General features: G+C 61.7%; 51 protein-coding genes. 27 read left to right on the top strand and 24 right to left on the bottom strand.

Annotated features, from left to right (window positions below):
* Positions 1 to 109: 109 nt before the first annotated feature.
* From NKJ15_RS30225 to NKJ15_RS30215, 3 genes are all read right to left on the bottom strand, one after another.
* Complete coding sequence (locus NKJ15_RS30225; RefSeq protein ID WP_352819399.1) at positions 110 to 358, bottom strand: hypothetical protein; 249 nt, start codon at positions 356 to 358, stop codon at positions 110 to 112.
* Positions 359 to 427: 69 nt separating this feature from the next.
* Positions 428 to 5,020, bottom strand: a complete 4,593-nt coding sequence (locus NKJ15_RS30220) for an AAA family ATPase (protein ID WP_352819398.1) — start codon at positions 5,018 to 5,020, stop codon at positions 428 to 430.
* Positions 5,021 to 5,255: 235 nt separating this feature from the next.
* Positions 5,256 to 5,870 (bottom strand): TetR/AcrR family transcriptional regulator, encoded by a 615-nt coding sequence (locus NKJ15_RS30215; RefSeq protein ID WP_352819396.1) that lies wholly within the window; start codon positions 5,868 to 5,870, stop codon positions 5,256 to 5,258.
* A gap of 91 nt (positions 5,871 to 5,961) precedes the next feature.
* Here NKJ15_RS30215 and NKJ15_RS30210 point away from each other — a divergent pair, with 91 nt between their 5' ends.
* The 6 genes from NKJ15_RS30210 to NKJ15_RS30185 all read left to right on the top strand — a co-directional run bounded on the left by NKJ15_RS30210 (position 5,962) and on the right by NKJ15_RS30185 (position 11,769).
* Positions 5,962 to 7,068 (top strand): polyamine ABC transporter substrate-binding protein, encoded by a 1,107-nt coding sequence (locus tag NKJ15_RS30210; RefSeq protein WP_352819394.1) that lies wholly within the window; start codon positions 5,962 to 5,964, stop codon positions 7,066 to 7,068.
* A 13-nt stretch (positions 7,069 to 7,081) separates the two neighbouring features.
* Positions 7,082 to 7,924 carry an ABC transporter permease gene (locus NKJ15_RS30205; RefSeq protein WP_502906964.1) on the top strand — a complete coding sequence of 281 codons (843 nt, stop codon included), beginning with the start codon at positions 7,082 to 7,084 and terminating at the stop codon, positions 7,922 to 7,924.
* 2 nt (positions 7,925 to 7,926) lie between these two features.
* Positions 7,927 to 8,709 carry an ABC transporter permease gene (locus NKJ15_RS30200; protein ID WP_352819392.1) on the top strand — a complete coding sequence of 261 codons (783 nt, stop codon included), beginning with the start codon at positions 7,927 to 7,929 and terminating at the stop codon, positions 8,707 to 8,709.
* Positions 8,706 to 9,776, top strand: a complete 1,071-nt coding sequence (locus NKJ15_RS30195; protein ID WP_352819390.1) for an ABC transporter ATP-binding protein — start codon at positions 8,706 to 8,708, stop codon at positions 9,774 to 9,776. Before NKJ15_RS30200 ends, NKJ15_RS30195 begins: the two co-directional genes overlap by 4 nt.
* Positions 9,773 to 10,534: an MBL fold metallo-hydrolase gene (locus NKJ15_RS30190; RefSeq protein WP_352684823.1), complete on the top strand. Its 762-nt coding sequence runs from the start codon at positions 9,773 to 9,775 to the stop codon at positions 10,532 to 10,534. Before NKJ15_RS30195 ends, NKJ15_RS30190 begins: the two co-directional genes overlap by 4 nt.
* Positions 10,535 to 10,995: 461 nt before the next feature.
* Positions 10,996 to 11,769, top strand: a complete 774-nt coding sequence (locus tag NKJ15_RS30185) for an NAD kinase (protein WP_023679915.1) — start codon at positions 10,996 to 10,998, stop codon at positions 11,767 to 11,769.
* Between the two features lie 81 nt (positions 11,770 to 11,850).
* On the opposite strand, the gene NKJ15_RS30180 is transcribed toward NKJ15_RS30185, so the two are convergent.
* Complete coding sequence (locus tag NKJ15_RS30180; protein ID WP_352451078.1) at positions 11,851 to 12,504, bottom strand: outer membrane protein; 654 nt, start codon at positions 12,502 to 12,504, stop codon at positions 11,851 to 11,853.
* A 347-nt stretch (positions 12,505 to 12,851) separates the two neighbouring features.
* On the opposite strand from NKJ15_RS30180, the gene NKJ15_RS30175 reads away from it, so the two are divergent.
* Entirely contained in the window at positions 12,852 to 14,447 is a 1,596-nt protein-coding gene (locus NKJ15_RS30175) for a DEAD/DEAH box helicase (RefSeq protein ID WP_352819388.1), read from the top strand.
* Positions 14,448 to 14,587: 140 nt separating this feature from the next.
* Here NKJ15_RS30175 and NKJ15_RS30170 read toward each other — a convergent pair whose 3' ends face one another.
* Complete coding sequence (locus NKJ15_RS30170; RefSeq protein ID WP_352819386.1) at positions 14,588 to 15,481, bottom strand: LysR family transcriptional regulator; 894 nt, start codon at positions 15,479 to 15,481, stop codon at positions 14,588 to 14,590.
* A 127-nt stretch (positions 15,482 to 15,608) separates the two neighbouring features.
* Here NKJ15_RS30170 and NKJ15_RS30165 point away from each other — a divergent pair, with 127 nt between their 5' ends.
* Positions 15,609 to 16,493, top strand: a complete 885-nt coding sequence (locus NKJ15_RS30165) for an NmrA family NAD(P)-binding protein (RefSeq protein WP_352819384.1) — start codon at positions 15,609 to 15,611, stop codon at positions 16,491 to 16,493.
* 44 nt (positions 16,494 to 16,537) lie between these two features.
* Positions 16,538 to 16,816: a DUF2798 domain-containing protein gene (locus NKJ15_RS30160; protein ID WP_502906963.1), complete on the top strand. Its 279-nt coding sequence runs from the start codon at positions 16,538 to 16,540 to the stop codon at positions 16,814 to 16,816.
* Between the two features lie 90 nt (positions 16,817 to 16,906).
* Here the strand turns inward: NKJ15_RS30160 and NKJ15_RS30155 are convergent, their stop codons facing one another.
* The 7 genes from NKJ15_RS30155 to NKJ15_RS30125 form a co-directional block, all read right to left on the bottom strand.
* Positions 16,907 to 17,554, bottom strand: a complete 648-nt coding sequence (locus tag NKJ15_RS30155; RefSeq protein WP_254817106.1) for a YiaD family glycine zipper/OmpA-like lipoprotein — start codon at positions 17,552 to 17,554, stop codon at positions 16,907 to 16,909.
* 174 nt (positions 17,555 to 17,728) lie between these two features.
* Positions 17,729 to 18,097, bottom strand: coding sequence for a GFA family protein (locus NKJ15_RS30150; RefSeq protein ID WP_023679923.1), 369 nt, complete (start codon positions 18,095 to 18,097; stop codon positions 17,729 to 17,731).
* Between the two features lie 195 nt (positions 18,098 to 18,292).
* Positions 18,293 to 18,679 carry a hypothetical protein gene (locus tag NKJ15_RS30145; RefSeq protein WP_031212810.1) on the bottom strand — a complete coding sequence of 129 codons (387 nt, stop codon included), beginning with the start codon at positions 18,677 to 18,679 and terminating at the stop codon, positions 18,293 to 18,295.
* A 473-nt stretch (positions 18,680 to 19,152) separates the two neighbouring features.
* Positions 19,153 to 20,284, bottom strand: a protein-coding gene (prfB, locus tag NKJ15_RS30140; RefSeq protein WP_352451084.1) for a peptide chain release factor 2 whose coding sequence is annotated in 2 segments (ribosomal slippage) — positions 19,153 to 20,217 and positions 20,219 to 20,284 — 1,131 coding nt in all. Because the reading frame shifts where the segments join, the coding sequence is not laid out codon by codon here.
* 167 nt (positions 20,285 to 20,451) lie between these two features.
* Positions 20,452 to 22,908, bottom strand: a complete 2,457-nt coding sequence (locus tag NKJ15_RS30135; protein ID WP_352472768.1) for a penicillin-binding protein 1A — start codon at positions 22,906 to 22,908, stop codon at positions 20,452 to 20,454.
* A 30-nt stretch (positions 22,909 to 22,938) separates the two neighbouring features.
* Positions 22,939 to 23,121: a hypothetical protein gene (locus tag NKJ15_RS30130; protein ID WP_352684833.1), complete on the bottom strand. Its 183-nt coding sequence runs from the start codon at positions 23,119 to 23,121 to the stop codon at positions 22,939 to 22,941.
* A gap of 1 nt (position 23,122) precedes the next feature.
* On the bottom strand, positions 23,123 to 24,385 hold the full coding sequence (locus tag NKJ15_RS30125; protein ID WP_352819382.1) for an N-acetylmuramoyl-L-alanine amidase: 1,263 nt from the start codon (positions 24,383 to 24,385) through the stop codon (positions 23,123 to 23,125).
* Positions 24,386 to 25,052: 667 nt separating this feature from the next.
* Here NKJ15_RS30125 and NKJ15_RS30120 point away from each other — a divergent pair.
* Complete coding sequence (locus NKJ15_RS30120; RefSeq protein ID WP_352819380.1) at positions 25,053 to 28,082, top strand: Rne/Rng family ribonuclease; 3,030 nt, start codon at positions 25,053 to 25,055, stop codon at positions 28,080 to 28,082.
* Between the two features lie 196 nt (positions 28,083 to 28,278).
* Here NKJ15_RS30120 and NKJ15_RS30115 read toward each other — a convergent pair whose 3' ends face one another.
* Positions 28,279 to 29,226, bottom strand: a complete 948-nt coding sequence (locus NKJ15_RS30115; protein ID WP_352819378.1) for a glutaminase — start codon at positions 29,224 to 29,226, stop codon at positions 28,279 to 28,281.
* Positions 29,227 to 29,237: 11 nt separating this feature from the next.
* Complete coding sequence (locus tag NKJ15_RS30110; protein WP_352819376.1) at positions 29,238 to 30,386, bottom strand: pyridoxal phosphate-dependent aminotransferase; 1,149 nt, start codon at positions 30,384 to 30,386, stop codon at positions 29,238 to 29,240.
* Positions 30,387 to 30,531: 145 nt separating this feature from the next.
* On the opposite strand from NKJ15_RS30110, the gene NKJ15_RS30105 reads away from it, so the two are divergent.
* The 6 genes from NKJ15_RS30105 (at position 30,532) to aat (ending at position 35,878) form a co-directional block, all read left to right on the top strand.
* On the top strand, positions 30,532 to 31,926 hold the full coding sequence (locus NKJ15_RS30105; protein WP_352819374.1) for a M48 family metalloprotease: 1,395 nt from the start codon (positions 30,532 to 30,534) through the stop codon (positions 31,924 to 31,926).
* A 70-nt stretch (positions 31,927 to 31,996) separates the two neighbouring features.
* Entirely contained in the window at positions 31,997 to 32,800 is an 804-nt protein-coding gene (locus tag NKJ15_RS30100) for a DsbA family protein (protein ID WP_352451092.1), read from the top strand.
* A gap of 163 nt (positions 32,801 to 32,963) precedes the next feature.
* Positions 32,964 to 33,398, top strand: coding sequence for a type II 3-dehydroquinate dehydratase (gene aroQ / locus NKJ15_RS30095; RefSeq protein WP_023717478.1), 435 nt, complete (start codon positions 32,964 to 32,966; stop codon positions 33,396 to 33,398).
* 26 nt (positions 33,399 to 33,424) lie between these two features.
* Positions 33,425 to 33,883 (top strand): acetyl-CoA carboxylase biotin carboxyl carrier protein, encoded by a 459-nt coding sequence (accB, locus tag NKJ15_RS30090; RefSeq protein ID WP_292662508.1) that lies wholly within the window; start codon positions 33,425 to 33,427, stop codon positions 33,881 to 33,883.
* A 19-nt stretch (positions 33,884 to 33,902) separates the two neighbouring features.
* Positions 33,903 to 35,246 (top strand): acetyl-CoA carboxylase biotin carboxylase subunit, encoded by a 1,344-nt coding sequence (accC, locus tag NKJ15_RS30085; protein ID WP_023674822.1) that lies wholly within the window; start codon positions 33,903 to 33,905, stop codon positions 35,244 to 35,246.
* 14 nt (positions 35,247 to 35,260) lie between these two features.
* Positions 35,261 to 35,878, top strand: coding sequence for a leucyl/phenylalanyl-tRNA--protein transferase (gene aat / locus NKJ15_RS30080; RefSeq protein ID WP_023674821.1), 618 nt, complete (start codon positions 35,261 to 35,263; stop codon positions 35,876 to 35,878).
* A gap of 82 nt (positions 35,879 to 35,960) precedes the next feature.
* On the opposite strand, the gene NKJ15_RS30075 is transcribed toward aat, so the two are convergent.
* From NKJ15_RS30075 to NKJ15_RS30065, 3 genes are all read right to left on the bottom strand, one after another.
* Positions 35,961 to 36,329: a hypothetical protein gene (locus NKJ15_RS30075; protein WP_352472795.1), complete on the bottom strand. Its 369-nt coding sequence runs from the start codon at positions 36,327 to 36,329 to the stop codon at positions 35,961 to 35,963.
* 88 nt (positions 36,330 to 36,417) lie between these two features.
* Complete coding sequence (locus NKJ15_RS30070) at positions 36,418 to 36,900, bottom strand: DUF2155 domain-containing protein (RefSeq protein ID WP_023674819.1); 483 nt, start codon at positions 36,898 to 36,900, stop codon at positions 36,418 to 36,420.
* Between the two features lie 155 nt (positions 36,901 to 37,055).
* Positions 37,056 to 37,454 (bottom strand): NADH:ubiquinone oxidoreductase subunit NDUFA12, encoded by a 399-nt coding sequence (locus tag NKJ15_RS30065; protein ID WP_023674818.1) that lies wholly within the window; start codon positions 37,452 to 37,454, stop codon positions 37,056 to 37,058.
* A 255-nt stretch (positions 37,455 to 37,709) separates the two neighbouring features.
* Here NKJ15_RS30065 and NKJ15_RS30060 point away from each other — a divergent pair, with 255 nt between their 5' ends.
* From NKJ15_RS30060 to NKJ15_RS30040, 5 genes are all read left to right on the top strand, one after another.
* Positions 37,710 to 38,870 carry a helix-turn-helix transcriptional regulator gene (locus tag NKJ15_RS30060; protein WP_352819372.1) on the top strand — a complete coding sequence of 387 codons (1,161 nt, stop codon included), beginning with the start codon at positions 37,710 to 37,712 and terminating at the stop codon, positions 38,868 to 38,870.
* Between the two features lie 207 nt (positions 38,871 to 39,077).
* Positions 39,078 to 40,478 (top strand): ArnT family glycosyltransferase, encoded by a 1,401-nt coding sequence (locus NKJ15_RS30055; protein ID WP_352819370.1) that lies wholly within the window; start codon positions 39,078 to 39,080, stop codon positions 40,476 to 40,478.
* 94 nt (positions 40,479 to 40,572) lie between these two features.
* Complete coding sequence (locus tag NKJ15_RS30050) at positions 40,573 to 40,872, top strand: hypothetical protein (RefSeq protein WP_352472757.1); 300 nt, start codon at positions 40,573 to 40,575, stop codon at positions 40,870 to 40,872.
* Positions 40,873 to 41,020: 148 nt separating this feature from the next.
* Positions 41,021 to 42,232: a hypothetical protein gene (locus NKJ15_RS30045; RefSeq protein WP_352819368.1), complete on the top strand. Its 1,212-nt coding sequence runs from the start codon at positions 41,021 to 41,023 to the stop codon at positions 42,230 to 42,232.
* A gap of 151 nt (positions 42,233 to 42,383) precedes the next feature.
* A complete protein-coding gene (locus NKJ15_RS30040; protein WP_352501642.1) occupies positions 42,384 to 42,725 on the top strand; it encodes a hypothetical protein in 342 nt (113 codons plus the stop codon).
* 16 nt (positions 42,726 to 42,741) lie between these two features.
* Here NKJ15_RS30040 and NKJ15_RS30035 read toward each other — a convergent pair whose 3' ends face one another.
* The 4 genes from NKJ15_RS30035 to NKJ15_RS30020 form a co-directional block, all read right to left on the bottom strand.
* Complete coding sequence (locus NKJ15_RS30035; RefSeq protein ID WP_352472754.1) at positions 42,742 to 43,230, bottom strand: GNAT family N-acetyltransferase; 489 nt, start codon at positions 43,228 to 43,230, stop codon at positions 42,742 to 42,744.
* A gap of 1 nt (position 43,231) precedes the next feature.
* Complete coding sequence (gene gatB, locus NKJ15_RS30030) at positions 43,232 to 44,731, bottom strand: Asp-tRNA(Asn)/Glu-tRNA(Gln) amidotransferase subunit GatB (RefSeq protein WP_352614201.1); 1,500 nt, start codon at positions 44,729 to 44,731, stop codon at positions 43,232 to 43,234.
* A 189-nt stretch (positions 44,732 to 44,920) separates the two neighbouring features.
* Complete coding sequence (locus tag NKJ15_RS30025; protein WP_023674810.1) at positions 44,921 to 45,352, bottom strand: CBS domain-containing protein; 432 nt, start codon at positions 45,350 to 45,352, stop codon at positions 44,921 to 44,923.
* Positions 45,353 to 45,452: 100 nt separating this feature from the next.
* On the bottom strand, positions 45,453 to 46,223 hold the full coding sequence (locus tag NKJ15_RS30020) for a rhomboid family intramembrane serine protease (protein ID WP_352819365.1): 771 nt from the start codon (positions 46,221 to 46,223) through the stop codon (positions 45,453 to 45,455).
* A 393-nt stretch (positions 46,224 to 46,616) separates the two neighbouring features.
* On the opposite strand from NKJ15_RS30020, the gene NKJ15_RS30015 reads away from it, so the two are divergent.
* The 3 genes from NKJ15_RS30015 (at position 46,617) to NKJ15_RS30005 (ending at position 48,986) form a co-directional block, all read left to right on the top strand.
* Complete coding sequence (locus NKJ15_RS30015) at positions 46,617 to 47,255, top strand: PAS domain-containing protein (protein WP_023674809.1); 639 nt, start codon at positions 46,617 to 46,619, stop codon at positions 47,253 to 47,255.
* 117 nt (positions 47,256 to 47,372) lie between these two features.
* On the top strand, positions 47,373 to 47,990 hold the full coding sequence (locus NKJ15_RS30010; protein WP_352541383.1) for a PilZ domain-containing protein: 618 nt from the start codon (positions 47,373 to 47,375) through the stop codon (positions 47,988 to 47,990).
* 396 nt (positions 47,991 to 48,386) lie between these two features.
* Entirely contained in the window at positions 48,387 to 48,986 is a 600-nt protein-coding gene (locus NKJ15_RS30005) for a transglutaminase-like cysteine peptidase (RefSeq protein WP_352451124.1), read from the top strand.
* A gap of 297 nt (positions 48,987 to 49,283) precedes the next feature.
* Here NKJ15_RS30005 and NKJ15_RS30000 read toward each other — a convergent pair whose 3' ends face one another.
* Positions 49,284 to 50,180, bottom strand: a complete 897-nt coding sequence (locus tag NKJ15_RS30000) for a LysR family transcriptional regulator (RefSeq protein ID WP_352472747.1) — start codon at positions 50,178 to 50,180, stop codon at positions 49,284 to 49,286.
* A 96-nt stretch (positions 50,181 to 50,276) separates the two neighbouring features.
* Between NKJ15_RS30000 and NKJ15_RS29995 the strand changes: the two genes are divergently transcribed.
* Both NKJ15_RS29995 and NKJ15_RS29990 read left to right on the top strand, forming a co-directional pair.
* Entirely contained in the window at positions 50,277 to 51,464 is a 1,188-nt protein-coding gene (locus NKJ15_RS29995) for an MFS transporter (protein WP_352819363.1), read from the top strand.
* 30 nt (positions 51,465 to 51,494) lie between these two features.
* Complete coding sequence (locus tag NKJ15_RS29990) at positions 51,495 to 52,241, top strand: SDR family oxidoreductase (RefSeq protein WP_352541386.1); 747 nt, start codon at positions 51,495 to 51,497, stop codon at positions 52,239 to 52,241.
* Between the two features lie 57 nt (positions 52,242 to 52,298).
* On the opposite strand, the gene NKJ15_RS29985 is transcribed toward NKJ15_RS29990, so the two are convergent.
* Entirely contained in the window at positions 52,299 to 52,826 is a 528-nt protein-coding gene (locus NKJ15_RS29985) for a gamma carbonic anhydrase family protein (RefSeq protein ID WP_352766737.1), read from the bottom strand.
* An 18-nt stretch (positions 52,827 to 52,844) separates the two neighbouring features.
* A complete protein-coding gene (locus tag NKJ15_RS29980; RefSeq protein WP_254817711.1) occupies positions 52,845 to 53,189 on the bottom strand; it encodes a DUF6949 family protein in 345 nt (114 codons plus the stop codon).
* A gap of 119 nt (positions 53,190 to 53,308) precedes the next feature.
* Between NKJ15_RS29980 and NKJ15_RS29975 the strand changes: the two genes are divergently transcribed.
* Positions 53,309 to 54,040 carry a hypothetical protein gene (locus tag NKJ15_RS29975; protein ID WP_352819361.1) on the top strand — a complete coding sequence of 244 codons (732 nt, stop codon included), beginning with the start codon at positions 53,309 to 53,311 and terminating at the stop codon, positions 54,038 to 54,040.
* Positions 54,041 to 54,212 lie beyond the last annotated feature (172 nt).

The following is a 54,212-nucleotide window of genomic DNA, read 5'->3' as shown; positions in this document are numbered from 1 at the left end:
TGGCTCATGCTGTGCTGCTAACTTCGCTCGTAAGGGCGACCTTAAGAGCGCAGCCTCGCTACCGTGCCGTCCTCTCGCAAGGCGGCCTTCGCCGGAGGGTATCAGTGTATCAGCGCCTGTAGCCTGGCGATCGGATCTGCTCGGTCAGGGCGCGGTCTAGCGCGGTATAGGCCTGGCCGAACGGGCTGTCGGGCAGTTGCGTCGAGATCGCCATCGCCTGCCGCCACATCTCCTTGCTGAGATAATGCAGCGAATGCTCGATATAGATGCCGAGCAGCGTATCGAGAGCGTCGCCGACATTGGCCGGCGGGTTGACGACGACGCCGCGCCCGGCATTGAGCACCTCGTTGACCTCCATCGAGACGATGGCGCCGAGGATGTCGCCCTTGTTCTGGACGTATCGGAATGAAGCTACGGCAACATTGCTTTACCATCGATCGTGAGCGGAAACGATGCTCTCAGCGCCGTGGATTTCACGGGACAGCATCAGGTCGATCATATCAAGGATCTTCGTCCTTGCCTCCGGACTTTTCTCTGACGAGACATACTCTCGTTTCAACATATCCTGCAGACGATGAACGTCGGTGCCCCGTCTTCCATTTTGATTACCATTTTTCGAGAGATCGATTATTGTTTGCCCTGCTGCTTCCACAACTAGGTCGAGGACATCACAGGTCGCGCCTTCGAGCATGTGAAGCACCGCAAAACCGCTGTCCGCGTATGCCGGAGATCGTAAAAACTCGCGGGTTAGATCACGGTATCGCGCGACTTCATCAGGGTTAATGCGCCGGAACGCGTCAGCCGCTTGGCTGCGGACTTCTTTGTCTTCGTCAGAAAAGAAACGCCTCAACAAAATATCGGCGCGATTAGCATGTTCCGCCCATGTCAGCACGTCTCCAGCGACGTCTGCCATCAACCTTCTATGGTCAACGCTCTTCGCACTCAGGTCGTCCGCATCTTGCGAGAATTCTGGGTGCCGGAAGCTTTCACCGAAAACGAACCAGGCCGCTATGAGTTCTTTGGTCCGATCCCCGCTTCCCAGAAGGTGCGAAATGAGCTCTCTGCCCAACTCAGGTAACCAACTCAGTACATAGGGGAACAGGCTGACACCCGTATGGGTAACAAGGGGCGCAAGGCGATTTATATGGGTCTCAATAGGTGAACCAGAAGCTATTCCCACGAGCTTTCTTAGTGTCGATTCAAATCGATTTTTGTCTGCATTGAACAAAGGCGTCAGCGGTTTCATCATGCAGCAGCGTACGCCAATGAGCATTTCTTGCTCAACGGCGATGTCCAAAGCATGCCAAACTGCGGACTCAAGTTTCGGCACGTGCCAGAGAACGACTCCCAACGCCTCCCAAGTCCAACCGCGCACGCCGTTGAGGCCTCGGATATGAAGTCCGCCGCCCCGTTGAATCAAATGATCGATGGTCAGCGTTTCACGCGCGACGCTAGTTGTGTCGGCATCTTCACTCTCGCTGGCTTCGCCATACATGGCATACCAGATCAAGGCATCTGCGATATCCGACGTTGCAGCTAAGTGCGGATGATTGATGAGGAGACGGGCGATTTCATTGCCGTATGGCCTTCCGTCGAGCTGATGTGCATGACGAATAGCGGTGATCAACCATTCGTCCAACGCGTTCTCCGCGTCGGCCAAACCTGACAATATGTGTCCGGCGTAGCTCTTATGGGCGGCTTCAGGAATTTGCAGCAGGAGCGCTGAAAATCGCTCGGGGTTTTTCTTGGCTGCTTCCTGGAGTTCGCCTGCCAACTGCCTCGCTCCTCCATCGACGAATCCCCGACCGCGCCGCCTGTCTTCATCATTGTCATAACGCTCAATGGCAGAAAGCCAGTGACGGTCGGACATGCGTTCGCAACTGTGTCGTTTGATCGGAGAGCCAACAAAATGTGCTTCGACTTGCGATGGTTCATCGACCTGCCAACCGCGAAATTTCCTCCTGAGTTGTGAGAGCTGTAGCCTGCTGGTCTGGCTTAGGCGGTCCTCTCCAATTGTTTCCAGAATGCACCACCGTTTGTGGCCAGAGCGGTTCAATGCATGAAGTGCGCTCCCTCTTGTCCAAAACGGGCCGGTCTCTCCTGCCTCTTTGATGCGACGCAGTAACCGCGACGCGTGTTCGATTTCTTCATTTTGCTGGGAGATACGATCTTCAATTAGACACCTTTGATCAGCGACAAGGTGAGGAAAAACTTCACGGCAGGCTGTAGCCAGCGACATCCAATCGGCCCCCTGCCAGCCTGATTCAAAGGCAAGCTTGTTGGCCACGAGGTTAGGCAGTCGCTCGGCCAGAGCGGTCGGATTTGCTTGGATGGTTTCCAAGTGGATATGCATGAAGCACTCATGCTTATCCGGATCCAACCGAGCTAGGAATTCGGCCGCGTCGGATGGATCCTTCTCCGCCACTTTCTTTAAGGCCGCGACGTAGACCCCCAGAAAATGGTCAAAGCCAAAGCGATTGCCTGAATAGCTTCTATAGTTAAATGAATACCAGCTTGAGCCGCCTCGCCCTTCAGCTATAACCAAATCAACAGCGCGTGCCAAAGCGCCAGTGAAACCTATTGCAAGGGCTTTCGGAGCTTTCTTTAGTAGCTCCTCCAATGAATACCCTTCGATGACTTTCTCCTGATCGCGATCAAATGGATTTTGACCAGGATGTTGGGCATACCAGGCATCGAAAATGGCCTCAATTAGCTGCCCGCATTTCTCCGGTGATTTTTCTCCCCAAACGTGAAGTAGCATCGTGATACGATCACGCCCGCGGTCTTTGAAAAGCTCCAGTGGGTGTGATGCGACAACATCGCAACAAAGCTGAAGGAGATCATCGTCGGATTGCTTCCGATGGACAAATCCGAACCAGCTTACCAATTGCTCCGCTTTTGCAGCATCGCCGGCCCACCACCTGCGAAGCAGTTCACTAATTTCCCGCGGCCTCTCGCCTGCTATGCTGGACAACCACCAAAGAAGAGTATCCGTGCGCTTTTCCGATCGGCATTCCAGTTCTGTATAAATCCATTGCTTCGCGCTGAGGAAATCAAACCAAACGTGGCTCGATAGAACCGCGCGGCGAAACAGCTGGTTGTATTTATCCGGTAAGGTGTCGAGATCTTGAACGATTTCAAACTCACGGTCGGTCGGAGTTTCGATGGTCGTTAGCCACTGGCAAATGGCGAATTTGATGTGAAAACGGATCTTTTCACCGAACAGCAGCGATGACAATTCATCCGCATAACGCGAGAAATCATTCTGCCGAAGCGCCTCGAGAATTTGCCGGACTTGAGTCCGGCGGAAGAGATGCTGTTCAGTCTCGCGGAGCATGTCGGCCAAGCGCTGTTCGCGAAAGACAAAAGATCGTGCAAAGATATGATCGAAAAAACTCTCGTGAAAGAAATTCACTCGGCCACGCGACAGTACGATAAGCCCCTCGGAGGTCAGGACATCTATGGCCCTTGGGAATGGGTCGAGGACCGAGATTGGGGCATCAAGTTGCTGGCGCTTGCTCATCCATTCGCACATCGCTCCAAGAGCCTGTACGACCGTCCATGCGGGTCTAAGCGTTTTGGAGATGACCCGCTGTTTCTTTTCAATCAACTTTTCATGCAGAGCCGATCGAGATTGGAAAACGAGATGTTTCTCATCGATTTCCAAGAAAACCGCGAGATTGATGGGAAGCTCCAGGAGGCGACGCTGAGGTCCGCTCAATTGATCAACAGGGACATTCTTTGAGACTAAAATCGGCTCGACATCAGTGCCCCAACTGAAGAGCGGGACGTCAATTTGCTTCGCTCGCCGCACTTCCTTCAACTGCTTCAGCCGTGGATCACTTTCGAGGTCAAAGGTCCTGCAAATCACCACGACTTTGATACTCTGAAAATTGTGAGCATCGGCAATCAGCCGGAATATGACCTCTTTGACCTTTCCGTCTCGGCCAGAGACTTCGCTGATAGCGTCAACTTGATCTATAATCAGGACAGATCGAGTAGATGGAAACGCACCCTTCAAGGTGCTCGCGGGACCTTCTTCCCGGCCGAATAGGTGCCTTCCGAGTTCTTCCCTAGTGCTACAATGCAGGCATTGATCGACCCGAAATGCTAGGTGCGGAATCCCGAATGATACCAAGTCGGATATTGCGGAACGGACGATTCCGGATTTTCCGGAGCCCGCCACGCCTGTCAGCAATATTAGCTCTGCACCGTTGGGATCGAGAATTTCCTGGATCAACAGGTGACTCTCGCTTCGTTGGATCACTTCCCCACCAGCGCCAAAAGGCACATAGGTGCCAAGATATGCCTCCGTTTCTTCTTTGAGCCTTTCTCCGATTGTTGGATCAAGCGCCCAATCCTTGATTGTCAGAACGCCGTTTTCCCTTATTAATGATCGCAGTGATGCGCCTGTCAGCAGCTTGTTGAAATTTTTCTCGGCAATATCTCGCAGGTTTGCAAAAGCACTCGCTCCGCCATTCAAAAAATAAAGATCGCCGAACGACTGGATCGTCCACTCCAAGGTTGTTTCTGAAATTGTTACTACATGGCTCCTCTGAAGCCACTCATACGCCGTGTCAGGCGACGTCGTCGCCCACTTTGCCAAGAGCTGTTGAAAGGCGTCGTTTTGGTCTTGCGACAGGGCGTCGAGGAATTGGCGCGTGCCATTTGCTAACCGAGCCTTTTCCGTCAGCTTATGGAAGGTGCCAGCGTTATCTTGCGAAACGAAATGACAATGAGCGGTGGCATCTTTGGATAAGCGGTTCGCAAAAGCGCTCAAAATACCTTCACGACCGAGGGCGCCGATTGCCCAATTTCCCCCTGGAGACGATATCTTAGTCTGATGCCACTCAGTGAGACCATCCCTCCTTATGCCGAATTCGAAGCCGTGGAATTCGGTATCGATATTTTCGAATTGAAGCCATTCAGCCTTCCCGCTGAGCACGTCCATCAGGGAACGAACAAGCCATTTCGCTTCATAGCGATTTCCAAGTTTGTCCGCGATGCCTCCAGGTATCATGTACGACAGTCCGCAACGATGGTTGCTATCTTTAACAATAGAATCGGATCAATCGGGAACGGTAGGCGTACTGCTTGGGAAATGTCTATGACATGCAAGCCTGCGTGCGATCGAGATTGATCTTGGCTGAGGCCTAGCGTCGTTGATTTTAGCCGCTCCGTACGACCGGACCAGGCTTTAGCGTCCGATCGTCGGTCCGAGGCCGACAGTCACCGCAGGGCTCGCTTTTCACCCCTCACGTCGCAATCGCCGCCACCAATATCCTGTTCTGCCTGCGTATCGCCGTGCGCAGTTCGGCAATCCTCGCCTCCTCGCGCTTCACGAATTCGATGAACATCATGTTCATGTTGTTGAAGATGAGTTCGCCGAGTGCCGGCCCGTCGATGTCGCGACGCACCAGGCCGAGCGCCTGCAGGCGGACGATCAGTGCGCGGATCTGCTCGGTCAGCGCGCGGTCCAGCCCCGTATAGGCCTGGCCGAACGGGCTGTCGGGCAGCTGCGTCGAGATCGCCATCGCCTGCCGCCACATCTCCTTGCTGAGATAATGCAGCGAGTGCTCGATATAGATGCCGAGCAGCGTATCGAGAGCGTCGCCGACATTGGCCGGCGGGTTGGCGACGACGCCGCGCCCGGCATTCAGCACCTCGTTGACCTCCATCGAAACGATGGCGCCGAGGATGTCGCCCTTGTTCTGGTAGTAGTTGTAGATCGTGCCGACCGAGACTTCGGCCTGCGCCGCGATGGTCTCGATCTTGGCGCCCTCATAACCGGCATCGCGGAAAAGCGCCGCCGCCGCCTCGATGATGCGGCGGTGCCGATCCGCCTTCTGCCTTGCCCGCAATCCGCTCATATCGGCTGTTTGCCACAAAAACAGAATTGACTCAATTTTAGAATTGGTTCAATTTTTTCCTACAAGCCAAAAAGGCAAGGGAGAACACTCGATGTCCATCAATCCAAAGACCCCCAATCCAACCGTCAGGAACCCGCTTTCCGTTCTGAAGAGCCATCTCCAAGGCGCATGCGCCGCGGCAGCACTGCTGCTGGCGGCGGGCAGCCTCGCTCAGGCGCAGGACCTCAACGCGCTGATCTGGTGCGATCACGCCGATCCGGCGCTGCTGCAGCCTTTCGAGGAAGCGAACGGCGTCAAGGTCAATGTCAAGGAGTTTGAAGGCACGGGCGCCGGCCTGGCGATCGTCGAACAATCGCAGCCCGGCGACTGGGACGTGATGGTGATCGACAGCATCGACGTACCGCGCGGTGTCGAAAAAGGCCTGTTCGAGCCGCTGCCGGAAGACAAGCTGCCGCTGGCCGACCTGTTTCCTCAGGTGAAGATGGATAGCTCCACCGTCGTCGACGGCAAGCGTTACGGCATCACCGAAAAGTTCGGCTACAACACGATCGGCTACAACAAGACCAAAGTCGACCCGGCCGACATGCAGTCGCTTGCCGCGCTGACCGGCGACAAATACAAGGGCAAGATCGCCATCTACGATTATTACCTGCCGGTCATCGGCATGGCCGCACTGGCGATCGGCAAGAAGACGGCGGAACTGACCGAAGCCGACCTTCCCGCCATCAAGGAAGAGCTGCTCAAAATGAAGGCCAACGCCAAGCTGGTCGGCGAAGTGACCGCCAGCCAGACGGCGCTGGCGACCGGCGAGGTCGACATTCTGGTCGGCGGCGGCGAATGGGTGACGGCGGGACTGGCCAAGGAAAACCCTGCCCTCGATTTCTCTATCCCGAAAGAAGGCGCCGTGCTGTGGTCGCAGTCGCTGGCAATGTTCAAGGATTCCAAGAACAAGGAGCTGGCGCTTAAATTCATCCAGTACATTATGAGCCCCGAAGGCCAGGCGCGGCTCGCCACCTCGTCCTGCTATTGGGGCATGCCGGCCAACAGCAAAGCGGCGTTGAGCGACGAGCAGAAGAAGATCCTGCGCTTCGACGAGCAGCCGGAATTCCTCGCCCGCGCCCAGTCCTATCCTGCGCCGAACGCCGACCTCGACAAGAAGATGCAGGACGTCTGGACCGAAATGCTGCAGGCGCAATGACCGGCTGCCGGTCGTGAACGCCGCCAACAGCGGGCGTGCCCTGCCCTGGGCGCTTGTCACGCCGGCGCTCGGCTGGACGCTGCTGTTTTTTGTGCTGCCCTTCGTCGCCATGGCTGTATCCAGCCTGACGGCACATGAAGGCGGCGGCTTCACGCTGTCCAACTACAGCCAGTTCTTTGCCAATCCGTCCTACTGGCAGGCGATGGTGAACTCGCTGCAGGTCACAGCGATCGTCACCGTGATCTCCGTGCTGCTCGCCTATCCTTTTGCCTGGATCCTGGCCGAACAGGTGCCGGAGCGCTGGCAGCGGCTGGCGCTGATGCTGGCCGTGCTGCCGTTCTGGACCTCCTATGTCGTGCGCTCCTATTCGTGGCTGCTGGTGCTGGCGCAAAACGGCGTCGTCAACCATGCGTTGACCGGCTCCGGCCTGTTCAGCGAACCGCTGCAGCTCGCCAATACTCGGCTGGCCACCGTCATCGGCTTCGTGCATTTCTTTGTCATGCTGTTGACGCTGACGATCTTCGCCAATCTGAAGCAGCTCAGCCCCAGCTACCGCAAGGCCGCCGCCGACCTCGGCGCCGGGCCGGTTCGGACTTTCCTGCATGTCGTTCTGCCGCTGACGCTCCCCGGTATCATGGTCGGCGCCTTCCTCACCTTTGTGCTGTGCATCGGCGACTACATCACGCCGCAGATCCTCGGCGGCAGCAACGAGCTTTTGATGCCGCAGCTCGTCATGATGCAGATCGGCCGGCGCGGCGACTTTCCGCTCGCTTCGGCGCTGTCGATCATCCTGATGGCGGTGGTCACCGTTGCCTATCTCGCCTGCTCCCGCTGGCTGAAGATCGAGCGGGCCTGACCATGCGCGCGCTCATCCGCCTCGTCTCCGGCCTTTACGCCATCGCAATCTACGGCTTTATCTTTCTGCCGGTCATCGTTCTGGTGCTGTTTTCGCTGCAGGCAACCTCGTTTCCGATCCCGCCCTTCACCGGGCCTTCGCTGCGCTGGTACGAGGCCGTGCTCGCCGACACGCGGCTGACTTCGGCGCTGGTCAATTCGCTGCTGGTGGCAGTCGTCTCCTCGGCTGCCGCCGTCACGTTGGGCTTTCTCTCCGCCTGGGGTTTTGCGCGCTTCGCCTTGCCGGGCTCGGGCCTGATGCGCGGGCTGATCACCTTGCCATTGACCGTCAGCTATCTCATCATCGGCATGGGGCTGCTGGTGCTGTTCAACTGGGCCGGCGTGCCGAAGTCGCTCATTGCCGCCGGCATCGGCCATGTGGTGATCAACCTGCCGCTCTGCTTTGCCATCGTCTACAGCCAGATGGGCGACCACCAGATCAATATCGAGCGCGCCGCGCGCGACCTCGGCGCGCCCGAATGGAAGGTGCTGCTGCTGATCACCGTGCCCGTCATGGCGCCGGCGATCTTCGCCGGTTTCTTCCTGTCGATGACCTTCTCCTGGGACGAGTTCGTCATCTCGTTCCTGTTGACGCGCTTCGACACGACGCTGCCGGTCGAGATCTGGAACCTGCTCCGCTCCGGCCTCAATCCGAAGACCAACGCCGTCGGCTCGCTGGTCTTCGCCGTCTCCATCGTGCTGGTGGTAGTGTTCGAGCTGATGCTGTTGCGGAGGAAGCCGGCATGAGTGCGCCACTGGTCGATATAAGCTCCGTCTCGCATCGCTTCGGCCAGCACACGGTGCTGAAGAACGTCTCGCTGACGATCGAGCCTGGCAGCTACACGATCCTGCTCGGCCCGTCCGGCTCCGGCAAGACGACGCTTTTGTCCATCCTCGGCGGCTTCGTCACGCCGAGCGAAGGCAAGGTGCTGATCCGCGGCGAGGACTGCACCGCCGTGCCGCCGGCGAAGCGGCCGACGACGACCGTGTTCCAGGATTATGCGCTGTTCCCGCATATGAGCGTCGGCAGCAATGTCGGCTTCGGGCTGCGCATGCGGGGTGTCGATGGCGCAACCCGGGCAGCAAGGGCACGCGAGGCGCTGGCGCTGGTTGGGTTGGCCACTGCCTTCGACAAGAAGCCGCATCAGCTTTCCGGCGGTCAGCGGCAGCGCGTGGCGCTGGCGCGCGCCCTGGTGGTCGAGCCGGCGGTGCTCCTGCTCGACGAGCCGCTCGGCGCGCTCGACCTGAAATTGCGCCGGCAGATGCAGGATGAATTGAAGGCGATCCAGAAACGCGTCGGCACCGCCTTCATCCACGTCACTCACGATCAGGAAGAGGCGATGGCGCTGGCCGATCATTGCGTGGTGATGAATGACGGGCGCATCGAGGACGAAGGACCGCCCGAGCGCGTTTATGCACGGCCAGCGACGCGCTTTTCCGCGACTTTCATGGGCGAAAGCACGCTGATATCGGGAACGGTGACCGAGGCGAAGGGCGGCAAAGTCGCCGTCACCACGAAGCTTGGGTCGCTCTCTTTGCCCGGCACATTGCCGGCCGGCTCGACCGTTGCGCTGGCCGTCCGGCCGGAGCATCTTGTTCTCGGCGCTGCAGGCGGTGCTGTGGCGCTTGGCATGGTCAAGGTCAGCGACGTCGTCTTCCAGGGCAGCTTCAAGCGTGTGCTGGGGACCTCCACGACCGACCCGGCGCTGCACTTCATCGCCAAGGTCGCGGCCGCATCGGCCGTCCAGCCGGGCGACGTTGTCGCGGTATCGTGCGATGCTGGCGACATCATCCTGCTTGCGGACCAAACATGAGCACGCTTCCAATCATCGACGCTCCTGACTGGTACGAAACTATCCGCATGGGCGATGGCGTGACGCTGATCCACGAGCCGTGGATCAAGCCGTTCTTCCGCTGCAACATCTGGCATGTGCGCGGCCGCGACCGCGATCTTCTGTTCGATACCGGCCTCGGCCATTTCAGCCTGCGCCGCCACGTGCCGCTGGTCACGGAGCGCAAGCTCACCTGCGTGGCCAGTCACACCCATTTCGATCATATCGGCTGCCATCACGAATTTCCCGACCGCTGCGTGCACCCGGCCGAGGCCGAAATCCTCGCCGATCCACGCAACGAATGGACGGTTGCCGACCGCTATGCCACCGACGAGATGTTCGACGGCATGCCGCAAGGCTGGGACACGAAGCGCTACCGGATCCTGCCCGCACCAGCCGGCCGGTTGCTCGAGCAAGGCGACATCGTCGATCTCGGCGACCGTGCCTTCGAGGTCATCCACACGCCCGGCCATTCACCCGGCGGCATTGCGCTCTACGAAAACAGGACGGGCATCCTGTTTTCCGGCGACATCATCTATGACGGCCCGCTGATCGACGACGTCTATCACTCCGATATCGACGATTATGTCGAAACGCTGCTGCGCATGCGCGATCTCGATGTCTCGGTCGTGCACGGCGGCCATTTCCCGAGCTTCGGCAAAGTCCGCTATCGCCAGCTTGTCGACGAGTATCTCGCGCAAAAGCGCCAGGCCGGCTGCCATCTGTTGCAAGCCCGATAAGCACTGGCGCTGTGGCGTCAAAGCGCCCTTTGCGGACAGGGTGTCCCCGCCGCGTCGCCGCAGCGCGAGGCCGTGGGCTCGGGTCTAAAGCTCTTTTCCTCCGCCTGGCGCACCAGTTCCGCGAAAGCCAGGGCAAAACTTGCCAGCATCAGGAAGACAATAATCAAGCGTGCCAGCGGCAATAGATCGGCCTCGACTGGTTAGCCCCCACGCCGCCCGTCCGCTGCCGGCTAACATGATCGATATGGCTTTACGAGACTTTAAGGCGAGTCTTAACCATCACATCATTTTGTCCTCCGACATGATGCGCGAGTGCGGCTTGTTTGGTCGCCATCTCCAGGCACCTCCCTCCCTTTGCAGAAATGCCCACCCATGCTAACCCGGCGCTGGCGCGGCCCAGCAACCGGTCGCCGCCAATCGGTCGCCAGACGGTCGTCGCCAATCGGTTGTCGTTGAGAGCCATGAGCAAAACCGCCAGCCGTTTCGCCTTCGTCTCATCCGGTACAGCCGACGCCAATGCAGCGCTGGAAAGCCTCTCTGCGCGTTACGGCCAGGCCTCCGTCGAAGAAGCCGGGATCGTCGTGGCGCTCGGCGGCGACGGCTTTCTGCTGCAGACCCTGCGTGAGACGATGAGCACGGGAAAGAAGGTCTACGGCATGAACCGTGGCACCATCGGTTTTCTGATGAACGAATACCGCGCCAGCGGCTTGACCGGGCGCATCGCGGCGGCCGTTGCCGAAACGATCCGTCCGCTGGAGATGCAGGCGGTGACGGCCGAAGGCGAGACGATTTCGGCGCTCGCGATCAACGAGGTCGCGCTTTGGCGCCAGTCGTACCAGACGGCCAAGATCCGCATCACCGTGGATGGGCAAGAGCGGCTGGAGGAATTGCACTGCGACGGCGTGATGATTGCGACGCCGGCCGGCTCGACCGCGTATAATCTGTCGGCGCACGGGCCGATCCTGCCGCTCGACGCTCCGCTGCTGGCGCTGACCCCGGTCAGCCCGTTTCGTCCGCGCCGCTGGCGCGGCGCGCTGCTCTCCAACAAGGCGATCGTGCGTTTCGACATTCTGGAGCCGGAAAAGCGGCCGGTGAATGCCGCCGCCGACCACACCGAGGTCAAGGCGGTGACGACGGTCACGGTGAGGGAATCGCCGACGGCAACGGCGACGCTGCTGTTCGATCCCAACCATTCGTGGAACGAGCGCATTCTCGCCGAACAGTTCAGGTATTGAACAGACCGTGCAAATAAAAACCCGGCACGAGGCCGGGTTCCTATTTGACAACACAAGTGTTGCGGCGGCCGATCGTTGCGATCAGAACTTGTAATTCAAGCCGATGACTCCGGTGTGTATGCGGACCTTTGCTTCGACATTCAGGCCGGTGTCGACTGTATAATCGCTCTTGCCCAGATCGAAATATTTGTATTCGCCCTTGAGCGACCAGTGATCGGTAAAGGCATATTCCAGGCCCGCGCCCAGGGTCCAGCCTGCTCTGGTTTTCGAGGTGCCGTTGGTCCCGATCGGACCGCTTGTGCTAATCTCAACCCTGCCGAAGCCGAGACCGCCGGTACCGTAGATCAGCAGCCTATCCATCGCATAGCCAATTCGGCCACGCAGCGATCCGAGCATCTTTACATCGGAATCGCAAGAGAAGGTGGGGTTCGGACAGTCCGTGCCGCCATCGATATGGGCGGCCGAGATGTCCGCCTCGACGCCATAGACTATATTTCCGCTCTGGAAATTGTAACCGGCCTGGACGCCGCCCAGGGCGCCGCTGCCATCATGATCAGCCGTCCCGCCACCAGTATATTCCCAGTCTACTTTGCTGCTGCCACCGCCGACATGTGCGCCTAGATAGAGGCCCGTCCAGTTATACGTTGATGCGACCGGCAACTCCACGACATCGGCCGCGATCGCCGGAGTCAAGGCCGCTGCCAGAAACGCAGCGGAGAGAAAAGCTTTCTTCATAATGTGGCCCCCCTAGCCAAGAAAATGGATGAATCGTTTGTGGCTAGTTTTCTGAGTTATTTCAAATCTCAAATGATACTTTGGCGTGTGGTCAGAATGAATGCACCCTGGCGTTGCTGATCTGCAACACCTGCGCTGATGCGAGAATGTCGCCTTGCTGAACAGCGGGCCATCGACGAGCGGTAACCATCGCGATTAAGCTTACGGCTTCACAATCGCACCAATGCCGCCCGTTTGTGTTGACAAATCGTGGGCTTGCGCCTACCTGCAATACCAATCTTGCAGGCGCGCGGCGCTTGCCGCGACTGCATATGTTGCGCCCCCGAACCAGCCAAAGACAGCCAAACTTGTCCTCAGACACCCAGATCGCTCAAGAAGCGTTGACCTTCGCAGACCTCGGCCTGTCGCCGAAGGTCCTTTCCGCAGTTACCGATGCCGGCTACACCGAGCCGACGCCGATCCAGGCTGGTGCTATCCCGCACGCCTTGCTCGGCAAGGACGTGCTGGGCATTGCCCAGACCGGCACCGGCAAGACGGCGTCCTTCGTCCTGCCGATGCTTACCCGGCTGGAAAAGGGCCGCGCCCGCGCGCGCATGCCGCGCACGCTGATCCTCGAGCCGACGCGCGAGCTCGCCGCGCAGGTCGAGGAAAACTTCGTCAAATACGGCAAGAACCACAAGCTCAATATCGCACTGCTGATCGGCGGCGTGTCCTTCGACGAGCAGGACAAGAAGCTCGAGCGCGGCGCCGATGTGCTGATCGCGACCCCCGGCCGCCTGCTCGACCATCGCGAGCGCGGCAAGCTCCTGCTCAACGGCGTCGAGATCCTCGTCATCGACGAGGCCGACCGCATGCTCGACATGGGCTTCATCCCCGACATCGAGCGTATCTGCGAGATGATTCCGTTCACCAGGCAGACGCTGTTCTTCTCGGCGACGATGCCGCCGGAAATCACCAAGCTCACCGAGAAATTCCTGCACGCACCGGTGCGCGTCGAAGTGTCGAAGGCAGCATCGGCCGCCACCAACATCACCCAGCGGCTGGTGAAATCCGGCCCGAAACCCTGGGACAAGCGCGAGACGCTGCGCAATCTGATGAAAGCCGAGGATGCCGAGCTGAAGAACGCCATCATCTTCTGCAACCGCAAGATCGAGGTATCGGAGCTGTTCCGCTCGCTGCTGAAATATGACTTCGACGCCGGCGCCCTGCACGGCGACATGGACCAGCGCGCGCGCATGCAGATGCTGGCCAATTTCCGTGACGGCAAGCTGCGCTACCTCGTTGCTTCGGATGTCGCGGCGCGTGGCCTCGACATTCCCGATGTCAGCCATGTCTTCAATTACGACGTGCCGATCCACGCGGAGGATTACGTCCACCGCATCGGCCGTACCGGCCGCGCCGGGCGCTCGGGCAAATCCTTCACCATCGCGACCAAGTCGGACACCAAATACATCGACGCCATCGAGCGGCTGATCGGCACGAAGATCGAGTGGCATGACGGCGATTTGTCGACGGTCGTTGCCAGCGAAGGCGGCGAGGATGAGGCCCCGCGCCGTGGCCGCGGTGCGCCACGCCGTGCCGGCCGCAAGGACGACGCCAAGGACAGGGGCGAGCGCAAACCGCGTGAACGCCACGCCAAGCGCAGCGAAGAAGCAGCGCCAGAAGCAGTTAGCGAGGAACAGCCGGTCGTGGCCGAAGCCACCGTCGCCGACATCGACGAGCGGCGTACCCGCAAAGAGGCGATCCGCTCGGAAAACAGCGAGCGCCAGGCTTCACCTGAACGCAAGGCTTCGCCCGATCGCAACGAACGGCGCGCGCCGGAACGGGGCGACACCAGGCCGCAGCGCGAGCGCCCTGCCCGCCAGCGCCAGGAAGACAATGACGCGACCGTCGGCTTCGGCGACGACATGCCGGCCTTCATGCGGATCGTCGCCAAGGTCTGACACGGCTCGCGCGCGGCCCCGCCGACGCGCGAAGCACCCTCTTTTGAGAAGTACTGCTCTCGGTAATCTTGTGGCGTTGCTGCGAGGCGGTCGATTTTGGTGCTGCCGGCGATCCGTATGCCGCTAGGCTCGCTATGTGGCTAAAGATCCCTGAGCTCCAGGCGGGATGCCAGCAGGTCCAGAAAAGCGCGAACTTTGGCTGAGGACGACCTGCCTTCCGGCCACACGGCGTGTATCGGCACCGGCACCGGCTCGAATTCGGTTAGAACCAGTTCCAGGCGGCCATCGTCCACCAGGTGCTTTACCTGCCAAAGCGGCGAGTAGCCCAGACCCAATCCGTGAACCGCGGCCGCATAGATCGATATCATCAAATTCGACCGGAAGGTACCCGCGACCTTCACCGGCCGGGGCTTGCCTTCAATCTGAAACATCCATTCGCCTGGGCGGCCGTCGACGGTTCGTACGATGCATTGATGCTCACGCAATTCGAGCGGATGGGCCGGTCGGCCGTGTTGCTGGAAGTAGGCAGGTGCGCCGAACACCACGCGCCGCAGCGCGCCCAGGCGCTTCGCACGTAAATTGGAATCCGGCAAATTGCCGATTCGGACAGCCAAATCGAGGCGCTCGGCATCGAGATCGACAAATTCATCGGAAAGCTGGAGGTCAACCTCGACCCGGGGATATGTCCGCATATAATCGGCGATGACCGGCACGAGGAAGTCCGGGCCGAACAGAACCGGGGCACTGACACGCAGGATGCCCCATGGCTCCGACCGTCGATTGGCCGCCTGAAGCCTGGCTTCGTTAATTTCCTCGACGGCGGGTTTGATGCGCTGGAAAAAGGCCGCTCCGGCTTCGCTCGGCGTCGAGCGGCGTGTCGTCCTGTGCAGAAGCTCGACCCCGATTGAGTCCTCCAATGTCGCCAGGGACCGGCTGACCGACTGCAGTGAGCGGTTCAGCCGGCGTGCGGCAGCCGTCAGACTGCCATGCTCGACAATGGCAATGAAGGCTTCGAAATCATCTATCCGGCTCATCGCTCATCGCTCCTTTCTACCGAAAATCGGGAGAAACTATCGCAAAACCGATCAATTGTAACGAAGTTCGCTAGATTTTATCTTCTCTGCACAGGCCGAAAGGCAGACTCGAAGGAAGGAGATCGTCATGCGAACACCCAGTCCAACGGTCCTGGTCGTAGGCGCCGCAGGCCGCGTTGCCGGTTTGGTAGTGCCTGAACTCGTCCGCCGCAATGCCAGGGTTCGAGCGCTTGTTCGTGACGCCGCGGCCGCCGAAAAAGCCCGGAAAGCCGGCGCATCCGAAATCGCGATCGGAGATCTGCGCAACCGTCAGAGCCTTGAGCAGGCCGTGGAAGGTATCGACGGTGTCTTTCACATCGGACCGGCCTTTGCTCCCGACGAAGCCGCCATGGGGGTTGCCATGGTTGAGGCGGCGGCGCGAGCAGGCGTTCGAAAGTTCGTCTTTTCGTCGGTGATCCAGCCGACCAATACGAGGCTGGAAAACCATGCAAGCAAGGTACCCGTTGAAGCTGCCCTCTATTCGACGAACATGGAGTACACCATTCTGCACCCGGCCAATTTCATGCAAAATATCGCGCCGGCCTGGCCGTCCGTCGTCGAGCACGGCGTTTTCGCCGAGCCGTTTCCAAGGACGGCGAAGCTCGCCCGCGTCGACTATCGCGATGTGGCTGAAGTGGCGGCAATCGCACTGACCGAAGCGCGTTTGTCCTATGCGACCCTCGAGCTGTGCGCCGACGGTATGCACAGCCGCGAAGAGGTCGTCGCCATGATGAGCGAAGCGCTTGGCCGGCCGGTTTCGGCGGGCGAGCCGACATTTCAGGACTGGGCGGCGAAGGCCCGCCTTCCCTATACCGACCGGCAGTTGCAGATGCTGGCCAAAGTACACAGCCACTACGCCAAATACGGCCTCGGCGGGAACAGCCTGACGTTGCGTGCCGTGCTTGGCCGCGAGCCGCGTTCGCTGCGAAGCTTCATTCAGGAATTGGCGCTGCAGACGGCATATGCCGCCTGATCGTCCTTACAATAACCCCTACGCAAATTTTTTTGATTAGGAAGATGTCGATGCAAGCATCACCGGATCGAGCCTTCAAGTTGAGAAAGCTGCCGCCCTCCTACGGCGCGGTGGTGATGCCGTTGGTTCTTTCGATTCTGATGTCCTCGATTGTCTCGGCGGTTTCGACGGCAATCGGCGCAGGCTGGACGAACGGGTTTATAGCGGCCTGGAGCTATGCATGGGGCGCTTCATGGCTTGTCGCGTTTCCCAGTCTGCTGATTGTGCTTCCGATCGTGCGCCGGATCGTTGCCGCGATTGTCGATCAGCCGGCCCGGTCCTGACATCACGAACGAAGGGCGCCGACGGTCGGTGGCCCGGCATAACCATTGGAGCGGCCCCTTGCGGGGCCGCTCTCGGTTCATGTGCTTGCCTCAGGTGAGCGGCGACAGCTGGATCTCGACGCGGCGGTTCTGAGCCCGGCCGGCAGCCGTCGCATTGGAGGCGATCGGACGCGTCTTGCCGAAGCCGGTGACGGCGAAGCGGCGGGAATCGACGCCCTGCCCGGACAGATAGTTGGCGACCGCCAGGGCGCGGCGCTGCGACAGGTCGAAATTGTGCTCGTCGCTGCCGGTCGAGTCGGTGTGGCCGAACACGTCGACGGTGGTCTGGCGGAACTTTTTCAGCACAAGGGCCACCGAATTCAGCACCGGATAGAAACCGGCCTTCACCGCGTCCTGGTCGACGTTGAAGGTGATGTCGGACGGCATATTGAGGATGATCTGATCGCCGGTGCGGGTGACGCTGACGCCTGTGCCCTGAAGCTGTCGGCGCAGTTCGGCCTCGTTCTGGTCCATGGTGGCACCGATGGCACCGCCGGCAAGCGCGCCGATGCCCGCGCCGATCAGCGCGTTGCGGCGGTCGTTACCGCCGGCAAGCATGCCGAGCCCGGCACCCGCCAAAGCACCGAGACCGGCGCCGGCAGCGGTGTTGGAAACCTTCTGTTCCCCGGTGTAGGGATCGGTGGTGCATGCGCTCACGAGCACAGCCGTCGCCACGACGGCGAGCACAATCTTTTTCATATGGTGGTCCCTCTCCATTCCACGGCCGCGCAACGGCGCACCGCATCAGCCCTTCCAGCGACTTGTAACATGAAATGCGGCGAAAAGCGGACCAGCAAAAGCCGCTGCCGCGGCTTTCCCCGGCTCAATTCCACACGCCTGCAGCGGCTCGCGCGACCACCGCAATTCGACCGGCTACCAGAGATTCTTGCCGTCGATGACCACCACTTCGACCTTGTCGAGATCGAAATCGTCGAACAGCCGCGAGTTCACGCTGATCTTCGGATTGTCGAAATTCGGCTCGCCTGTCGACCAGTCCGGCGTCTCGGTGAAGGTGCCACAGCCGCAGGTGGCGCAAAAACCGTGTTTTATGGTTTTCGATCCCCACTGGTAGAACGAAACATTCTCCGGCGGGCTGGTGAGCCTGAATTGCGATGGGGTGTAATAGGCCCACAACGAACCGCGTTTTGAACAGAAGGAACAGGTGCATCGCGTCACTGTCTGCGGCGCTTGCGAGACCTCGAACGTCGTCGCCTTGCAGTGGCAGCTTGCCTTGATGGTCATGGATTGGTCCCTCACAATGCCGCCGCCCGTAGGCAAAGGCAGCATAAAGAAACGCTCCTGACAACTGCCTGTCAGCGACCTGTGAGCCTGCGATGCACAGGTTAAAAATGCTGGAGTGGCGATCGAAGGCTCATCGATCCAAAGCCGCCGCACACGCTCGGGTCAGCCCGTCGGCAAGCTTTTGGGCGTCATGCGCTAATAGGACGATGGCGGCACGAACAGGCAGATGGTCTTTCCGTCATTGGCACCGGCAACGGAGCACCAATGATATTCGCCGTCGGGCGAATTCTTGATCCGCTTGTCGCTATAGGCCACGACTTCCCCGGTTCCTTTGATGACATAGCCCTCGGGACGTTCGCTGATCGATGTCTGAGAGACCTCGCGGCAATCATAGCCCGAGCAGCAGGAGAAGGGATAGCTCCAGCCTTGCGGCATGGCCGCGGTCGGCTTGGCATCATGCGCCAGAGCAGGCGCCGCAAATGGAATGGCGGCAGCTATCAAAACCACTGCCGCGACAAGTGAATTCAGGAGTCGGCGCGCCGTGCGGGCGACTGGGGCCGGTCTGGTTGTGAGAGCAGGCATGAGCGCAGTTCCTATCAACGGTTGTCAAGCATTTCGCTTGCCCGTTCCCGGAACGTGTCTTCCCAGTGGCCGGATCGTCAGGTCGCAGATACGCCGCGTCCGGCCATAAATGCTTTTTTCCTCCCCAGCGCATGAATGCTGGGCTGATTCCTTGGTCGGCGCAAGCAATTGCTGTCGCAACCGAACGCCGACCTCTGCGGCCGGAACCAACCTGCCGTCCTGATTGACGAAACCTGGTCAACCCCGGCAGCGGGATCGCCAATAACGGGATTTGGCTCGCGCTGGTTCCAGGCTTGGCACCGGCGGCCCGCGGCATCCGCGTCAAAAAGCGGAAATCGATTTTGAAAAATCCGATGAAAAACAAAGTTGTAGAACGACAGGTAAGTGCAAATTGAGAGCTCGTCACTCTCGCGCGATGGCCGTAACTCTCGCGTGATGAACCCACATTCCTGCCGGATTGGTGCCCGGCGGCCTCAGTCGATATCGGCCACCGTTTCGCCGGCGCCACCTTCGATCCGCTGCGACAGCGAGGCTTCCATGAAATCGTCGAGGTCGCCGTCGAGCACGCTCGACGGGCTGGTGCTCTCGACACCGGTGCGCAGATCTTTCACCAGCTGATAGGGCTGCAGCACGTAGGACCGTATCTGGTGGCCCCAGCCAATATCGCTCTTCGACGCTTCGGTGGCGTTCGCCACCGCTTCGCGCTTCTTCAGCTCTTCCTCGTAAAGCCGCGAGCGCAGCATTTCCCAGGCCTTGGCCTTGTTCTTGTGCTGGGAGCGCTCGGCCTGGCAGGCAACCGCGATGCCGGTGGCGAGATGGGTTATGCGCACCGCCGAATCGGTGGTGTTGACGTGCTGGCCGCCCGATCCCGACGACCGATACGTGTCGATACGGACGTCGGATTCGGAAACGTCGATGTCGATCGTATCGTCGATGACGGGATAGACCCAGACGCTGGCGAAGGAGGTGTGGCGGCGCGCATTGCTGTCATAGGGCGAAATCCGCACGAGACGATGCACGCCCGATTCCGTCTTCAGCCAGCCATAGGCGTTGTGGCCCTTGATCAGCAGCGTGGCCGACTTGATGCCGGCTTCTTCGCCGTCATGCACTTCAAGCACCTCGACCTTGAAGCGCCGGCGCTCGGCCCAGCGCGTATACATGCGCAGAAGCATCGAGGCCCAGTCCTGGCTTTCGGTGCCGCCGGCGCCGGCATGGACTTCCAGATAGCTATCGTTGGCGTCAGCCTCGCCCGACAGCAGCGTTTCGATCTGGCGCGCCTTGGCCTCGCCGCGCATCGAGCGGATCGCCGCTTCGGCCTCCGCGATGACGCCCTCGTCGCCCTCTTCCTCGCCAAGCTCAATCAACCCGATATTGTCTTCCAGGGCCTGGGTGAGGCCTTTGACCGCGGCAATGCCTTCCTCGAGGCCCTGACGCTCGCGCATCAGCTTTTGCGCTTCCAGCGGCTCGTTCCAGAGGCTCGAATCCTCGGCACGGACGTTCAGGTACTCAAGCCGCTTTATGGCTTGGTCCCAGTCAAAGATGCCTCCTCAGCAGGGTGATCGCCTGCCTGATCTCGTCGACAATATTTTGCGTTTCCGCGCGCATGGCTGGCTGTTCTGTCCTGTTGCTGGATGGCGGTTTGATGGCGCGATACATAGGGACGGCACGGTCTCCTGTAAAGCGCCGGCCCCTGTAATGTACCGGCCCCTGTAAAGCGGAATGGACCGGCTCGACCATCATCGTCAAGCCGGCCCGACCCGATGTAGCGATTGTCAGTAGAGCCCGCCGCCGCCCGACTGGATGGCCTGGTTGGCCTGCGGCGACAGCGCCCCGCCGGTGGCGTTGGAGCCGTCCGCACCCATGCCGATCACCCAATAGCTGTCGGCGGGACCGGTACCCGGCTTGAAGGCTTCGATGATGGTTCCGGCGTCGCCCGCGTTGGCTCGCATGCCGGTCTTGCGATTGATCGCAATCAGCTTCATGCCGTCCGGAACCTTGAAGTCGACATTGGGCGTGCCGTCCAGCGCCACGCGCATGAAATCCTTGAAGATCGGCGCGGCAAGGCCGCCGCCGGTCGCGCCCTTGCCAAGGCCTTTCGGCTGATCGTAGCCCATATAGAGGCCAACAACGAGGTTCGGCGTATAGCCGATGAACCAGGCATCCTTTTCGTCGTTGGTCGTTCCGGTCTTGCCGGCGATGTGACGGCCGAGCTCGTTGATGGTGGCGCCGGTGCCGCGTTGCACGACGCCCTCCATCATCGATGTGATCTGGTAGGCGGTCATCGGATCGAGCACCTGCTCGGAATTGTCGACCAGCTCCGGCTCTGGCTGGTTCTGCCACTCGGCGGCGTTGCAGTTCGAGCAGCCGCGTTCGTCCTGCCTGAAGACGGTCTTGCCGTAGCGGTCCTGGATACGGTCGATCAGCGACGGCTTGATCGACTTGCCGCCATTGGCCATGATCGAATAGGCCGACACCATGCGCATCACCGTCGTCTCGCCGGATCCCAGCGCCATCGGCAGATACGGCGCCAGGTGGTCGTAGACACCGAAACGCTCGGCATATTCCACGACCAGCTTCATGCCCATGTCGTTGGCAAGCCGCACCGTCATCAGATTGCGCGATTTCTCGATGCCGGACCGCAACGTCGCCGGGCCGGCCACCGTTCCGTCGTAATTCTTGGGCGTCCAGGTCGTGTTGCCGCTCTGGATGGTGATCGGCCCGTCCATGATCACGGAGGCGGGCGTATAGCCATTGTCGAGGGCGGCCGAATAGACGATCGGCTTGAACGACGACCCCGGCTGGCGCATGGCCTGCGTCGCCCGGTTGAACTCCGACTGCGCGTAGGAGAAACCGCCGACCATGGCCAGGACGCGTCCGGTATGCGGGTCCATGGCGATCAGGCCGCCTTCCACTTCGGGAACCTGGCGCAAGCTGTAGCTGTTGTCCGAGCCGTCGTTCTTCTGCACGAAAATCACGTCGCCCGGCTTCAGCACGTCGGCGGGCGACTTCGCCTTGACGGTCCTGCCGTCGACCACGTGGCGCATGGCGAAGCTCATGTCTTCCTTGCTGACGGTGCCTTCGACGCGGTCCTTGACGATTTCGCCGGAGATCTGGCGCGTCGGCTGCAGGCCGATGGACAGGCCGGTGGCCGAGCTGTCGAGCACGACGGCGAGCGACCATTCCGGCACGTCCTCCAACCGCTTGACGTTGCCCAGCGGCACGCCCCAGTCGCCGGAAACGTCGATGCTCGTGACCGGCCCGCGGTAGCCGCGCAGCGTGTCGAACTTCATAAGTCCGTTCTGCATGGCCTTGCGGGCAATCAGCTGCATCTTCGGATCGAGCGTCGTGCGGACGGAAAGGCCGCCTTCGTAGAGCGCATTCTCGCCGTAGCGCGCGATGATCTGGCGACGCACTTCCTCGGTGAAATACTCCCCGGCGAAGAGATAGTTGCCGGTGCGGCGCGGCGTGACGCCGAGCGGCTCGGCCTTGGCCTTCTCGCCTTCTTCATGCGTGACGTAGCCGTTCTCGACCATCTGGTCGATGACCCAGTTGCGGCGCTCCAAGGCGCGATCGGCATGCTTGAAGGGATGGTAGTTGTTCGGCCCCTTCGGCAGGGAGGCGAGATAGGCGGCTTCGGCCACGGTGAGCTCGTTCACCGATTTGTCGAAATAGGTGAGCGCAGCACCGGCGACGCCATAGGCGCCGAAGCCGAAGAAAATCTCGTTGAGATAGAGCTCGAGAATGCGATCCTTCGAGTAGGCCTGCTCGATGCGGAAGGCGAGGATCATCTCCTTGATCTTGCGCTCGTAGGTCTGGTCTGAAGACAACAGGAAGTTCTTCGCCACCTGCTGGGTAATCGTCGAGGCGCCGACCTGGCGCTTTCCCGAACCAACATTCTGCAGGTTGACGACAATGGCCCGGCCAAGGCCGGTCACGTCGATGCCGGGGTGATTGTAAAAATTCTTGTCCTCGGCCGACAGGAAGGCCGCCTTGACACGATCCGGGATCGCCTGAATCGGCAGATAAAGCCGCCGCTCACGCGCATATTCGGCCATCAGCGCGCCATCCGACGCGTGGATGCGGGTCGTCACCGGCGGCTCGTATTTGGCCAGCACCTCGTAATCGGGCAGGTCCTTCGACAAATGGCCGATATAGATCGCCACGCCCGCCGCGACCAAAAGGGCCAGCGTCGTGCCGATGCCGAAGAAATAGCCAATGAGACGAATCATACCCGCTCCAGTCCTTGGTTCGGGAATTTCCTAAACGAAGCCGCCCTTCACGCAAGCTTTCGGGACGATCCCAAACCGTAATCGCAAAATCCATGTCGCGACCATGTGGGCAAAATACGGCAGCGCGGGATTTCGGTTTCGAATGCCGGAAATAAAAGCACAGGATGTTGTCGCCGTGCAACGCTGCTTCAGGTTGTGGGCGCCGGCGGACATTTCAGCCTCCGGCCCCCGTTCCGCTCTTGGCCGAAGCAAACAGGGCAACGGCGTTGGTTATGCTCTGGGTCGCCTTGTTGCGCCAATCGGCGCTGAGCAACTGCGCTTCGTCCTTGGCGTTCGACAGATAGCCGAGTTCGACCAGCACGGATGGAACGTCCGGCGCTTTCAGCACCTTGAAGCCGGCAGAACGCTGCGGGTTCTTGATCAGACCGACGCTGGTGGAAAGCTGGCCGACGAGAGTATGGGCGAAGCTCATCGAAAAATTATGCGTCTCGCGGCGGATCAGGTCGATCAGGATATCGGTCACTTCCTTGCTGTCGTCCTTGATCTCCATGCCGGCGAACTGGTCGGAAAGATTTTCACGGTCGGCAAGCGCCTGCGCCTCGGGATCGGAAGCCTTGTCGGACACGGTGTAGACGGTTGCGCCGCGAATGCCCTTGAGGCTGATCGTGTCCGCATGGATCGAGATGAGCAGGTCGGCCTCATGCTGGCGGGCAATGCGCACGCGGTCGTCGAGCCGCAGGAACTCGTCCGTTTCGCGCGTCAGGAACACGTCATATTTGCCGCTGGCGGCGAGCTTGTCGCGCAGTTCCATGGCAAAGGCGAGCGTCACGTTCTTTTCGACCGTCCCGTTCAGGCCCTCGGCACCGCCGTCGATGCCGCCATGGCCGGGATCGATGACGACGGTGAAACGATGGCCCGGATTGGAGACCGGCCCGGTACCGACCCTGCCGGCCTTGTCGGCGGAGACCGTCGAACCGGTGGTCAGCGCCTGATTGGCGAGCGCTGCGTCGAATTCCCGCTGCGAGGCCGCCGACATATCGATGGCGATGCGGTAGCCGTTGCCGTCACCGTTCTTGAGCACGTCGAGATTGTCGACGGCGAACGGTCCCTTGCCGGTGAGAATCAGCCGCGATTTCCCTTCGCCGAGCTCGCCGTAACGCACGGCACGGACAAGGCCGCGCGGCTTTACATCCTTGGCATTGAGGGCAAATCTGGTGGCCGGCAGATCGATGACCAGGCGATCGGGGCCGCGCAGCAGGAACCATTTGATGTCGGGTTCGCGGTCGAAATTGATGACGATGCGCATCTTGGTGGCATCGCCGGCCATCTTGTAGCTTGTGGCGCCGAGCGGTACGTCGGCAGCACGCGAAAGCGGCGAAAAGACCAGGCAAGCCAGGATCAGCGGCAGCAGGCAGGCGGTGCGGAACAACCAGCCTCCATGATGACGGCCCTTGTCTGCGAAGCCTGCCAGTCCCATCTTTCTACCAATCGCTCCACGTTGGCGTCATGCCCGATCGCTTGTCGAAGTGCCCTATTGCTTGTCAAAGTGCTGGCAGGCCGCGAACTCGATTAACGATTGGTATCCAGAGAAGGTTAACCAAGCCTTTTCATGGAAGGCTTGGAACCTGGGCTTCCGCTGCGGAACGGCTTTTTGCCGGCATCGGGAATCGGGGTTGCCTTCCAACCCGCCAAATCATAAAAGCGATGGTGGATCACTGCAATCCTGGAACCGTCCTCCTCCGCAGCTTCCTGCTACAGGTCAGACGCAAGACGGCTCCTTTTGCTTCAGGCGAAGAAGGCATCGGTGATCGCGACGATTTTCGCAGGCGTGCTCCCGTGGCGGGGGAATCGCCTGCGTGAGCAAAACGGCCGGGATTGTCCCGTGCCGGCTCTGTATGAGCAAACAAGCTGGTCCGGTTTTTTCCGGGCTTTGGTTCAAAAGGTTCTGCTGGTGACGATGGCTTCAAGCGCAATCATGGAAAGGTCCGCAACAAACCGCGCCACTACGGCTGCGGGCGGCACCGCCATGGCGCTCAGGCAGCGGCCGGCGGACGTTCAATTGTCCGGCACCCATGTTCCAGGTCCACGGCAGCGGGCAGTGTCCTGCAAGCTGCGGCCGACGGCTGCCGGGAGGAAACGAAATAATGCCCAACAAAATGCTGATAGACGCCTCCCACCCGGAGGAAACACGCGTTGTCGTCGTTCGCGGTAACCGTATTGAAGAATTCGACTTTGAATCCCAGGACAAGAAGCAGCTCAAAGGAAACATCTATCTCGCCCGCGTAACGCGCGTCGAACCTTCCCTTCAGGCAGCCTTTGTCGAATATGGCGGCAACCGTCACGGTTTCCTCGCCTTCAGTGAAATACACCCCGACTACTACCAGATTCCGGTCGCCGACCGTCAGGCGCTGCTGCGTGCGGAAGCACAGGAAGCCCAGGACGAAGAGGACGAGGAAGCCGCCGAAGGCGAGGACCGCCAGAGCCGCGACCGTGGCAAGCGCGGACGCCGGCGCGGCGGCAAGAGCCGCGACCGCGGCGAGCACAGGCGCGAGGCAGGCGCGGCCGACGGCGAGAATGGCGAGAACGGCGAAGATGTCGTCGCAGAAAAGCTGGATGCCGTTGACGACAACACCATGTCCGACATTGCCGGACAGAGCGAGGGTGCCGCCGGGCAGAGCGATGAAGCCGCCGATCGCGGTGAGACCGAGCCGTCCGAAGGCGGTTCCAGTTCCATCGCTGCCAGCGTCGATGCCGACGTAATCTCGGAAGCCGTCCCGCAAGTCGAGGTAAGCGGGCCCGAGACAAGCGGGGCCGAGACAAGCGGCGAAGCAACCTCCGAAGACAATGATCGCGGCATGCTGGAAGAGGTGCAATCCTCGCATCCGGACGATCACGAGGTCGAATCGGTCGGCGCCGAGGACGCGCTGGAAGAAGTGCGCAACCGCCGCAAGCCGGTCCGTCGCCAGTACAAGATCCAGGAAGTGATCAAGCGCCGGCAGATCCTGCTGGTGCAGGTCGTCAAGGAAGAGCGCGGCAACAAGGGTGCAGCGCTGACCACCTACCTGTCGTTGGCCGGCCGCTATTCGGTGCTGATGCCGAACACGGCCCGCGGCGGCGGTATTTCGCGCAAGATCACCAATGCGCAGGACCGCAAGCGGCTGAAGGAAGTGGTCGCCGATCTCGAAGTGCCGCAAGGCATGGGTGTCATCCTGCGTACGGCAGGCGAAAGCCGCACCAAGGCAGAGATCAAGCGCGACTACGAATATTTGATGCGGCTTTGGGAAAACGTCCGCAATCTGACGCTGCAATCCACGGCCCCTGCCCTGGTTTACGAGGAAGGCAGCCTGATCAAGCGCTCGGTGCGCGACCTTTACAACAAGGATATCGACGAGATCCTGGTTTCCGGCGAAGAAGGCTACCGCGAGGCCAAGGACTTCATGCGCATGCTGATGCCGAGCCACGCCAAGGTGGTTCAGCCGTTCCGCGACACGACGCCGATCTTTGTGCGCAACGGCATCGAAGCGCAGCTCGACCGCATGCTGCAGCCGCAGGTGACGCTGAAGAGCGGCGGCTACATCATCATCAACCAGACGGAAGCGCTGGTCGCCATCGACGTCAATTCGGGCCGTTCCACCAAGGAGCACTCGATCGAGGACACCGCACTTCACACCAATCTGGAAGCCGCCGAGGAAGTCGCCCGGCAATTGAGGCTGCGCGATCTCGCCGGCCTCATCGTCATCGACTTCATCGATATGGAGGAGAACCGCAACAACCGCTCCGTCGAGAAGCGGCTGAAGGATCACCTCAAGAACGATCGTGCCCGCATCCAGGTCGGCCGCATCTCGCATTTCGGCCTGATGGAGATGTCGCGCCAGCGCATCCGTGCCAGCGTGCTGGAATCGACGATGAAGCCTTGCCCGCATTGCGGCGGCACCGGCCATGTGCGCTCCGATTCGTCGGTCGCGCTGATGGTGGTGCGGGCAATCGAGGAATTCCTGCTCAAGGATTCGCGCAGCCACATCACGGTGCGGACGCCGGCGGCGACCGCGCTCTATGTGCTCAATCACAAGCGCGGCACGCTGGTGGAATTCGAGCATCGCTTCGGCGTGACCATCACCATCGAAGCCGATGACGCCGTCGGTGCACAACACTATGCCATCTTCCGCGGCGCGTTGGCCGAAAAGCCGGAAGGCTTTGTCGAGGCGCGCACGTTCCCGGCCTATGTCGAGCCGGAAGAACCCGAGGACGAGATCGTCATCGAAGAGGAAGACGAGGCACCGGTGCAGGCCGAGCAGCCACGCCCTGCCCAGCAGCCTCAGCAGCCAAGGTCCGGCGAGGACGGCGAAGGCCGCGATCGCAAGCGCCGCAAGCGCCGCAGACGGCGCGGCGGCAAGGATCGTGAACATGGGGATCGTGAACACGGGGATCGTGAGCACGGGGAACGCGAACATGGCGATCGCGAGCATGGCGCTGCTGTGGAAGGTGCTTCCGTTTCGGCGCCGATAGACGATGCCTTCGTAGCCGCCGGCGATCAAGGTGCCGAAGCGGAACGTGAAGCGCCGGCCGGTGTTGCCGAAACGGCGGAAGCGGCGGACGACGGTCACGGCAAGAAGCGCCGGCGCGGCAAGCGCGGCGGCAAGCGCAATCGCCGCGAAGAGGGCGAAGGCGAGATCGAAGCCAGCGCCGGCGAGCCGGCCGCCATGACGGAAGGTGCCGTGTCGGAAGCACAGCCCGTGACCGGCGAGCCGGAAGGTGCGCCGCCGGCCGAAGAGCTTGCGGTGCGTGCTCCGGCGAATGACGACACGCCGAGCGCCGAAAAGCCGAAGAAGCCGCGCCGTACCGCCAAGCCGAAGAAGGTTGCGGCGGATGCAGTTGCCGAGATTGCGGGCGCCGAGACATCGGCTGCCGAGGCCGCCTCCGTGGCTTCCGGCGAGACCCCCACGCCGGTTCCGCAGGAGACCGAAGCGGCGGCTGCCGAGGAAACGCCGAAGGCCCGGCCGTCGCGGCGCAAGCCCGTACCGGTGGATGCTCCGGTCGTGCCGGTCGTCTCCTCGATCGTCCCGGACGAGGCAAAGGCCGACGAGGCAAAGACCGAGGAAGCAAAGGCCGAGGAAGCAAAGGCCGAGGACAAGCCGAAGCGTGCCGGCTGGTGGCAGCGGAAGGGCTTTTTCTAAGCTTTTCCGCGCATTAGCCAGACTTTCTGATTAAAAAAATCCCGCGCTGCGGATCGGCTGCGCGGGATTTTTTGCTCCAATTCAGGCGACAGGCACCAGAGCGGAATGCATTCAATTGAATGGGGCATTCCGCTCTAACTGTTTGTTTTGCTGCATTTGTGCGGACGCCAAATGATTCCATTTGGCTGCAAAATGCTTATGGTGCGAAGATCGACCAGTTCATCGTCTTCGCCAGTTTTTCCAGCGCGATCGAACCCAGCCTGGAATTGCCGTTGGCGTTGAGGCCTGGCGACCATACGGCAAGCGAGGCGACCCCCGGCACGATCCCCAATATGCCGCCGCCAACGCCGCTCTTGCCGGGAATGCCGACGCGGAAAGCGAAGTCGCCGGAGCCGTCATAGTGGCCGCAGGTCAGCATCATCGCGCCGATGCGGCGGGCGCGCTCTGCCGAGACGACGGAATGCCCGGTCGCCGGGTTCTTGCCGCCATTGGCGAGGAAGCGGCCGGCCAGGGCCAGTTGCCGGCAGCTCATGGCGATAGCGCAATGATGGAAGTAAACACCCAGCGCCAGTTCCGGCGCATGGTGGAGATTGCCGAACGATTTCATGTAATTGGCAAGCGCGAAATTGCGAAAGCCGGTGGCGCGTTCGGACGCCGCGACCTCGCGGTCGATGATGATGGTGTCGTCATCGGCCAGGAACTGGATGAAGCGCAGGATCTCGCCGATCGCCTCGCGCGGCTGATGGCCGGCAAGCAGGATGTCCGAGACGACGATGGCGCCGGCATTGATGAATGGATTGCGCGGAATGCCGTTCTCGTGCTCGAGCTGGACGATCGAGTTGAACGGATTGCCCGAAGGTTCGCGCCCAACCCGCTGCCACAGCGCGTCGCCGACATTGCCGAGCGCCAGCGTCAGCGTGAACACCTTTGAGATGCTCTGGATCGAAAACGCCTCGTCGGCATCGCCCGCGGTCAGCACGCGGCCGTCATTGGTCACCGCGGCAATGCCGAATTTTTTCGGATCGATCTTGCCGAGTTGGGGAATATAGCTGGCGACGTCGCCGCGATCGGTACGCTCCGCCATTTCGGCGGCGACCTCGCGCAACGCCTGTTCAAGTTGAGGCGCCTGTTCAAGCTCCGGCATCGTCGCCCCCGCTACTTCAGCCAGCGTTCGATACGCGCCATCGCCTCGACCATGTCGTCGTGGCTGCCGGCATAGGAAAAGCGCATCGTGCGATGGCCTTGCAGCGGGTCGAAATCGCGGCCCGGCGTCGCCGCCACATGCGCCTCGGCAAGCATCCGGCGCGCAAACGCCATGCTGTCATTGGTGTGCCTGGTGACGTCGCAGAAGGCGTAGAACGCGCCGTCCATAGGCGCGGCCAAAGCAAAGCCGAGCTCCGGCAGGCGTTGCATCAGGAGCTCGCGGTTCCAGGCATAGCGCGCCTTCACCGCTTCCAGCTCTGGCGTCGCCTTGAACGCCTCGATCGCGGCAATCTGGGACAGTTCGGGCGGCGAGATGTAGAGGCTCTGGGCGATGCGCTCGACCGGCCGCACCAGTTCCTGCGGCAGCACCATCCAGCCGATGCGCCAGCCGGTCATGCAATAATATTTCGAGAAGGAATTGATCACCGTCACATCCGCGCCGAAAGCAAGCGCCGTCGTGTCGGGCGCCGCATAGGCCAGCCGGTGATAGATTTCGTCCGAGATGACGGCGATGCCGAGCTCTTGCGCCGTTTTGACCAGCGCCTCGAGATCGCCGGCGGGAATGACCGCGCCGGTCGGGTTGGCCGGGCTGGCGAACAGCACGCCCTTCAGCGGTTTTTCGCGGTGCGCGGCTTGCAGGTGCTCGGCATGCAGATAGGCGGCGCCGTCCAACTCGATCTCGGCGATGTCGATGCCGAGCGCGGCCATGATGTTGCGATAGGCAGGATAGCCGGGCGCAGCGATGGCGACGCGGTCGCCTGGATCGAACATTGCCAGGAAAGCGAGGTTGAAGGCAGCCGACGATCCGGTGGTGACGGCTATCCGCTCGGGCGAAACGTCAAGCCCGTAATGCTCGCCATAATGCGCCGCGATCGCCTTGCGCAGGCCGGCGAGGCCCAGCGCGTCGGTATAGCCGATGCGGCCTGTCTTCAAGGCATTGGCCGCCGCTTCGCGAACCCCGGCCGGCGCCGGATCGGAAGGCTGGCCGACGGCCATGGAAACGACCGGCAGGCCCTGGGCTTTCAGCCGATTCGCCTCGGCCAGGATGTCCATGGCATGGAACGGTTCGACCGCGCCGCGGCGCGAAAGCGAAACAACCATTTTTCAATCCACCACACTTGTCCGCACGTGCCGGCCATGCTGGCCGCGCCGCACAAATGCCCGATTGGTGTGGGGATCACAAGTTCGGTAAGTTTAGGCTGCCGACTTTTCATCCTTCGCCCACTCGTCTACCAGTGGACCTGCCATGTTGAGCCGACCCAAATCGACGATCGCCAGGACAGCGCGCGCCCTCGCGACGCTTTTGCTTGCCGCGGTGGTCGCCATGGCCGGCTCGGTCAATGCCTTTGCGCAGAATATGCCGGTTGTGCGCGATGCCGAGATCGAGGCGCTGGTGCGCGATTACGCGCGGCCGATCTTCAAGGCGGCGGGCTTGTCGGGCGACGCCATCAACATCGTGCTGGTCAACGACCAGAGCTTCAACGCCTTTGTTGCCGGCCGCCGGCTGTTCATCAACACCGGCGCGCTGATGACGGCCGAAACGCCCAACGAGATCATTGGCGTCATTGCCCACGAGGCCGGCCATATCGCCGGCGGACACCAGCAGAAATTGCGAGAACAGCTCGAGCGCGCCAAGACGATGGCGATCCTGGCGACGCTGCTTGGCGCCGGCGCCATGGTGGCCGGCGCCACCAGCAACAGCCACGGTCTCGCCGGCGCCGGCATGGGCGTGGTGGCCGGCGGCGGCGAGATGGCGCAACGCAGCATCCTCGCTTATCAGCGCACCGAAGAGATGACCGCAGACCGTTCGGCGATCACCTATCTCAATGCAACCGGCCAATCCGGCATGGGCATGCTGAAGACGTTTGGCCGCTTCCAGAACGCATTGTCGCTCTCGGGCGCGCAAGTCGATCCCTACAGGATCAGCCATCCGATGCCGCAGGAGCGTATCGCCAATCTCGAAGTGCTGGTGAAGCAGAGCCCTTACGTCGACAAGGTCGACCCGCCGGCACTGCAGCAGCGCCACGACATGATGCGCATCAAGATCGCCGCCTACATGCAGGGCCAGGCGGCGGCGTCGCGATTGATGCGCAAGAACCCCGGCAGCCTCGCCTCACGCTATGGCGACGCGCAGATGACCTATCTGTTCGGCAATCTGGCGTCGGCGCTCACCAAGACCAACGCGTTGATCAAGGAACAGCCGAAAAATCCCTATTTCCAGGAATTACGCGGCGACATCCTGATGAAGGCGAACCGGCCGAAGGATGCGGCGGACGCCTATGCCAAGTCGGTCAGCCTCGATCCGGCGCGATCCGGGCTGCTGCCTGTCTCGTACGGCCAGGCGCTGATGGCGATCGGCACGCAGGATTCGCTGAAGAAGGCGGTGGCGCAGATCAACACCGGCCTCGGACGGGACCGCGAAAACGCCGCCGGATACCGCTATCTGGCACAGGCTTACGGGGAACTCGGCAACATCCCGGCCGCCGAGCTTGCAACCGCCGAAGGGCATTTCTATTCCGGCGACTACAAGAATGCGAAAATCTTCGCCATGCGGGCGCAGCAGAGCATGAAGCGTGGCGAGCCGGGCTGGCTTCGCGCGCAGGACATTATAAACTACGCACCATCAGGTAAGAAGAAGTGAACCTTTCGGACGCAGGCTGCGACACAGCCAAACCGGGCGGACCCGAACACAGGCAAGAGGATCGAGGATCATGACAAAGGCAATTCTGCTGGGCACTACCGGAGTGGCAGCGGCTCTCGCCATGCTGGCGTTCGGCTTCGTCGCCGGCAATCCGCAGACGGCGAAGGCCGGCACGGCACAGCTTGCCCAGACGACGTCCTCAGGTACCAAGCTCGACCGTGCCGAAGTCGAAGGCATCGTCCGCGACTATCTGCTGAAGAACCCGGAAGTGCTTCTGGAAGCCCAGCAGGCACTCGAGGCCAAGCAGAAGGAAGAACAGCGCGTCGCCAGTCTCGGCGTCATCAAAGACGCCAAGGACCAGATCTTCAATTCCTCATTCGACGGTGTTGTCGGCAATCCGAACGGCAAGGTCACCATCGTCGAATTCTATGATTATAATTGCGGCTACTGCAAACGCGCCATCGACGACATGCGCGCGCTGACCAAGGCCGATCCGGACCTGCGCTTCGTACTCAAGGAGTTCCCGATCCTCGGCCCGGATTCGCAGAAGGCGAGCGTCGTCTCGATGGCCTTCCATTTGATGAAGCCGGAGAAATACGGCGAATTCCATAATGCGCTACTCGGCGGCCAGGGGCGCGCCACCGAGGCGGCGGCAATCAAGGTGGCGCTGTCGCTCGGCGCCGACGAGGCGGCGCTGCGCGAAAAGATGAAGGACCCGAGCATCACCGAGGCCTTCTCCAAGACCTATGATCTCGCCACCAAGCTCGCCATCACCGGAACGCCGTCCTATGTCGTCGGCAACGAGGTGGTGTTCGGCGCGCTTGGCCAGGAAGTGCTGGCCGAAAAGATCGAGGCGGCGAAGGCCGCGCTCTGATCAGCATTCGGGTTTCGATTAGGCTGCGGGTTTCCGGCACGGGCCGTTTTCCGGCTGTTGGGGACGGCGAAAGAACGCACTTGCGCTCTTTTCGCCAGCGTCTATGCCCATTATAGAGGGTCCGGCGCGCCGGCTTAGCCGCGCCGGGAAAGGTCGGCATTTTTTGAAAACGGTTTTCGTCCTGAACGGCCCCAATCTCAACGCGCTCGGCAAGCGCGAGCCGGGCATCTATGGCGGCAAGACGCTTGCCGCGATCGCCGACGACTGCAAGCAGGCAGGTGCCGCACTTGGGCTGGAGATCGATTTCCGCCAGTCGAACCATGAGGGCGACCTCGTCGACTGGATCCACGAGGCCGCCGACAAGGCCGCCGCAATCGTCATCAATCCGGGCGCCTACGGCCATACCTCGATCGCCATTCACGATGCCATCCGCGCCGTCGCGCCGCTGCCGGTGGCTGAGGTGCATCTCTCCAACATCCACGCGCGGGAACCATTCCGCCACGTCTCCATGGTCGCGCCGGTCGCCGTCGGCATGATCTGCGGGTTCGGGCCGCTCGGCTACACGCTGGCGCTGCAGGCGCTGGCTGCACGCCTATGACCGGCCAACAAACAGAAGGCTCGAAAATGTCGATAAAGAAGAACGGTGTTGACCAGCAGCTGATCCGCGATCTGGCGGGCATACTGAACGACACCAACCTGACCGAGATCGAGGTCGAGCTGGGCGATCTGAAGGTGCGCGTCTCGCGGCAGGCGCCGGCCGTCCATGCCGTCGCCGCAGCTCAGCCGGCCTATGCCCCGGCAGCCGCGCAGCCTGCGGCAGCGGCCGCGCCGGCGACGCCCGACGTGTCGAAGAACGCCGTTGCCTCGCCGATGGTCGGCACCGCCTATCTGGCACCGTCGCCCGACGCCAGGCCGTTCATCGAAATCGGCCAGAAGGTCAAGGAAGGCCAGACGCTGCTGATCATCGAAGCAATGAAGACGATGAACCAGATCCCCTCGCCGCGCGCCGGCACGGTGACGGCGATCCTGTTTGAAGATGCGCAGCCGGTCGAATATGGCATGCCGCTCGTCGTGATCGAGTAGAGCCGGGAACAGGCGAAAGATGTTCCAGAAAATCCTCATCGCCAATCGCGGCGAAATCGCCCTCAGGGTGCTGCGCGCCTGCAAGGAGCTCGGCATCCAGACGGTGGTGGTGCATTCGACCGCCGACGCCGACGCCATGCATGTGCGTCTCGCCGACGAGAGCGTCTGCATCGGCCCGCCGCCGTCGCGCGACAGCTATCTCAACATCCACCAGATCGTCGCCGCCTGCGAGATCACCGGCGCCGACGCGGTGCATCCCGGCTACGGTTTTCTGTCGGAGAACGCCAAGTTCGCCGACATCCTCGCCGCGCACAACATCACCTTCATCGGCCCGACCGGCGACCATATCCGCATCATGGGTGACAAGATCGAGGCCAAGCGTACCGCAAAACGCCTCGGCATTCCCGTGGTGCCCGGCTCCGACGGCGCGGTCACCGAGGACAAGGAAGCCAAGCGCATTGCCGCCGCGATCGGCTACCCCGTGATCATCAAGGCATCGGCCGGCGGCGGCGGGCGCGGCATGAAAGTGGCGCGTAGCGAGGCCGATCTCGAGGTGGCGCTGCAGACGGCACGCTCGGAGGCGGGTGCGGCCTTCGGCGACGACGCAGTCTATATCGAGAAATATCTGCAGAAGCCGCGCCATATCGAAGTGCAGGTGTTCGGCGACGGCGCCGGGCGCGGCGTGCATTTCGGCGAGCGCGACTGCTCGCTGCAGCGCCGCCACCAGAAGGTCTGGGAAGAAGCGCCCTCGCCGGCTCTCAATGCCGAGGAGCGCGCGCATATTGGCGGCGTCTGCGCCAGGGCGATCGCCGATCTCGGCTATTCCGGCGCCGGCACCATCGAATTCCTCTATGAGGACGGCGAGTTCTATTTCATCGAGATGAACACGCGCCTGCAGGTCGAACATCCGGTGACCGAGGCGATCACCGGCATCGACCTCGTGCACGAGCAGATCCGCGTCGCCTCGGGCGGCGGGCTTTCGGTGCGCCAGGAGGATATCCGCTTCCACGGCCATGCCATCGAATGCCGCATCAATGCCGAGGATCCGCGCACCTTCACGCCCTCGCCGGGCACCATCACCCATTTCCACACGCCGGGCGGGCTCGGCATCCGCGTCGATTCCGGCGTCTATTCGGGCTACAAGATCCCGCCCTACTACGACAGCCTGATCGGCAAGCTGATCGTGCATGGCCGCAACCGCGTCGAATGCATGATGCGGCTGCGGCGCGCGCTCGACGAATTCGTCGTCGACGGCATCAAGACGACGCTGCCACTGTTTCGCGACCTCGTTGGCAACGCCGACATCGCCAATGGCGACTACGACATCCATTGGCTGGAAAAATACCTGGCCGAAGGCGAGTGATACAGGGCGAAGCGATGACCCGTCCCTACGCACCCGGTTATCGCATCCCGACCGACCTTTTGCTCAAAGCCTATGCCTCCGGCGTCTTCCCGATGGCCGAAAGCGCCAATGACCCCGAAGTATTCTGGGTGCGGCCGGAGACGCGCGGCATCATTCCGCTCGACGGGTTCCACATACCGAAAAGCCTGAGAAAGACGATCCGCAAGAACCTGTTCGAGTTCCGCATCGATTTCGACTTTGAGGCGACGATCGAGGCCTGCGCTGAAAGGCGCGAGGAACGTCGGTCGACCTGGATCAACGCGCCGATCCGCGAAGCCTATATCGAGCTGCATCGGATGGGCCATTGCCATTCGGTCGAGGCCTGGCACAACGACCGACTGGTCGGGGGGCTCTACGGCGTATCGCTCGGCCGCGTGTTCTTCGGCGAGAGCATGTTCGCCAGGGAGACCGACGCGTCAAAGGCCTGCCTGGTTCACCTCGTCGAACGCCTGAAGGCGCGTGGCTTTGCACTGCTCGATACGCAGTTCACCACCGAGCATCTCAAACGCTTCGGTGCAATCGACGTGCCGCGCGGCAAGTACGAGAAGATGCTGGCCGAGGCGCTGAAGGGCGAGGCCGTGTTTTTTCCATAACCTGGAATGGCTCATCGTTTCACGGAAACGCAATTCCGGACGGAAAGCCGTTCACACTTCCTGGAATTGCTCTTGCGGCCGGTCAGCCTTTTGCTGCCGTCACCAGCGGCGTCTGTGCGTGGAACATCATCTTCCAGCCATTGACGCGGTGGACATAGCCGGTGCTGACCAGCGCCGCATAGGCTTCGCCATCTTGCCGCGTCGCACGCGCCTCGTAGGTCAGCATGACGATGTCGCTGCCCGGCTCGATGATGCCCTTGAGGTCGATGTCGAGATCGCGCCAGCGGTTCGGGTCCGTGGCAGTTGCGGCCAGATCGGTATTGCTCATCACCCGCGCCATCTGCGGGAAGGCCACCAGGCAGTCGGTATCGGCATTGGCCTTGAAATAGTCGGCACCGCCGGTCCAGAATCCCCTTTCGATGTCGAGAAGTTCGTTCTTGTTGGCCATCATCATGGCAACCTCCTCCGTAGAGAGGCACCAACGCTCGGGCAACGCGGCGGTTCCGCAGGGCGCGGTATGCGCCGCGCACTGACAGATTCTAGTTGGTTTTGGGGGCGGCGGGTGCCGGCACGTCGGACTTCTGCTTGCAGCCCTTCAGCCAGATATCATAGACGGCATGCTCGACGGCGTTGATCCCGGGGCTTTCGGCAAACATCCAGCCGGTGAAGATACGGCGTATTTTCCGATCGAGCGTGATCTCGTCGACCTCGACGAACGAATCCGTCTTCGGCTCTTCGTTTTCGGGCCGCGAATAGCAGATGCGCGGCGTCACCTGCAAAGCGCCGAACTGCACCGTCTCGTCGATATAGACATCGAAGGTGATGATACGGCCGGTGATCTTGTCGATGCCGGCGAATTCAGCGACTGGATTGGTGATGCGCTCGGATACTGCCGGTGCTGCAGGCGCCACCGACGCGTCCGGCGCAGGCGGCGCCAATTCCTGCGCAGTAGCGAGCGCCACCATAGAAGCGAGAACGACCGCGGTTAATCCGCCCGTCAAAATTCGGCTGAACATGCTCATGCAAGGTCCGGTAGTTTGCGCCCGGGTGATTCTCTTAACGCCAAGGCTAGTTGCTGCTGTCGGATCAGCAAACAGCTAAACAGCAATTGTGGCGACAAAGGACCGCCCTCGTGGGGACCGCCCCGTAGGGACCGCGCGCGTGTCGCGGCGATCGATCACGAACCAGGCGTCCAGGCGTCGTAGTCGCCCGTCACCTGCGGACGATGCTGGTTGGTCAGCACCGAGCCTTTCGGGCGATAGGCCGCGGGGCTGCCGGTGAGGTTCGGCACATGCGGCTTTTGCCAGTCGCGTGGCTTGTAGTCTTCGCTTGGCGGCGCAACGTCGACACGATGATGGATCCAGCCATGCCAGCCGGGCGGAATCGCCGAGGCTTCCGAATAGTCGCGGTAGATGACCCAGCGACGGGTGCGGCCTTCCGAATCGACGCCGCCCTCATAGTAGACGTTGCCGACCTCGTCCTGCCCGACCTTCTTGCCGTGCCGCCAGGTGTGGAAGCGCGTTCCCAATGTCTGGCTGTTCCACCAGGTGAAAAACTGCAGAAGGAAAGTCTTCATCCAAATCCTCGTGGCAAGTCCTTGAAGCAAGTCCTCGCGGCGGCTGCGGCGCCTGTTCCTGCTTATGGCGTCACGGCATTGCGAAGGCAAGGGTCTTGCCGCAACAGGCGAGCAAATGGCTGACGGGAAAGCGATACGTTCATGCTATTTTCGCGGCCGTCCGAAGCAGATGAAATAGGTTGTTGGCAACCTTACGCAGCGTTATTCTAGCAGTTGAAGCTTCGTTGCCTCAAGGACGGCAAATGAGAGGGGCTCATGTCATCGCTGGCGGGCACGGCCGGTCGCGCGTTGCCGCAGGTCGTTGAGGCGATCTACGATTCGATTGCCGACGTCGACCGCTGGCAGGCGACACTCGAGGCCATCTGCAATCTGGCGGAAGGCCAGCTTGCCATGCTCGCCGTCATCGACACGATCAGCAGCTCCGCGCGGTTTTCGGTGTCCTGCGGCGATCCCGCAGTTCTTGAGCCGTTGAAGCATGACTACGGCTCGCAAGTGCCGTTCTATGCGGCGGTTCCCAAGATGGAGATCGACGTGCCGTTCACCGTCGATTCGATCTACGCCCTGCAAGGCCCGGATACCCGGCAGAGATGGCTCGAAAGCCGCATCGTGCGCGAATGGGTGCAACCCAACCGCCTGGACGATTTCTTCTGGGTGGCGTTGATGAAGCGGCCGACCCGGATCGGCACGTTGATGGTGGTGACCGACAAGGACAGGCGCCAGATTTCCCGCGAGGATCTCGAGCTTGTCAGCCTGCTGGCACCGCATGTGCGGCGCGCGGTGACCATCGGCGACCTGTTCGAGGGCGAGCGGCGCAAGGCCGAAATCTTCCGCTCCATCATCGAAAGCCTCGACCATCCGGTGCTGATCGTGGCCGAAGACATGACCATCATCTTCGCCAACCCGTCAGCCGAAGCGCTGCTCGCCGAAAACATCTCGGTCGCTTGCGTGCGCGGACAGCTTTCCTTCACCTATGCCAACGCCAACGCCGCGATCGGCCGTGCCGTCCAGCTCGGCACGCGCGACGAATTCGCGCTCGGACCTTGCGGCATCAACATTCCCCTGGCCAGGACGGTGGTTCCGGCGGTGGCCCATGTCATGCCGCTGGCGCGGCGTGAAATCTCGGCGCGCATCTCGCAACGCGCCGCCGCAGCGATCTTCATCGCCGCGGCCGGTTCGACACCGACCCCGGCGCTGGACGCCATTGCGGCGCTGTTCGGACTGACCGCGGCAGAAAGGCGAGTCGCCGGTCACGTTGCCGCCGGCCTGACGCGAAAGGAAATCGCCGCAGCCGGCGGCGTCTCGGACGGCACCGTCAAGTCGCAGCTGGCGACGATCTTCGACAAGACCGGTACCGGCGATCAGCGCGAGCTCGAACTGTTGATGCGCGAATTGTCACCGCCGTTGCGCTCCAGTTGATTTGCGCAGTTTCCTCGAACCGGCGGTGGTCCAAATGACTCGGCCGGTAAGTTTCTCAAACCTTTGACACCATCGTCCGCAAAATCTGGGAAACGAAACCGGCATCGTTGCAATTCGGCCAAAATCATGGTGCGGTCGTTCGCGGTCCAGAAACGCGGCACTATGCTCGGCTGGAATGAAAATGGTTTCTGGCGCGGATCTCGATCTTTGACACCGACATCTACCGAGCGACTGCTCCCCTACCTCTTTCTGCTTGGGCTGATCGTAATCGCGGTCGCTTTCCGGCCACTGCTGCCCGTCGACGAAACGCGATATCTCAGCGTCACCTGGGAAATGTATCTGAGCGGACAGATCTTCGTCCCGACGATGAATTTCGCGCCCTATCTGCAGAAGCCGCCACTGCTGTTTTGGCTTATCGACCTTGTCTGGAACATTTTCGGCGCCAGCCGGCCGGCGGCGATGCTGGTCATCTTCGCCGCCTCCTCGCTCGTCATCTGGCTGACGACGGCGTTGGCAAAGACCCTGTTTCCGGGCCGCGACGACATCGCGCGGCGCATCCCCTGGCTGGTTGCCGGAAGCAGCGTGTTCGTCATCTATTCGACGCTGATCCTGTTCGACCTGTTGCTGACGGTCTTTGTGCTCGCCGCGCTGTTGTCGTTGATTGCCTTTGCCCGCAGCGGCAACCGCTGGCAGGCCGTTCTGGCCGGGCTGTTCATCGGCGCGGGCGTGCTGACGAAAGGCCCGGTGGTGCTGATCCATATCGGCGCGCCCATCGTGTTCTACCCGTTCTGGCGCGACCGGCGGGCGGGACTGACGACACCGAACTTCCTCGCTGGAGTGGGCCTGGCCCTGCTCGCCGCGCTGATTCCGGTGGCGATCTGGCTGGTGCCGGCGACCATCCTGACAAAAGGCAATTTCGTCTACGATCTCGTCTGGAACCAGTCGGCGGGGCGTGTCACCGGCAATTTGCGCAATTCGCATGGCCGGCCGTTCTATTTCTATCTGCTGCTGCTGCCCGTCATGTTAATACCGTGGATCTTCATACCCGAGGTGTGGCGGTTGAAGGTGCGCACGCGGATACGCAGCCTGATCGACGCGAAGTCGCCGGATCTGCGCGCCTTGCGCCTGCTGTCATTCTCGTTCGTTGCTGTGTTTCTGGTGTTCAGCGCGATATCCGGCAAGCAGCCTCACTATGTCGTGCCGATGCTGCCGTTCGTGGTCATCCTGTTCGGCTATTTCATGGCGGAGATCCCGCTCGCCAGGCTGAAGAGCTCGGCCATCGTCATGCTTGTCATTTTCGGCATTGGCCACGCGGTGGCATCGGCAACCGCGTTCAAACGCTATGATCTGACGCCGCTCGCCAACTTCATCTACGAGCGAAAGGATGCGGACTGGGCCGTGGCTTTCGACTATCAGGGCGAAGTCGGCTTCCTGGCCCGGTTGCAAAAGCCGTTCGAAAGCACCGACAAACCGGAAGAATGGCTTGGCTCGCATCCCAGCGGCTATGTCATCGACAAGGTTTCCAAGGATCCCGGCACTGCAGGGCAAATCGCGTTCCGGCTTCGCGTCGAACGCGGCTATCTCGTCGTGCTGAAGGGACAGCATTGACGATCGTCACCGGTATGCGAGTTCGTCCCCCGCGCGGGAGATGAAGGCGTTGCTGCTTCGTGGTTCCATCGCTCGATAGAACCGGGAGGTATTCATGCGCAAGCTCATCTCGACGACGCTTTTTGCCGTATCGCTCGCTGTGGCCGGCCTTGCCGCCGATCCGGCATGGAGCTTCAAATGTCAGTCCGGAACGATTGGGCAAGGCAGTTGCTCCTGCTCCGGGACCGCCGACTGCACCGATATGCGGCATTCCAAAATGTGCAAGGGCGACCTGAACTGCGGTTCGGGCAAATGCTCCTGCACGGCCGCATTGGTAGTCGACCCCGGCCCGAAAACCCCCAAGCCCAAGGTCGTCGCGCCGATGGCGACAACCAAAGGCGTCGTGAAGCAGTAGATATCCAATCCGAAAGGACGGCGGCTCGACGTCGCTGGGCCGGCCCGATGTTTTCGCGGTTCGTCCCCCATGCGGGCGATGAACCGCTGTCGAAGAAATGGTGTTGTCTAGCCGGAGGGTGGTTTCCAACCGAAAGAGCGAGGATACCATGTTGAAAACCTGCACGATGCTGTTCTTCTGCCTGATGGCGGCCGCCGCGGCCGCCCAGCCGCCGCCGTCGGGGCCGCCGGTTCCCAGTGCGGCACTTGCCCCATGCAACGCCACACAATCGAACAGGCCCTGCAAAGCCGAACTCGGCGTGTTCCTGATCACCAACACCGTCCGCAACTTGGCGCAAGCCAAGGTCGACGCCACCAACGCACAGCTGGCCGCCCAGGGACGATCATCACGCGCATCGATCGAATCGCTGAAGCAATGGCGGCCGTCGCGCTTTGCGACGCAGATGCTGAACCAGCCGAACAGCTGGTTTGTCAAAGTTCCTTACATCCTGACCATCAAAGTCTCGATCCCGGTGACCTCCGACCGCCACATCGGCATTCCCATAGACGTCAACGTCTTCTGCAGCGGCTGGCAGACCGATTCCAGCCAGGTCATCATCCGCTCGCAACCCGGCCCAGCGAGCTTCGAGGGCGGCAACATCCTCGAAGACGTTTTCAACGTCGGCAATTACATCGACGCTCAGGTACGCAGCTCGTTTTCGGCACCCCTGCCGGTGACGACGCCGGTTCCAAATTCGAAATGCTCGGCAATAGACGGCTCCGATGCCGGCACGCAGGCCACCGGCGATGATCTCATCTTCTGGACGGTGCCGCGGCGCAACCTGGTGGTGACGGACGCCATAGCCAAGCCGACGGTTGAAGTGACCTTCGACAGCCTCACACGCCTGCCAGCCCGCGACTTCCACAACAATGTCGTCTATGCGGAATCCGAGGCCATAAACCTCAACGTCTATGCCAATGAGGATGGCCGTCAGAAGGCGCTGACGATGCGCGAAGGCGACGTGGCTGCGCTGAACGTTCCCGCAGTACGGCTGGACGCGCGAAAATACGATTCGCTGGTCGTCATCGGCAATGTCGACCAGCCGCCGAACGACCCCAGAGACAGCGCCTTCGCAGTAGCGGCCAAGACTGCGGGATTCGGTGCCGGTTCCAAGATCATGCAGATCCCGAAGTGGTATTCGAGGCCGCCGGACCAGTTCAATCCCAAGCCTACATGGATCAGAGTTCCCGGCTATGAGCTGCACTATACGGTACGCTATCTCAACAGCGGCGGGCTGGCCGTCGATGGTGGAACCAGTACGGTCCGGCCTCCAAAAGTCGCCGTTCCGATAAAGACGCTCATCAAGCCGAAAACGCCCTGACGCGGCCGCTCGCGGATGACGGCGGCGGTTCAGACCGCTACCGCCTTCCCCCGCGCGGCAGATGCGCCAGCACCGGCATCATGGCCTGATCTTGCCGGAACAAACGCGCCGCTGCGCCACGAGCGAGCGGCGCCATCGATGGAGACAAACGATGCAGCACCTTCCCCTCACCATGCCCGCCGTCCGGATCATTGCGGCAATCTCGCTGCTTGCCTTCCCGAACTTCCTGCCGCCGGTCACGAGCCCGGCGAACGCGCTGCCGGTCAGCCAATCCTGCCGGATCACCACCTACTACAAGACTGCGGCAAAGGCGACGGAGGTTGGCGTGCGCTCGACGTGCCAGGGCGTCAAAAAATGGGGCGTCACCTCGAAATATTACGAGGTGGAAAAAATCGAAGCCGCCACGCCCCCGCACACGTCGGGCGGCGGCGGCAGCCTGCCGTGCGAGTTTCTCGCTGCCGGCTGCTCCAACCTGCCTGAGAAACGCAACTGAGCGCCAGGCAAACGAGCTAGCCGATCGCCTTCTCCAAAACCAGCGCCGGCAATCCCGAGGCGCCGCCGCAATCGGCCGTGTTGCCGGCGGGCAAGAACCCCCTCGAGCGGTAGAAGGCGACAGCCGGAGCATTTGCTTCCTCGACCTCGACACGCAGCGTCCGGGCCTCCGGAAAGCTGGCCTCGATCTCGTCCAGCAGCGCCTGGCCGATGCCTTGCCTCTGCCAGGCCGGATGCACGTAAAGCTGGTTCAGCATGACGATCCTGGCATCCGTGGTAGCGGCGGCGAAAGCCATGCCGCCGATGTTTTTGCCGTCGTCGGCGACCAGGAACTCCGAGTTGGGCCGCATCAGCCGTGCTTTGAGCGCGGCGACAGAATGCCATTCATCGGTGATTTCGGTGACCCGCGGCCCGCCGTAGATGGCATCATAGGTGGCATGCCATGTCTCGACCAGCAATGCGCGCACCGCCGCAAGATCGCGCTCGCCGGCGGTGCGGACGAACATCCTACTCGATCCCGAGCCTGGCCTTGACCAGCTCGTTGACCGCCTGCGGGTTGGCCTTGCCGCCGGTCGCCTTCATCACCTGGCCGACGAACCAGCCGGCCATGGTCGGCTTGGCGCGCGCCTGTTCGACCTTGTCCGGGTTGGCCGCGATCACCTCGTCGACCGCCTTTTCGATGGCGCCGGTATCGGTGACCTGCTTCATGCCGCGGCTTTCGACCAGCTGACGCGGATCGCCGCCCTCGTTCCAGACGATCTCGAACAGATCCTTGGCGATCTTGCCGGAGATGGTGCCTTCCTTGATCAGATCGATGACCGCGCCGAGCTGATCGGGCGAAACCGGAGCATTTTCAATACTCTTGCCGGCTCTGTTCAACGCACCCAGCAAATCGTTGATGACCCAGTTGGCGGCAAGCTTGCCATCGCGACCAGCGGCCACCTTCTCGAAATAGTCGGCGACCGCCTTTTCCGATACCAGGATCGAGGCGTCGTAGGTCGACAGGCCGAGCGAGGTGATCAGCCGCGCCTTTTTCGCGTCGGGAAGTTCCGGCAGGTCCTTTGCCAACTCGTCGATATAGGCCTGGTCGAATTCCAGCGGCAGAAGGTCGGGATCGGGGAAATAGCGGTAGTCGTGCGCTTCTTCCTTGGAACGCATCGAGCGCGTTTCGCCCTTGTTGGGGTCGAACAGCCGCGTTTCCTGGTCGATCTTGCCGCCGTCCTCCAGGATGGCGATCTGGCGGCGTGCCTCGTAGTCGATGGCCTGGCCGATGAAACGGATGGAGTTGACGTTCTTGATCTCGCAGCGCGTACCGAATTCGCCGCCGGGCCGGCGCACCGAGACGTTGACGTCGGCGCGCAGGGAGCCTTCGTCCATATTGCCGTCGCACGTGCCGAGGTAGCGCACGATGGTGCGCAGCTTGGTGACATAGGCCTTGGCTTCATCGGCGGAGCGCATATCCGGCTTGGAGACGATCTCCATCAGCGCCACGCCGGAGCGGTTGAGATCGACATAGGACATCGTCGCATGCTGGTCGTGCATCGACTTGCCGGCGTCCTGCTCCAGATGCAGGCGCTCGATGCCGACCTCGATGTCCTCGAATTCGCCCTGCCGGTCCGGGCCGACCGAGACGATCACCTTCCCCTCGCCGACGATCGGCTGCTTGAACTGCGAGATCTGGTAGCCCTGCGGCAGGTCGGGATAGAAATAGTTTTTCCTGTCGAAGACCGATTTGTGGTTGATCTCGGCCTTCAGGCCCAGCCCGGTGCGGATCGCCTGCTTGACGCATTCCTCGTTGATGACCGGCAGCATGCCGGGCATCGCCGCGTCGACCAGGCTGACATTGGCGTTGGGCGCGGCGCCGAAAATGGTCGAGGCGCCGGAAAACAGCTTTGCCTGCGAGGTCACCTGCGCGTGGACCTCGAGGCCGATGATGATCTCCCAGTCGCCGGTGGCGCCGGGAACCAGGCGCTTGGCGTCGGGCGTGCGGGTGTCGATAATGCTCATAAGGGCCTGCATACTGAAATTGCGGATATGCGAGAACGCATATTCTGCTGTGCAACTTCGCTAGTGCAAACCGCCAAAAGAGACAAGCGCAAAGCCGCAGGCGCCGACGCGGCACAGGCCCGCACCTGCCGCGACGAACTGCGATAGCAGCTTGAAAAATCGACCTGCCGGCAACCCGGCCGCCGTCACCTATGCCGTGGCGATATAGGCCCTGATCTCCTCGGCCTCGCGCTCGACATCCTCGATGCGCCGCTTGACCACGTCGCCGATCGACACGATGCCGTCGAGCAGCCCGTTCTTTTCCACCGGCAGATGGCGGAAGCGGCCCTTGGTCATGATCTCCATAACCTCGTTGACGGTGTGGTTCTCATTGCAGATCTTCACCTTGGGCGTCATCGCCGAGCGGACGGCAAGGTCGAGCGCCGCCGCCCCCTCCTTGGCGAGAACCCGCACCACATCGCGCTCGGAAAGAATGCCGACGATCTTGTGATCGCCGTTGGTGATGACCAGCGCGCCGATCCTGTGTTCGGAAAGCATGCGGATGGCTTCGCTGAGCTTTTCGTTCGGCCCGAGCGTCACCACGTCGTGGCCTTTTGCCTCGAGAATTGCCTTAACAGTCATGGCGTCCTCCTCTGCATTTCCTGCCGGCTCCTGCCCTGGCCGGCTTGCCCTGGGATGAACATGGTGCGCCGCGAACGGTTGCATTTCAAGTGCGGCCGTCTCAGGTCTCCGGCTCGTCCGCCTGCCGGGGCACCTGCTCTCGCCGATCAAAAAACCGCAGGCCGAAAAAGCCGGCAAGAAAGCCGCCAATATGGGCTTCCCAGGCGATCTGGCCGTCAATGCCAGGCGCCAGGCCGAAGAGGCCGGTCGCGAGGTTGATCACCATCCACATGGCGAGAAAGGTGACGACGCCGCGCGAGCGCAGCACCGCCGCCATCGGCAAAGGCTGGCCGGCGAAGGCGGCCTTGCCCGACGATCGGTCAATGCGGAAGCCGTAGCGTGCCGCCGCGCCCATCATGCCGGAAATCGCGCCGGAGGCGCCGACCAGCGGCGCCTCGCCAAGCGGGTGCATGGCCCAGAACAACGCCACCGCCGCCAGTCCGGTCGCGGCGAAGAACAGGCTGAAGCGCAGCGCGCCGAAGCGGTTGGCCAACGGTGAGCCGAAGGCCGCGAGCCACACCATGTTGATGGCAAGATGGGCAAAGCCGCCATGCAGGAAGGCATAGGTAAAGGGGCTCGAAAACGCGAAGAAATCCAGATCGAAGCGGCCCGAATAGCGGATGGGGATAAAGGCAGCCCGGACAAGCAGTTCGAAGTCCTGGTCGTCGGTCAGCCAATAGACCCGGATCAGATGGACCGCGACGCAGATGCCGATCACCGCCAGCACCACGGGCGGCAGGTTGAACACCGGTTCGCGGCGCTGCTCCGGTTCGCGGGCGGCAGGCCCACCCTGACCCTGCTCGATCTCCGGTGGGCTTTCTGGGTCGCTCATATGGCTTGCACTCAGTCGCTGGATTGGACTTGGCGAGCATGTAGATCACGGCCAACCGAATCACAAACGGCGAATCAGCAGCCCCGAATCAAAAAAAGAAGCCGTCCAAGGTTTCCCTTGAACGGCTGGTCGAGCCCCCTTGCTCCCCCTGAACTCTTGACTGAAGTGCTGCCGATCGTCGCAAAACGACCGCTTCTGGAGTGGTTTTGGTGTGCCACAGGCCTGGCCGGCGCGCAACGTAAACCAGTTGTTAACCTTAACCGCCCCGACCCGTGAACAAGTATTAACGATGCTGGCACGCATCCTGCTCCGCAACGCATGTAGGTCTTCGGAGGGCGCCCTTCTGTTCACCGATGGGACATCAGAAGACAGAATGCGCGGAGCAGCATTAGCATGAACCAGACCGGATCGATCACGCTGTTCCATTATTGGAACCGGTTGCGTGACGGACGCCCTGCCCCGAAGCGCTCGGAAGTCGAACCCGCCGACATCAAGTCGCTGCTGGCCGACACGTTCATCCTGGAAAAGGACACGCGCGGCGAAGCGGTGTTCCGGCTCGCCGGCACCAGGCTCTGCGCGGTCTATGGCCGCGAACTCAAGGGGTTTTCATTCCCTTCGCTGTGGCGCGAGAAGGACCAGCGGCTGATCTCGAAGCTGACCGATGGCGTCTTCGACCTGAAATCGGTGGTGCTCATCACCTACGAGGGTTTCAGCCGCAGCGGCCGTTCCAACAGGTTCGAGCTGCTCGCGCTGCCGCTCGACGGCGGTGTCGAGAGCCCGCGTTGCCTCGGTGTTATAAGTGCCGTCGAAAAGCCCTTCTGGCTGGGCGCCGACCCGGTTCTCGACGCGCTGATCGATTCGATCCGCGTCGTCGATCCCGACAAGGAGCCGATGTTCCCGGGGAACCGGCCGGCGATAGAGGTTCCCTCGCTCGCCCCGTCGGAATTCGACCCGCCCGAGACGATTTCGGCGCTCGGCCAGGCCCGCCGCATCCGTCACCTGGTCGTCTTCGACGGCGGACGCGAGGAATGATGCCTAAAGCTTAAAGCAATGGCGCCGGGCTTTCCCCTTTGTTAACCTGCTTTGTTGTAGTTTTCCGCTGAAATTCCCCGCATCCATGCGCGGAATGCCGAACGGGGTATGGCAGTGATGAGGTCAGCGGCGGTCGACCATGCGCCGTCCCAAGCTGAAAGGCGTAACTTTCAGCGCGTCCGCGTGAAAATTTACGGACGCTTCATGCTGGAAGACCGCACCGAACATCCCTGCCAGGTGGTCGACATGTCGCCCGGCAACGTTGCGCTGCGCACCGAGCGCGCCGGCCTGGCTGGCGAAAAGGTCATTGCCTATATCGATCACATCGGCCGCATTGAAGGCGTCATCACCCGCACTTTGCAGGATGGCTTTGCGATGACCGTCATCGCGTCGGACCGCAAGAGGGACAAGCTCGCCGCGCAACTGACCTGGCTTGCCAACAAGCACGAGCTCGACCTGCCGGAAGACCGCCGCCATGAACGCGTGGCGCCGCGCAACCCGACGAGCGTGCTGCAGCTTGCCGACGGGCGCCAGTACCAGTGCCGCATCATCGACCTGTCGCTGTCTGGCGCGGCGATCGAGATCGACGTCAAGCCGGCCATCGGCGTCCAGGTGACGCTGGGCACCATGCGCGGCCAGATAGTGCGGCATTTCGAAGATGGCGTCGCCATCGAGTTCGCCGTCATCCAGCGGCCGGAAACGCTCGATACCGAATTCAGCTCGTCGCGCGGCTGACGCGGAAGCGTCAGCACTATAGGGAAGAGAGAGGCTGGCGATCCTTCGCGCCCCCCTCTGTCTTGCCCTCTTTGCCACCATTTGGCATCTCCCCCACGAGGGGGGAGATCGGCTTTCAAAACGGCTTTCACCAATCTCAAGCGTCGCAGGAATGAGCGGGCCGCCGGAACTGCCAATCTCCCCACTTGTGGGGGAGATGTCCGGCAGGACCGAGGGGGCGCTGTCCCGCTGTCGCGGATGCACCCGAAGGGCACCCTAACAATTCTATACTCAATTGCGTCAAATTTTATGTTTATTCTACTGGCGTTTTACTTAATGTCTACTTCGCGCTTTTGCGTCAAATAAATCCAGCCGTGTCATTGTCTCCTCAAACGGGGAGACTGAATAATGAACAGGATGAGGGGCAAGCTGTTGCTGGCGGCAATAGCGATGCAGCTTTTCGGTTGGGGGACTGTAAACGCGGCGGAGCCGGCCTTCATGCACACCGGCGGCCGCACCACGCAGCCGGTCGGACACTACGAATTGTGCCAGCAGCTTCCGCAGGAATGCAATCAGAGGACGCCTGGCCGGGCACCCGTCGAGCTGACCCGCAAGCTGTGGGCGACGATCGTCAAGATCAACAATTCGGTCAACAGCAGGGTCGCGCCGCGCACCGACATGGAAATGTGGGGCAAGGAGGAAGTCTGGTCCTTTCCCAATAGCGGCTTCGGCGACTGCGAGGACTATGCGCTGGAAAAGCGCCGCGAGCTGATGAGCATCGGCGTGCCGGCCGGCGATCTGCTGATGACGGTGGTGCGCCAGCGCAATGGTGACGGCCATGCGGTGCTGACCGTGCGCACCAGCCTTGGCGAGTTCATCCTCGACAATCTCCAGCCCAAGGTGCTGTCCTGGACCAATACCGGCTACACCTACCTGAAGCGCCAGTCCGAGCGGAATTCCGGCGCCTGGGTGACGATCAACGACGGCCGCTCCGACGCGGTCGCCAGCGTCCGCTGAGGACGCCAAGGCATGTCGCCCAAAAGCGCGTAGCGGTTTTGGGCGACATGCATAAAGCAGAGGTTAAGTGCGTCGCATGACTTCGCGCTTTAGGAGAAACCCGGTCGAGTCCCCACCCTCCCCGTCCCCAACGACCGGGTTTAAGGAGCCGGCCCCGTCCCCGGGCCGGCTCCACCATTTCTGGCGGAACACATCTCGATACAGTTATCTCGGCTTTGCCTCCAACTGCGCTTCGTCATCCAAGCTGTCTCACGATCGTTTGTGGGATACGAGCTGCCGTTTGCCGTCGAAACGCTGTTACTTGCCCCTGATACGGAACGCGTCGACAAAGGCGGAAAACGCCGGAGAGGGATGGCGCCGGCTTGGATAGTACAGGTGGTAACCCTGGAACGTCGGGCACCATTTGGTCAGGACTTCCTGGAGAAGGCCACTCTCAATGTGTGGAAGGACGAGTTCGCGCGGCAGATAGGCCAAGCCCACTCCGTCAAGCGCGGCCTGGATCGCCGGCCCCATGTTGTTAAGCGTCAGTTGCCCCTCGACCCGAGCACTGAACTCGCGCGCTCCTTCCCGCAATTCCCAGGCATAGACCGATCCTGACGTCGGCAGCCGGTAGTTGATGCAGTTATGGCCGGTCAGCTCCTGCGGCGTCTCCGGCGGTGTCCGGTGGGCGAAGTAATGGGGTGAGCCGACCACAGTGTAGGTGACGTCGGCTCCGATGCGCACGGCTACCATATCCCGGGCAATGGACTCGCCCAGACGCACGCCGGCATCGAACTGGCGCTCGACGATGTTGGTGAAGGCGTTGTCGACCACCAACTCGACATTGATATCGGGGAAGTCGCTCAGGAACTTTGGCAGCCGGGCGCGGAAGACAATGTCGACCGAATCGTCGGTACACACCAGGCGAATGTTGCCGGACGGCCTGTCGCGAAGGACGCCGAGAGCGCTGACCTCAGCCGCGATGCCTTCGAAATGCGGTTCGATGCCTTCCTTGAGGCGTTGACCGGCCGCCGTCGGGGCCACGTCGCGCGTGGTGCGAGACAGAAGACGGACGCCAAGCCGCGACTCCAGCGACTTGATGGTGTGGCTAAGGGCCGAAGGAGTGACCCCGAGCTTGGCGGCTGCTCGGGTGAAGCTCCGCGTCCGGGTGATCTCCAGGAACGCGCGCATTTCGGCGAACTCGTCGCGTGGCATTGATGAGCCTCATTCACAACCACATCAAAATTATACCCGCTAGTCGCATTTAGCCAGCCCGACTACTTAGTTCGGGAACGGACAGGAGACTGCCTTATGACCATCGATTTCGTGCTGGACGAGGCCACTGCTGCTGACAGCGGGACGACCCCATGGTCTGCGGTGGTCTGCCTGTCGCTGCTGACCTTCCTTCTGGTCGGACTGGAGTTCCTCCCGGTGAGCCTGCTCACCCCGATCGCTCAGGATCTGGCCGTCTCCGAGGGTCAGGCAGGCCAGGCAATCGCGGTATCCGGATTCTTCGCCGTGGTTACCAGCCTCTTCGGCAACTCGCTGTTGCGAAACGTCGATCGACGGACGGTGGTTCTGGTCTATACGGCAGTGCTGGCCGCATCGAGCCTGGCGGTGGCGCTTGCTCCCAACTTCCTGGTCTTCCTGGCCGGGCAGGCGCTGGTGGGCATCGCGATCGGCGGTTTCTGGTCACTGTCGACGGCCATTCTGGCCCGCCTGGCCGCGGGACCCGACCTGCCCAAGGCCATTGCCTTGCTCCAGGGTGGCACTGCCTTCGCATTGGTGATCGCCGCGCCCGTCGGCAGCTTCCTCGGATCGCTGATCGGATGGCGGGGAACGTTTTTCGTCACTGTCCCCATCGGCCTTGCGGCGCTCGTGTGGCAGTTGGCCGTTCTCCCGAAGATGCCGCCGACAGAGATCGCCTCGGTGTCGAGCATGTTCGGCCTGCTGCGGAATCGCAGATTCGCCATCGGCATGGGCGCGACCGGGCTCGCTTTCATCGGGCAGAACGCGCTCTCGATCTATCTGCGGCCGTTTCTGGAAAACGTGACGGGCCTTGAGGTCAACACCCTCTCACTGGCTCTATTGGGCGTCGGCCTCGGTGGCGTGGCGGGACTGTCGATTGTCGGCTTCATACTCCGGCGGCACCTCACAGCCGTGCTGATCGGGCTGCCGAGTGCACTCGCGGTCTTCGCTCTACTGCTGATTGCCTTTGGACCGTTTGCACGCGCCACGGCCGGCCTGCTGGTTCTTTGGGGACTGTTCGCTACCCCGATCCCGGTGGCGTGGAACACCTGGATGAGCACGCTCATCCCTGAAGACCTGGAGGCCGGGGGCGGACTCCAGGTCGCCCTGATCCAGTTCGCGATCGCAGGCGGCGCTATTGCAGGAGGCCTGCTGTTCGACGTGGCCGGCTGGTGGAGCGCCTTCCTTCTCGCCGCCGTCCTGCTCACGGGATCGGCCTTGCTCGCCGCCTCGGCCGGCCCCCGCACCTGAACTCTTTCAATTCTTGTCAAGGAGAATCTCATGTCCGAAGGAATCGAGAACAAGGTCGTCGTCATCACCGGTGCCAGCAGTGGCCTCGGTGAAGCGACGGCACGCCATCTTGCCGCACGAGGCGCTTCCGTGGTCCTGGGTGCACGGCGGTCACACCGCATCGACGCCCTTGTCCAGGAACTGACCGCCGCTGGGCACAAAGCCAAGGCCGTTACTACGGACGTCACCGACGCCGGCCAGGTCCAGAACCTGGTGAATACGGCGGTCCGGGAATTCGGCCGCATCGACGTGATGCTCAACAATGCGGGCCTCATGCCGTTGGCCCCGCTCGAACGGCTCAAGGTCGACGAATGGGACCGGATGATCGACGTCAACATCAAGGGCGTCCTTTACGGCATCGCGGCCGCGCTTCCGTACATGAAGGAGCAGCGATCGGGGCACATTATCAATGTCTCGTCCGTATACGGCCATGTGGTCGACCCGGGTGCGGCGGTCTATTGCGCCACCAAGTTCGCGGTGCGTGCGCTATCCGAGGGTCTGCGGAAAGAGGTGAAACCCTACAATATCCGCACCACGGTGATCTCGCCGGGCGCTGTCAGCACAGAGTTGCTCGAGCATATCAGCGAGAAGGATATCCAGCAGGGGACCAGGGACTTCGTGAGCAAGATCGCCGTGGGGCCAGATACGTTTGCCCGAACGGTCGCCTTCGCGATCAACGAGCCCGACGACGTCGATATCAACGAGATCTTGTTCCGGCCGACCGCCCAGCCGGTTTGACTTGGAAGGGGTTATGCTTCGGTATCTCAAGGCGCGGCTCCGCCATTTCCGGGTCGGCTAGACCTTCTTCAGCCCCGCCCTGAACCGCCTGCCGTTTGCCACATAATGCGCGGCCGAGGCGCGCAGCCTGGCGACTGCGTCCTCGTCGAGCATCCTGACGACGCGCGCGGGCGAGCCGACGATCAGCGAATTGTCGGGAAATTGCTTGCCTTCGGTGACCAGCGCGCCGGCACCGACCAGCGAGTTGTTGCCGATCTTCGCCCCATTCAGCACGATGGCGCCCATGCCGATCAGGCTGTTGTCGCCGATCGTGCATCCGTGCAGCAAGGCACGGTGGCCGATCGTGCAGCCTTGGCCGACGGTCAGCGGAAAGCCGGCGTCGGTGTGCATGATTGTGTGCTCCTGCACGTTTGTGTCGGCGCCGACGACGATCGGCTCGTCGTCGCCGCGGACGACGACGCCGAACCAGAAGCCGGCATTGCGGCCGATCCTGATATTGCCAATCAGCGTGGCGTCGGGCGCGATCCAATTGCTGTCGGCGTCCTCGAAGGCGGGCGCTTTTCCGTCAATCGCGTAGATCGGCATTGCTGTCTCCAGATCGTCTCACACCGACAAGCTGCCAGACCCTAGAAGCGAAGCCGCCCAGGACGCAATGGCGATCACCACCATGCCCAGCGCCAGCGCCCAGATGGTCGCCGTACAGCCGCAGGAGATCAGCCCCAGCACCGAGATGCGACGCTCGCGCCAGGCGTCCAGCGCCTCGTTGGCAAACATCAGCGGCCCGGCGCAAGCCGTCGCGGCGAGCGAGCGCAGCATGTGCTTCGACGATACATAGGGTTGGACGAAGGCAAGCCTGCGGCCGGCGATCAGCTCCATCGCCGATCCGGCCAGGCCGCAAGCCGTCAGCCCAGCCATAAAACTGAATATGATTTGTTCGACCGGGCCCATCTTTACCCTCCGTTTACCATGAAATTGCACAGTCGCCCGCAAAGCTGCGAAGCAAGAGCCGTGCCGCGTCGAGATGTGCCGTTCAGGTACACCCGATGGGACGGCAAACGAGGGTCGCGATGAAGCAGGCAGCCGCCACTGAGGGCCCGCAACTCAGCGTCGTCGATTCGACGCTGATGAGGCGGGTGTTTTATGCATTCGCGACGCTGGCGCTGGTTTCGGTGGCGATCAGCCTCGGGGGCAAATGGTTCGGCCGCTCGATCGCCATGGCCGGGTACACCGACGACACCACGGTCCACAGGGTCGTCATCGGCAACAACGTCATCGCCGTGCCGGCCAATGTCATCCGCTTTGCCCAGGCCCGGCGCGACGGCATCGCCTCGCGACTCGACCTCTGTCTGCGCTATCCCGAGATGGACGGCTACAGCGAGGCTGCCCGCAACGACTTCAACCACACGGGACCCAGCAAGGACATCGTCTTCCTGTCGTTCGAGCCGCAGATGATGTCGCGCGACATGAGCGGCCGCTTCGCGCCGATCTACAGCGCGCTGATCGCCAAGCCGGGTACGCCCGGCCCTGGCGGCACCACGCTTTACGCCTTCAGCGAGAAATCAGGCTATCTCAACGAAGTGCTGGCGGTCGCCGATCGCCCCGGCAAGGATCCGTTCGTCGCACGCTGCCTGAGCGGCCCGAGCGCGGACGAATCGCTGGCGCCCTGCGAACGCGACATCCTGGTCGGCGACAATCTCAGCCTCACCTACCGCTTCCCCCGGGAATTCCTGGGCGACTGGCAGGGGCTCGACGCGGCGATTTCTGCCGAAGCAGCGCGTGTGCAGAAGACCGGGCGATAAGCAACGAAACGAGCCGTTCCGTAGCGATCCTTCGCGCCCCTCTCTGTCCTACCGGACATCTCCCCCACAAGGGCAGGGGAATCGCATATGGCGATTTTGGGGTTGAGTTTAGGCTGAGAAAGGATTCTTTGGAGAGGCAGTTGAGCGAAGGAGCGACTGCCATTTCCTGCCT

It is taken from the genome of Mesorhizobium sp. M0207 (assembly GCF_040321995.1).
In the GTDB taxonomy this organism is placed as follows: Bacteria; Pseudomonadota; Alphaproteobacteria; order Rhizobiales; family Rhizobiaceae; genus Mesorhizobium.
The sequence above is the reverse complement of the archived record's forward strand: the minus strand, read 5'-3'. Positions and strand labels throughout refer to the sequence as shown.

What these genes read in the sequence shown, in the direction of transcription:
- NKJ15_RS30225 (WP_352819399.1), bottom strand. Translation starts at nt 358, where the DNA reads ATGGAGGTCAACGAGGTGCTCAATGCCGGGCGCGGCGTCGTCGTCAAC.
- NKJ15_RS30220 (WP_352819398.1), bottom strand. Translation starts at nt 5,020, where the DNA reads ATGATACCTGGAGGCATCGCGGACAAACTTGGAAATCGCTATGAAGCG.
- NKJ15_RS30215 (WP_352819396.1), bottom strand. Translation starts at nt 5,870, where the DNA reads ATGAGCGGATTGCGGGCAAGGCAGAAGGCGGATCGGCACCGCCGCATC.
- NKJ15_RS30210 (WP_352819394.1), top strand. Translation starts at nt 5,962, where the DNA reads ATGTCCATCAATCCAAAGACCCCCAATCCAACCGTCAGGAACCCGCTT.
- NKJ15_RS30200 (WP_352819392.1), top strand. Translation starts at nt 7,927, where the DNA reads ATGCGCGCGCTCATCCGCCTCGTCTCCGGCCTTTACGCCATCGCAATC.
- NKJ15_RS30195 (WP_352819390.1), top strand. Translation starts at nt 8,706, where the DNA reads ATGAGTGCGCCACTGGTCGATATAAGCTCCGTCTCGCATCGCTTCGGC.
- NKJ15_RS30190 (WP_352684823.1), top strand. Translation starts at nt 9,773, where the DNA reads ATGAGCACGCTTCCAATCATCGACGCTCCTGACTGGTACGAAACTATC.
- NKJ15_RS30185 (WP_023679915.1), top strand. Translation starts at nt 10,996, where the DNA reads ATGAGCAAAACCGCCAGCCGTTTCGCCTTCGTCTCATCCGGTACAGCC.
- NKJ15_RS30180 (WP_352451078.1), bottom strand. Translation starts at nt 12,504, where the DNA reads ATGAAGAAAGCTTTTCTCTCCGCTGCGTTTCTGGCAGCGGCCTTGACT.
- NKJ15_RS30170 (WP_352819386.1), bottom strand. Translation starts at nt 15,481, where the DNA reads ATGAGCCGGATAGATGATTTCGAAGCCTTCATTGCCATTGTCGAGCAT.
- NKJ15_RS30165 (WP_352819384.1), top strand. Translation starts at nt 15,609, where the DNA reads ATGCGAACACCCAGTCCAACGGTCCTGGTCGTAGGCGCCGCAGGCCGC.
- NKJ15_RS30160 (WP_502906963.1), top strand. Translation starts at nt 16,538, where the DNA reads ATGTCGATGCAAGCATCACCGGATCGAGCCTTCAAGTTGAGAAAGCTG.
- NKJ15_RS30155 (WP_254817106.1), bottom strand. Translation starts at nt 17,554, where the DNA reads ATGAAAAAGATTGTGCTCGCCGTCGTGGCGACGGCTGTGCTCGTGAGC.
- NKJ15_RS30150 (WP_023679923.1), bottom strand. Translation starts at nt 18,097, where the DNA reads ATGACCATCAAGGCAAGCTGCCACTGCAAGGCGACGACGTTCGAGGTC.
- NKJ15_RS30145 (WP_031212810.1), bottom strand. Translation starts at nt 18,679, where the DNA reads ATGCCTGCTCTCACAACCAGACCGGCCCCAGTCGCCCGCACGGCGCGC.
- NKJ15_RS30135 (WP_352472768.1), bottom strand. Translation starts at nt 22,908, where the DNA reads ATGATTCGTCTCATTGGCTATTTCTTCGGCATCGGCACGACGCTGGCC.
- NKJ15_RS30130 (WP_352684833.1), bottom strand. Translation starts at nt 23,121, where the DNA reads ATGTCCGCCGGCGCCCACAACCTGAAGCAGCGTTGCACGGCGACAACA.
- NKJ15_RS30125 (WP_352819382.1), bottom strand. Translation starts at nt 24,385, where the DNA reads ATGGGACTGGCAGGCTTCGCAGACAAGGGCCGTCATCATGGAGGCTGG.
- NKJ15_RS30120 (WP_352819380.1), top strand. Translation starts at nt 25,053, where the DNA reads ATGCCCAACAAAATGCTGATAGACGCCTCCCACCCGGAGGAAACACGC.
- NKJ15_RS30115 (WP_352819378.1), bottom strand. Translation starts at nt 29,226, where the DNA reads ATGCCGGAGCTTGAACAGGCGCCTCAACTTGAACAGGCGTTGCGCGAG.
- NKJ15_RS30110 (WP_352819376.1), bottom strand. Translation starts at nt 30,386, where the DNA reads ATGGTTGTTTCGCTTTCGCGCCGCGGCGCGGTCGAACCGTTCCATGCC.
- NKJ15_RS30105 (WP_352819374.1), top strand. Translation starts at nt 30,532, where the DNA reads ATGTTGAGCCGACCCAAATCGACGATCGCCAGGACAGCGCGCGCCCTC.
- NKJ15_RS30100 (WP_352451092.1), top strand. Translation starts at nt 31,997, where the DNA reads ATGACAAAGGCAATTCTGCTGGGCACTACCGGAGTGGCAGCGGCTCTC.
- accB (WP_292662508.1), top strand. Translation starts at nt 33,425, where the DNA reads ATGTCGATAAAGAAGAACGGTGTTGACCAGCAGCTGATCCGCGATCTG.
- accC (WP_023674822.1), top strand. Translation starts at nt 33,903, where the DNA reads ATGTTCCAGAAAATCCTCATCGCCAATCGCGGCGAAATCGCCCTCAGG.
- aat (WP_023674821.1), top strand. Translation starts at nt 35,261, where the DNA reads ATGACCCGTCCCTACGCACCCGGTTATCGCATCCCGACCGACCTTTTG.
- NKJ15_RS30075 (WP_352472795.1), bottom strand. Translation starts at nt 36,329, where the DNA reads ATGATGGCCAACAAGAACGAACTTCTCGACATCGAAAGGGGATTCTGG.
- NKJ15_RS30070 (WP_023674819.1), bottom strand. Translation starts at nt 36,900, where the DNA reads ATGAGCATGTTCAGCCGAATTTTGACGGGCGGATTAACCGCGGTCGTT.
- NKJ15_RS30065 (WP_023674818.1), bottom strand. Translation starts at nt 37,454, where the DNA reads ATGAAGACTTTCCTTCTGCAGTTTTTCACCTGGTGGAACAGCCAGACA.
- NKJ15_RS30060 (WP_352819372.1), top strand. Translation starts at nt 37,710, where the DNA reads ATGTCATCGCTGGCGGGCACGGCCGGTCGCGCGTTGCCGCAGGTCGTT.
- NKJ15_RS30050 (WP_352472757.1), top strand. Translation starts at nt 40,573, where the DNA reads ATGCGCAAGCTCATCTCGACGACGCTTTTTGCCGTATCGCTCGCTGTG.
- NKJ15_RS30045 (WP_352819368.1), top strand. Translation starts at nt 41,021, where the DNA reads ATGTTGAAAACCTGCACGATGCTGTTCTTCTGCCTGATGGCGGCCGCC.
- NKJ15_RS30040 (WP_352501642.1), top strand. Translation starts at nt 42,384, where the DNA reads ATGCAGCACCTTCCCCTCACCATGCCCGCCGTCCGGATCATTGCGGCA.
- NKJ15_RS30035 (WP_352472754.1), bottom strand. Translation starts at nt 43,230, where the DNA reads ATGTTCGTCCGCACCGCCGGCGAGCGCGATCTTGCGGCGGTGCGCGCA.
- gatB (WP_352614201.1), bottom strand. Translation starts at nt 44,731, where the DNA reads ATGAGCATTATCGACACCCGCACGCCCGACGCCAAGCGCCTGGTTCCC.
- NKJ15_RS30025 (WP_023674810.1), bottom strand. Translation starts at nt 45,352, where the DNA reads ATGACTGTTAAGGCAATTCTCGAGGCAAAAGGCCACGACGTGGTGACG.
- NKJ15_RS30020 (WP_352819365.1), bottom strand. Translation starts at nt 46,223, where the DNA reads ATGAGCGACCCAGAAAGCCCACCGGAGATCGAGCAGGGTCAGGGTGGG.
- NKJ15_RS30015 (WP_023674809.1), top strand. Translation starts at nt 46,617, where the DNA reads ATGAACCAGACCGGATCGATCACGCTGTTCCATTATTGGAACCGGTTG.
- NKJ15_RS30010 (WP_352541383.1), top strand. Translation starts at nt 47,373, where the DNA reads ATGAGGTCAGCGGCGGTCGACCATGCGCCGTCCCAAGCTGAAAGGCGT.
- NKJ15_RS30005 (WP_352451124.1), top strand. Translation starts at nt 48,387, where the DNA reads ATGAGGGGCAAGCTGTTGCTGGCGGCAATAGCGATGCAGCTTTTCGGT.
- NKJ15_RS30000 (WP_352472747.1), bottom strand. Translation starts at nt 50,180, where the DNA reads ATGCCACGCGACGAGTTCGCCGAAATGCGCGCGTTCCTGGAGATCACC.
- NKJ15_RS29995 (WP_352819363.1), top strand. Translation starts at nt 50,277, where the DNA reads ATGACCATCGATTTCGTGCTGGACGAGGCCACTGCTGCTGACAGCGGG.
- NKJ15_RS29990 (WP_352541386.1), top strand. Translation starts at nt 51,495, where the DNA reads ATGTCCGAAGGAATCGAGAACAAGGTCGTCGTCATCACCGGTGCCAGC.
- NKJ15_RS29985 (WP_352766737.1), bottom strand. Translation starts at nt 52,826, where the DNA reads ATGCCGATCTACGCGATTGACGGAAAAGCGCCCGCCTTCGAGGACGCC.
- NKJ15_RS29980 (WP_254817711.1), bottom strand. Translation starts at nt 53,189, where the DNA reads ATGGGCCCGGTCGAACAAATCATATTCAGTTTTATGGCTGGGCTGACG.
- NKJ15_RS29975 (WP_352819361.1), top strand. Translation starts at nt 53,309, where the DNA reads ATGAAGCAGGCAGCCGCCACTGAGGGCCCGCAACTCAGCGTCGTCGAT.